Annotated in this window: 57 protein-coding genes, 1 tRNA gene and 1 rRNA gene (1 of these 59 running past the window's edge); 22 read left to right on the top strand and 37 right to left on the bottom strand. The window is 68.8% G+C overall.

Annotated features, from left to right (window positions below; all coding sequences use genetic code 11):
• The 5 genes from QLQ85_RS10555 to ftsY form a co-directional block, all read right to left on the bottom strand.
• On the bottom strand, positions 1-2,075 hold the 5' portion of the coding sequence (locus QLQ85_RS10555) for a DUF2339 domain-containing protein (RefSeq protein ID WP_282738947.1). The gene continues 565 nt to the left of window position 1, outside the view; the window shows 2,075 of its 2,640 coding nt (coding positions 1-2,075); it begins with the start codon at positions 2,073-2,075; the stop codon falls past the left edge of the window.
• Between the two features lie 184 nt (positions 2,076-2,259).
• The gene (rpoH, locus tag QLQ85_RS10550; protein WP_282738946.1) at positions 2,260-3,126 is read right to left on the bottom strand and encodes an RNA polymerase sigma factor RpoH; all 867 of its coding nucleotides are present in this window, start codon (positions 3,124-3,126) and stop codon (positions 2,260-2,262) included.
• Positions 3,127-3,389: 263 nt separating this feature from the next.
• On the bottom strand, positions 3,390-4,367 hold the full coding sequence (gene ftsX / locus QLQ85_RS10545; RefSeq protein ID WP_282738945.1) for a permease-like cell division protein FtsX: 978 nt from the start codon (positions 4,365-4,367) through the stop codon (positions 3,390-3,392).
• On the bottom strand, positions 4,364-5,032 hold the full coding sequence (ftsE, locus tag QLQ85_RS10540) for a cell division ATP-binding protein FtsE (RefSeq protein ID WP_102630021.1): 669 nt from the start codon (positions 5,030-5,032) through the stop codon (positions 4,364-4,366). The genes ftsX and ftsE overlap by 4 nt, the downstream gene beginning before the upstream one ends.
• Positions 5,029-6,354 (bottom strand): signal recognition particle-docking protein FtsY, encoded by a 1,326-nt coding sequence (ftsY, locus tag QLQ85_RS10535; RefSeq protein ID WP_240566791.1) that lies wholly within the window; start codon positions 6,352-6,354, stop codon positions 5,029-5,031. Before ftsY ends, ftsE begins: the two co-directional genes overlap by 4 nt.
• 90 nt (positions 6,355-6,444) lie before the next feature.
• Between ftsY and rsmD the strand changes: the two genes are divergently transcribed.
• Both rsmD and QLQ85_RS10525 read left to right on the top strand, forming a co-directional pair.
• Positions 6,445-7,098 (top strand): 16S rRNA (guanine(966)-N(2))-methyltransferase RsmD, encoded by a 654-nt coding sequence (gene rsmD / locus QLQ85_RS10530; RefSeq protein ID WP_282738944.1) that lies wholly within the window; start codon positions 6,445-6,447, stop codon positions 7,096-7,098.
• Between the two features lie 114 nt (positions 7,099-7,212).
• Positions 7,213-7,407 (top strand): cell division protein ZapB, encoded by a 195-nt coding sequence (locus QLQ85_RS10525; RefSeq protein WP_282738943.1) that lies wholly within the window; start codon positions 7,213-7,215, stop codon positions 7,405-7,407.
• Between the two features lie 10 nt (positions 7,408-7,417).
• Here the strand turns inward: QLQ85_RS10525 and QLQ85_RS10520 are convergent, their stop codons facing one another.
• The 8 genes from QLQ85_RS10520 to QLQ85_RS10485 form a co-directional block, all read right to left on the bottom strand.
• Positions 7,418-7,873 carry a GNAT family N-acetyltransferase gene (locus tag QLQ85_RS10520; protein ID WP_282738942.1) on the bottom strand — a complete coding sequence of 152 codons (456 nt, stop codon included), beginning with the start codon at positions 7,871-7,873 and terminating at the stop codon, positions 7,418-7,420.
• The gene (locus tag QLQ85_RS10515; protein ID WP_282738941.1) at positions 7,851-8,684 is read right to left on the bottom strand and encodes a hypothetical protein; all 834 of its coding nucleotides are present in this window, start codon (positions 8,682-8,684) and stop codon (positions 7,851-7,853) included. Before QLQ85_RS10515 ends, QLQ85_RS10520 begins: the two co-directional genes overlap by 23 nt.
• Complete coding sequence (locus QLQ85_RS10510) at positions 8,681-8,992, bottom strand: BolA family protein (protein ID WP_282719806.1); 312 nt, start codon at positions 8,990-8,992, stop codon at positions 8,681-8,683. The genes QLQ85_RS10515 and QLQ85_RS10510 overlap by 4 nt, the downstream gene beginning before the upstream one ends.
• Positions 8,993-9,033: 41 nt before the next feature.
• A complete protein-coding gene (locus QLQ85_RS10505; RefSeq protein WP_282738940.1) occupies positions 9,034-10,458 on the bottom strand; it encodes an MFS transporter in 1,425 nt (474 codons plus the stop codon).
• A 69-nt stretch (positions 10,459-10,527) separates the two neighbouring features.
• Entirely contained in the window at positions 10,528-10,914 is a 387-nt protein-coding gene (locus tag QLQ85_RS10500; protein ID WP_282719802.1) for a hypothetical protein, read from the bottom strand.
• A gap of 60 nt (positions 10,915-10,974) precedes the next feature.
• On the bottom strand, positions 10,975-12,498 hold the full coding sequence (gene lysS, locus QLQ85_RS10495) for a lysine--tRNA ligase (protein ID WP_282738939.1): 1,524 nt from the start codon (positions 12,496-12,498) through the stop codon (positions 10,975-10,977).
• A 20-nt stretch (positions 12,499-12,518) separates the two neighbouring features.
• A protein-coding gene (gene prfB, locus QLQ85_RS10490; protein ID WP_282738951.1) for a peptide chain release factor 2 occupies positions 12,519-13,614 on the bottom strand; the annotation gives its coding sequence in 2 pieces (ribosomal slippage) (positions 12,519-13,541 and positions 13,543-13,614; 1,095 coding nt in all).
• Positions 13,615-13,825: 211 nt separating this feature from the next.
• Entirely contained in the window at positions 13,826-15,166 is a 1,341-nt protein-coding gene (locus QLQ85_RS10485) for an OmpP1/FadL family transporter (protein WP_282738938.1), read from the bottom strand.
• Between the two features lie 339 nt (positions 15,167-15,505).
• On the opposite strand from QLQ85_RS10485, the gene QLQ85_RS10480 reads away from it, so the two are divergent.
• Positions 15,506-15,925 carry a VOC family protein gene (locus QLQ85_RS10480; RefSeq protein ID WP_282719795.1) on the top strand — a complete coding sequence of 140 codons (420 nt, stop codon included), beginning with the start codon at positions 15,506-15,508 and terminating at the stop codon, positions 15,923-15,925.
• 9 nt (positions 15,926-15,934) lie between these two features.
• Here QLQ85_RS10480 and QLQ85_RS10475 read toward each other — a convergent pair whose 3' ends face one another.
• From QLQ85_RS10475 to ffh, 10 genes are all read right to left on the bottom strand, one after another.
• Positions 15,935-17,731: a single-stranded-DNA-specific exonuclease RecJ gene (locus QLQ85_RS10475; protein ID WP_282738950.1), complete on the bottom strand. Its 1,797-nt coding sequence runs from the start codon at positions 17,729-17,731 to the stop codon at positions 15,935-15,937.
• A gap of 72 nt (positions 17,732-17,803) precedes the next feature.
• A complete protein-coding gene (gene thrC, locus QLQ85_RS10470) occupies positions 17,804-19,192 on the bottom strand; it encodes a threonine synthase (RefSeq protein ID WP_282738937.1) in 1,389 nt (462 codons plus the stop codon).
• Positions 19,193-19,432: 240 nt separating this feature from the next.
• The gene (locus QLQ85_RS10465; RefSeq protein WP_102626635.1) at positions 19,433-20,749 is read right to left on the bottom strand and encodes a homoserine dehydrogenase; all 1,317 of its coding nucleotides are present in this window, start codon (positions 20,747-20,749) and stop codon (positions 19,433-19,435) included.
• 101 nt (positions 20,750-20,850) lie between these two features.
• Positions 20,851-21,588, bottom strand: a complete 738-nt coding sequence (locus QLQ85_RS10460; protein ID WP_282738936.1) for a DsbC family protein — start codon at positions 21,586-21,588, stop codon at positions 20,851-20,853.
• Positions 21,589-21,591: 3 nt separating this feature from the next.
• The gene (xerD, locus tag QLQ85_RS10455) at positions 21,592-22,494 is read right to left on the bottom strand and encodes a site-specific tyrosine recombinase XerD (RefSeq protein ID WP_282738935.1); all 903 of its coding nucleotides are present in this window, start codon (positions 22,492-22,494) and stop codon (positions 21,592-21,594) included.
• 118 nt (positions 22,495-22,612) lie between these two features.
• Positions 22,613-22,969: a 50S ribosomal protein L19 gene (rplS, locus tag QLQ85_RS10450; RefSeq protein ID WP_110282898.1), complete on the bottom strand. Its 357-nt coding sequence runs from the start codon at positions 22,967-22,969 to the stop codon at positions 22,613-22,615.
• A 157-nt stretch (positions 22,970-23,126) separates the two neighbouring features.
• Positions 23,127-23,888: a tRNA (guanosine(37)-N1)-methyltransferase TrmD gene (trmD, locus tag QLQ85_RS10445; protein WP_282738934.1), complete on the bottom strand. Its 762-nt coding sequence runs from the start codon at positions 23,886-23,888 to the stop codon at positions 23,127-23,129.
• 47 nt (positions 23,889-23,935) lie between these two features.
• On the bottom strand, positions 23,936-24,484 hold the full coding sequence (rimM, locus tag QLQ85_RS10440; protein WP_282738933.1) for a ribosome maturation factor RimM: 549 nt from the start codon (positions 24,482-24,484) through the stop codon (positions 23,936-23,938).
• Between the two features lie 43 nt (positions 24,485-24,527).
• Positions 24,528-24,776, bottom strand: coding sequence for a 30S ribosomal protein S16 (gene rpsP / locus QLQ85_RS10435; RefSeq protein ID WP_102626641.1), 249 nt, complete (start codon positions 24,774-24,776; stop codon positions 24,528-24,530).
• 175 nt (positions 24,777-24,951) lie between these two features.
• Positions 24,952-26,352, bottom strand: coding sequence for a signal recognition particle protein (gene ffh, locus QLQ85_RS10430; RefSeq protein WP_282738932.1), 1,401 nt, complete (start codon positions 26,350-26,352; stop codon positions 24,952-24,954).
• Positions 26,353-26,532: 180 nt separating this feature from the next.
• Here ffh and QLQ85_RS10425 point away from each other — a divergent pair, with 180 nt between their 5' ends.
• Complete coding sequence (locus QLQ85_RS10425) at positions 26,533-27,333, top strand: cytochrome C assembly family protein (RefSeq protein WP_282738931.1); 801 nt, start codon at positions 26,533-26,535, stop codon at positions 27,331-27,333.
• A 78-nt stretch (positions 27,334-27,411) separates the two neighbouring features.
• Positions 27,412-28,695, top strand: coding sequence for an HlyC/CorC family transporter (locus tag QLQ85_RS10420; protein ID WP_282738930.1), 1,284 nt, complete (start codon positions 27,412-27,414; stop codon positions 28,693-28,695).
• Positions 28,696-28,711: 16 nt separating this feature from the next.
• Here the strand turns inward: QLQ85_RS10420 and QLQ85_RS10415 are convergent, their stop codons facing one another.
• Complete coding sequence (locus tag QLQ85_RS10415; RefSeq protein ID WP_407650377.1) at positions 28,712-29,428, bottom strand: 1-acyl-sn-glycerol-3-phosphate acyltransferase; 717 nt, start codon at positions 29,426-29,428, stop codon at positions 28,712-28,714.
• A 2-nt stretch (positions 29,429-29,430) separates the two neighbouring features.
• On the bottom strand, positions 29,431-30,048 hold the full coding sequence (locus QLQ85_RS10410; RefSeq protein WP_282719778.1) for a TetR/AcrR family transcriptional regulator: 618 nt from the start codon (positions 30,046-30,048) through the stop codon (positions 29,431-29,433).
• A gap of 192 nt (positions 30,049-30,240) precedes the next feature.
• On the opposite strand from QLQ85_RS10410, the gene QLQ85_RS10405 reads away from it, so the two are divergent.
• Both QLQ85_RS10405 and QLQ85_RS10400 read left to right on the top strand, forming a co-directional pair.
• Positions 30,241-30,918 (top strand): SOS response-associated peptidase, encoded by a 678-nt coding sequence (locus QLQ85_RS10405; protein ID WP_282738928.1) that lies wholly within the window; start codon positions 30,241-30,243, stop codon positions 30,916-30,918.
• Positions 30,919-30,927: 9 nt separating this feature from the next.
• Positions 30,928-33,801 carry an insulinase family protein gene (locus QLQ85_RS10400; RefSeq protein WP_282738927.1) on the top strand — a complete coding sequence of 958 codons (2,874 nt, stop codon included), beginning with the start codon at positions 30,928-30,930 and terminating at the stop codon, positions 33,799-33,801.
• Between the two features lie 44 nt (positions 33,802-33,845).
• On the opposite strand, the gene sbcB is transcribed toward QLQ85_RS10400, so the two are convergent.
• The 4 genes from sbcB to minC form a co-directional block, all read right to left on the bottom strand.
• Positions 33,846-35,339, bottom strand: coding sequence for an exodeoxyribonuclease I (gene sbcB / locus QLQ85_RS10395; RefSeq protein WP_282738926.1), 1,494 nt, complete (start codon positions 35,337-35,339; stop codon positions 33,846-33,848).
• A gap of 80 nt (positions 35,340-35,419) precedes the next feature.
• A complete protein-coding gene (minE, locus tag QLQ85_RS10390; RefSeq protein WP_102588074.1) occupies positions 35,420-35,671 on the bottom strand; it encodes a cell division topological specificity factor MinE in 252 nt (83 codons plus the stop codon).
• Entirely contained in the window at positions 35,668-36,486 is an 819-nt protein-coding gene (minD, locus tag QLQ85_RS10385; protein ID WP_282719772.1) for a septum site-determining protein MinD, read from the bottom strand. The genes minE and minD overlap by 4 nt, the downstream gene beginning before the upstream one ends.
• An 80-nt stretch (positions 36,487-36,566) precedes the next feature.
• A complete protein-coding gene (gene minC / locus QLQ85_RS10380) occupies positions 36,567-37,313 on the bottom strand; it encodes a septum site-determining protein MinC (RefSeq protein WP_282719770.1) in 747 nt (248 codons plus the stop codon).
• A gap of 259 nt (positions 37,314-37,572) precedes the next feature.
• Between minC and QLQ85_RS10375 the strand changes: the two genes are divergently transcribed.
• The gene (locus QLQ85_RS10375) at positions 37,573-40,347 is read left to right on the top strand and encodes a DUF349 domain-containing protein (protein ID WP_282738925.1); all 2,775 of its coding nucleotides are present in this window, start codon (positions 37,573-37,575) and stop codon (positions 40,345-40,347) included.
• A 113-nt stretch (positions 40,348-40,460) separates the two neighbouring features.
• Here QLQ85_RS10375 and phbB read toward each other — a convergent pair whose 3' ends face one another.
• Entirely contained in the window at positions 40,461-41,207 is a 747-nt protein-coding gene (phbB, locus tag QLQ85_RS10370) for an acetoacetyl-CoA reductase (protein WP_282738924.1), read from the bottom strand.
• Positions 41,208-41,399: 192 nt separating this feature from the next.
• On the opposite strand from phbB, the gene QLQ85_RS10365 reads away from it, so the two are divergent.
• Positions 41,400-41,476, top strand: a tRNA-Met gene (locus tag QLQ85_RS10365).
• Positions 41,477-41,565: 89 nt separating this feature from the next.
• Here the strand turns inward: QLQ85_RS10365 and QLQ85_RS10360 are convergent.
• Positions 41,566-42,336 (bottom strand): DUF3750 domain-containing protein, encoded by a 771-nt coding sequence (locus QLQ85_RS10360; protein ID WP_282738923.1) that lies wholly within the window; start codon positions 42,334-42,336, stop codon positions 41,566-41,568.
• 80 nt (positions 42,337-42,416) lie between these two features.
• Between QLQ85_RS10360 and QLQ85_RS10355 the strand changes: the two genes are divergently transcribed.
• The gene (locus tag QLQ85_RS10355) at positions 42,417-43,352 is read left to right on the top strand and encodes a tetratricopeptide repeat protein (RefSeq protein ID WP_282738922.1); all 936 of its coding nucleotides are present in this window, start codon (positions 42,417-42,419) and stop codon (positions 43,350-43,352) included.
• A gap of 24 nt (positions 43,353-43,376) precedes the next feature.
• Here the strand turns inward: QLQ85_RS10355 and QLQ85_RS10350 are convergent, their stop codons facing one another.
• Positions 43,377-44,555: a MalY/PatB family protein gene (locus QLQ85_RS10350; protein ID WP_282738921.1), complete on the bottom strand. Its 1,179-nt coding sequence runs from the start codon at positions 44,553-44,555 to the stop codon at positions 43,377-43,379.
• 71 nt (positions 44,556-44,626) lie between these two features.
• Between QLQ85_RS10350 and QLQ85_RS10345 the strand changes: the two genes are divergently transcribed.
• The 9 genes from QLQ85_RS10345 (at position 44,627) to QLQ85_RS10305 (ending at position 49,646) form a co-directional block, all read left to right on the top strand.
• Positions 44,627-45,061 carry a hypothetical protein gene (locus tag QLQ85_RS10345; RefSeq protein ID WP_282738949.1) on the top strand — a complete coding sequence of 145 codons (435 nt, stop codon included), beginning with the start codon at positions 44,627-44,629 and terminating at the stop codon, positions 45,059-45,061.
• A gap of 49 nt (positions 45,062-45,110) precedes the next feature.
• Positions 45,111-45,923: a hypothetical protein gene (locus tag QLQ85_RS10340; protein WP_282738920.1), complete on the top strand. Its 813-nt coding sequence runs from the start codon at positions 45,111-45,113 to the stop codon at positions 45,921-45,923.
• A 67-nt stretch (positions 45,924-45,990) separates the two neighbouring features.
• Positions 45,991-46,398, top strand: a complete 408-nt coding sequence (locus QLQ85_RS10335) for an acyl-CoA thioesterase (RefSeq protein WP_282738919.1) — start codon at positions 45,991-45,993, stop codon at positions 46,396-46,398.
• The gene (gene ybaK, locus QLQ85_RS10330) at positions 46,395-46,865 is read left to right on the top strand and encodes a Cys-tRNA(Pro) deacylase (protein WP_282738918.1); all 471 of its coding nucleotides are present in this window, start codon (positions 46,395-46,397) and stop codon (positions 46,863-46,865) included. Before QLQ85_RS10335 ends, ybaK begins: the two co-directional genes overlap by 4 nt.
• An 84-nt stretch (positions 46,866-46,949) precedes the next feature.
• Positions 46,950-47,276 (top strand): hypothetical protein, encoded by a 327-nt coding sequence (locus QLQ85_RS10325; RefSeq protein WP_282738917.1) that lies wholly within the window; start codon positions 46,950-46,952, stop codon positions 47,274-47,276.
• A complete protein-coding gene (locus QLQ85_RS10320) occupies positions 47,248-47,769 on the top strand; it encodes a DUF501 domain-containing protein (RefSeq protein ID WP_282738916.1) in 522 nt (173 codons plus the stop codon). The genes QLQ85_RS10325 and QLQ85_RS10320 overlap by 29 nt, the downstream gene beginning before the upstream one ends.
• Before the next feature lie 62 nt (positions 47,770-47,831).
• Positions 47,832-47,957: a hypothetical protein gene (locus QLQ85_RS10315; protein WP_258364096.1), complete on the top strand. Its 126-nt coding sequence runs from the start codon at positions 47,832-47,834 to the stop codon at positions 47,955-47,957.
• Between the two features lie 124 nt (positions 47,958-48,081).
• Complete coding sequence (locus QLQ85_RS10310) at positions 48,082-48,636, top strand: LOG family protein (RefSeq protein WP_282738915.1); 555 nt, start codon at positions 48,082-48,084, stop codon at positions 48,634-48,636.
• Positions 48,637-48,674: 38 nt separating this feature from the next.
• Complete coding sequence (locus QLQ85_RS10305; protein ID WP_282738914.1) at positions 48,675-49,646, top strand: NAD(P)H-quinone oxidoreductase; 972 nt, start codon at positions 48,675-48,677, stop codon at positions 49,644-49,646.
• A gap of 1 nt (position 49,647) precedes the next feature.
• Here QLQ85_RS10305 and QLQ85_RS10300 read toward each other — a convergent pair whose 3' ends face one another.
• Both QLQ85_RS10300 and QLQ85_RS10295 read right to left on the bottom strand, forming a co-directional pair.
• A complete protein-coding gene (locus QLQ85_RS10300; RefSeq protein ID WP_282719752.1) occupies positions 49,648-50,148 on the bottom strand; it encodes a hypothetical protein in 501 nt (166 codons plus the stop codon).
• Positions 50,149-50,221: 73 nt separating this feature from the next.
• Entirely contained in the window at positions 50,222-50,737 is a 516-nt protein-coding gene (locus tag QLQ85_RS10295) for a tetratricopeptide repeat protein (RefSeq protein ID WP_282738913.1), read from the bottom strand.
• Positions 50,738-50,965: 228 nt separating this feature from the next.
• Between QLQ85_RS10295 and QLQ85_RS10290 the strand changes: the two genes are divergently transcribed.
• The gene (locus QLQ85_RS10290; protein WP_282738912.1) at positions 50,966-51,997 is read left to right on the top strand and encodes an NADP(H)-dependent aldo-keto reductase; all 1,032 of its coding nucleotides are present in this window, start codon (positions 50,966-50,968) and stop codon (positions 51,995-51,997) included.
• Between the two features lie 114 nt (positions 51,998-52,111).
• Positions 52,112-52,891, top strand: coding sequence for a peroxide stress protein YaaA (gene yaaA / locus QLQ85_RS10285; protein WP_282738911.1), 780 nt, complete (start codon positions 52,112-52,114; stop codon positions 52,889-52,891).
• A 7-nt stretch (positions 52,892-52,898) separates the two neighbouring features.
• Here yaaA and QLQ85_RS10280 read toward each other — a convergent pair whose 3' ends face one another.
• Entirely contained in the window at positions 52,899-53,471 is a 573-nt protein-coding gene (locus QLQ85_RS10280) for an isochorismatase family protein (RefSeq protein WP_282738910.1), read from the bottom strand.
• Between the two features lie 101 nt (positions 53,472-53,572).
• Here QLQ85_RS10280 and QLQ85_RS10275 point away from each other — a divergent pair, with 101 nt between their 5' ends.
• Positions 53,573-54,370: a Tim44 domain-containing protein gene (locus QLQ85_RS10275; RefSeq protein WP_282738909.1), complete on the top strand. Its 798-nt coding sequence runs from the start codon at positions 53,573-53,575 to the stop codon at positions 54,368-54,370.
• Positions 54,371-54,446: 76 nt separating this feature from the next.
• Here QLQ85_RS10275 and QLQ85_RS10270 read toward each other — a convergent pair whose 3' ends face one another.
• Together QLQ85_RS10270 and rrf are read right to left on the bottom strand one after the other, a co-directional pair.
• Entirely contained in the window at positions 54,447-54,641 is a 195-nt protein-coding gene (locus QLQ85_RS10270; protein ID WP_282738908.1) for a hypothetical protein, read from the bottom strand.
• Positions 54,642-54,931: 290 nt separating this feature from the next.
• Positions 54,932-55,010: ribosomal RNA gene (gene rrf / locus QLQ85_RS22915) — 5S ribosomal RNA — on the bottom strand; the annotation flags it as partial.

The following is a 55,010-nucleotide window of genomic DNA, read 5'->3' as shown; positions in this document are numbered from 1 at the left end:
AGAAAGGACGCCAGCAGCGACCGCCGCCAGGCCTCGGCCTCGACCGCCAGCGGTCGCAGCACCCAGCCCGGGCGGTGTTGCAGCAGCGCGACCAGCAGCAGCCAGGGCAGCAGCGCCGCCCCCAGCGACCAGGCCAGTCCGAGCGGTGGCGCCACCTGCCGGGCCAGCCACCCCGACCAGAACAGCGGCCAGGCCCACAGCCAGGCGGCCTGGGCCCAGGCCGCCGGACGCCTGACCGCCGCGTCACCGGCCAGGCCGGACAGCAGGCGATAGCCCAGCGCCACATGCATCGCCCAGGCCCAGAACGCCGGTCCGACGCCGTCCGGGGGCACCCAGGGCCGCCCGGGAGCCGGCATCGGCGTGGTCAGCAGGGGCAGGGCGAGCAACACCAGGCTCAGCAGCAGGGTCCCGACCAGGCTCCAGGCCAGGGGCGGCTCGCGCAGCCGACGATGGAGCTCGCCGAGCAGCGCCCCGCTCAGCGTCAGGAACACCAGCAGCACACCGGCCGCATGCTCCGTGGCCACGAAACGCTCGATCTCGTGCACGCCATTGCCGAGCCACCAGGCCAGCCCCCAGAGATACCAGGCCAGCGCCAGGCGGGGGCGTGCGGCCTGGCGGTAGTTCCAGGCGCTGGCGAAGCCTGCCAGGGCGATCAGCAGGGCGCCCATGAAGGCGGGATTGGCCAGTGCTCGCGCATCGCCAGCGGCCAGGACCTGCCCCCCCAGCAGGGCCAGGCCGGCCAGCAGCTGCAGCCCCACGCCGGCGACCTGCGGCAGCCGGCGCTGCTGGCGCAGCCCCAGCCAGATCAGGGCCGCCCCCTCCAGGGCGAAGGCGCTGGCCGTCACCCGGGCCGAGAGCGCCAGCGGCACCGCCAGGGTCGCGAAACCCACGGCCAGCAGGGCATGGGCCTGCCCCAGGAAATACAGGGCGGTCTGGCGCAGCAGCCGACGGGCCAGCAGCGCATAGACCAGCGCCAGCCCCAGGCCACAGTAGGCCAGTGGCATCCGGGCGCCCTCCAGCAGGGCTGCCTGGAGGGCAAAGGCCACCAGCGGGGTGCCGAATACCAGGCTGCCATCCACGCGGCGGCTGTCGACGAGGCCGCCGGTGGTCGCCGGCCGATGACGGGCGTGAAAGACGGGAATCAGCAGATAGAGGACGAAGAACAGCACCAGGAACGGCTGAACGGTGGCGATGTCGGCCGGGTGATAGGCCAACACGCCCCAGGCCGTGGCGATCACGAAGGTGAAGACGAAGCCGAGCAGGTTGAGGATCCGCCAGGGCCGATACCAGGCCATGGTGAAGATGGCGACGTTGAGCAGCGCATAGTAGCCGAACAGCACGACGTGGTGCCCCTGCCCGGTCGAGAGCCAGAGGGGGGCCAGGAAGCCGGCCAGGATGCCCATCACCGCCAGGGCCAGGGCGTTCTGCCTCACGCCCAGCACGCCCAGGCCCGCCACCAGCGCGACGCTCAGGACGAAGGCCGCCTCCACCGGCAGCAGCGGATAGAGCCGGGCCGCGGCGAACAGCACCATCAGCAGCACGCCGATGGCACCGCCCTGGAGGCTCAGTGCGAAGGCGCGGCGGCGACCGCGTTGGCGCCAGCCGAAGGCCAGGCCCAGGACGGCGACCGCGGCGATGCCGGCCAGGCGCAGCTCGATGGAGAACGCCAGCCAGCCCTGGTCGGTGGCGTACTTGATCAGGGCGGCGATGCCGGCGAAGAGCACCAGCATACCGACCTTGACCGGCACGTTACCCTCGCTGAGCCAGAGACGCGCGGCCGCCTGGCCGCGGGAAAGCAGCGGGCCGAGCCGGTCGATCAGGGCCGTCGACGGGGCACCGGCGTCGCGCGGCTCGGCATGGGGCGGGGCCGCCTCCCGGGCCCCACGGGGAGGGCGGACGACAGGGGGGGCGGCCGCGGCCCCCTCGCGCCCGGCGCCTTCACGCCCCACCCCAGGCGTCAGGGCCGCCTCCAGTGCCTCGACGCGGCGCTGCAGCCGGCCGATCCTGATCAGTGCCACCCCCAACAGCACCGGCACCGCCAGCACCATCAACAACAGCAGCAGCATGCCTTCCATGCCATGTCCCCTCACCCGTCACCCGCGCCGTCCGACCGCGGGCCCTGCCGAGCCCGGCCCCGGTACCAGGCCGCGCTTTTCTCCGTTCCCCTTGCCCTCTCAATCTAAACGAAAACGGCCCGCCTCACCCAGAGGGGAGGCGGGCCGTGCGCTTCGGCCGCGCGGTTATCGCTCAGGTCATCGATCAGGCCGCGAGGGTATCGCCGATCTGCAGGCGAATCTTCTTCATGGCGTTCTTCTCGAGCTGGCGGATGCGCTCGGCGGAGACGCCGTAGACATCGGCCAGGTCGTGCAGCGTGGCCTTGTGCTCGGAGAGCCAGCGACGCTGCAGGATGTCCCGGGAGCGCTCGTCGAGCTCCTCCAGGGCGAGTCGCAGGCGACGGGTGGCATCGCCCTCCCAGTCGCTGTCCTCGAGCTGGGTGGCGGGATCGGCGGCGGCATCGTCCAGGAAGTGCACGGGGGCCTGCCAGGCGGACTCATCGTCGTCACCGGGCGAGGCATCGAAGCCGGCATCGTGGGCCGACAGGCGGCCCTCCATCTCGCGCACCACCTCGGGCTTGACGTCGAGATCGCGGGCGATGGCATCGACCTCGTCGTTGTTGAGCCAGGCCAGGCGCTTCTTGGCGCTGCGCAGGTTGAAGAACAGCTTGCGCTGGGCCTTGGTGGTGGCGATCTTGACGATACGCCAGTTGCGCAGCACGAACTCGTGGATCTCGGCCTTGATCCAGTGCACGGCGAAGGAGACCAGCCGTACGCCCTGGTTGGGGTCGAAGCGCTTGACCGCCTTCATCAGGCCGACGTTGCCCTCCTGGATCAGGTCCGCCTGGGGCAGGCCGTAGCCGGAATAGCTGCGGGCGATATGCACCACGAAGCGCAGGTGCGACAGCACCAGGCGACGCGCCGCCTCGAGGTCGCCCTCGTCGTGCAGGCGGAAGGCCAGTTCGCGCTCCTCGTCGGCGGTCAGCATCGGAATGCCGTTGACCGCCTGGATATAGCCGTTGAGGTCATGTCCCGGGGATAGGTGGCCCACCGGCAGAAGACTGGTGCTCATGTGCAGGTTGTCTCCTTCTCTAAGCCAGAGTCTTGGCCCAAGTATGATGTCTGGTATCGCTGCCTTTGATGGCAGAAGCCGGAATATGTTCCGCCGATTCGACTGATCTCCAGCGAATATACGACTGGGTGACTGGCTCGGCAACCGTATCGCCTCTCCTGAACGAGGGACGGCGCCTCGTTGAGGACGTACCCCGCGCTCCCGCACCGAGCCTCCGCTCTTCGCGGCCGAGCCTCCGCTCTTCGCGGCCGAGCCTCCGCTCTTTATCGCGGCCGCACCTCCGCGAGATGTCGGCTCACCGCGATCCAGGCACCCAACCAGCCCAATAGTGTACTACAGAGGAGCAGAATTGCCGAGCCGGAGCCCCCCAGCCGGGGCAGGCTGAAGCTCGCGCCGTAGCTGGCCGCCAGCGCCGAGAGCGGAGCGGCGAGCCAGCCGCTGCCGAGCGTCAGCAACCCCCAGGCGAACAGCCCGCCACCCAGGCCGTACCAGGCGCCGCTGTAGATGAAGGGCCGACGCACGAAGGCATGGGTGGCACCGATCAGGGTCACCACCTCGATCTCCTGGCGGCGGCTCTCCACCGAGAGGCGGATGGTATTGCCCACCACCAGCAGCACCCCCAGGCCGAACAGCACCGCCAGCGCCAGGGCCACGCGCCGTCCCAGCTCGGCCAGGTGACGCAGCCGCTCGATCCAGGCCAGGTCGAGACGCACCTCCTCGACACCGGCAATCGTCCCCAGCCGTTCGGCCAGTACCCGCACCGCCTCGGGGGTCGGATCGGCGGGGGTCACCACCACACTGGCCGGCAGGGGGTTCTCCTCGAGCCGGCCCAGGGCATCGGCGAGCCCCAGCGCCTGCTGGAACTCGGCCATGCCCTCGGCGGCGGTGATCAGCCGGGTGCGCGTCACGCCCTCGTGGGCGGCCAGGGCCTCGTCGATGCGCGCCGCCTGGGCGTCCTCCACCCGGGGCTCGAGATAGACGGTCAGGGTCGCACTCTCCTCCAGCTCGGCATCGAGCAGCCGGGCGCTGTCCAGGGTCAGCCAGAGCGCGGCGGGCAGCACCAGGGCGATGGCGATGGCCAGCATGGTCAACAGGCTGCCGACGGGGCGGCGGATCAGGCGACGGGCGCTGTCCAGGCACATGGCGCGGTGGTGGCGCGCCCAGCCACGCAGGCGGCTCGATGAGCGCGTGCGACGGCTGCGGGCACCACGGGGGGGTGGCTCTGCCGGCTGGCGACTCATGCGGCCTCCTCGTCGGCGACCAGGCGGCCGTCGCGCAGGCGCAGCACCCGGTGGCGCAGGCGGGCGATCAGCGCCAGGTCATGACTGGCGATCATCACCGTGGTGCCGATGCGGTTGAAGTCCTCGAACAGCGCCATGATATCGGCCGAGAGCTGGGGATCGAGGTTGCCGGTGGGCTCGTCGGCGAGCAGCAGTGCCGGCTTGTTGACCACCGCCCGGGCGATACCGACGCGCTGCTGCTCGCCGCCGGAGAGCTCGATGGGCAAGGCCTTCTCGCGATGCAGCAGCCCCACCTTGTCCAGCGCCGCGCGCACTCGCCGCGCCCCCTCACGAGGCTCCACGCCCTGGATCTCCAGCGGTAGGGCCACGTTGTGGTAGATGGAACGGTCGAAGAGCAACTGGTGGTCCTGGAAGACCACGCCGATCTGGCGCCGGTAGAAGGGCACCTGGGTGTGGTGCAGCCGATCGATGTCGTGGCCGGCGACCAGCACCCGCCCTCGGGTCGGCCGCTCGAGCCGCATGATCAGGCGCAGCAGCGAACTCTTGCCGGCCCCGGAGTGGCCGGTGAGGAAGACCATCTCGCCTCGGCGTACGCGAAAGTCGATGTTGGCGAGCGCCTCGAAGCGCCCTCCGTAGCGCTTGCCGACATGCTCGAAGGCGATCATGCGGAGGCGGCGTCCCGATCGGCGTCCCGGTCGAACAGGGCGTCGACGAACTCGCTCGCCACGAAGGGCCGCAGGTCATCGAGCGACTCGCCGACGCCGATGAAGCGGATCGGCGTGCCGAGCTGCTTGGCCAGGGCGAAGATGATGCCGCCCTTGGCGGTACCGTCGAGCTTGGTCAAGGTCACCCCGGTGACCGGTACCGCCTCGTTGAAGGTGCTGGCCTGGGACAGCGCGTTCTGGCCGGTGCCGGCGTCGAGCACCAGCATCACCTCGTGGGGGGCCGTGGCGTCGAGCTTGCCCATCACCCGGTGGACCTTCTTCAGTTCCTCCATCAGGTGGGCCTTGTTGTGCAGGCGACCGGCGGTATCGGCAATCAGCACGTCGATGCCCCGCGCCTTGGCCGCGGCGACGGCGTCATAGATCACCGAGGCGCTGTCGGCGCCGGTGTGCTGGGCGATCACGGGCACGTCGTTGCGCTCGCCCCAGACCTTGAGCTGCTCCACGGCGGCGGCGCGGAAGGTGTCGCCGGCGGCCAGCATCACGCTCCGGCCCTCGCGCAGGAAGCGCTGGGTCAGCTTGCCGATGGTAGTGGTCTTGCCGACCCCGTTGACGCCCACCACCAGGATGACGAAGGGCCCCTCGCCCTTCGACGGCAGCTCGAGGGGCCTGGTGACCGTCTCGAGCATGGTGGCGAGCTCGTCCTGGAGCGCGCGGAAGAGCGCCTCGGGATCCTTGAGCTCCTTGCGCGAGACTCGCTCGGTGAGGCGGTCGATGATCTCGGTGGTGGCCTCGATGCCCACGTCCGCCATCAGCAGCTGGGTCTCGAGGTCCTCCATCAGTTCGTCGTCGATCTGCTTCTTGCCGAGGAAGAGCCCGGCGAGGCCGTCGGAGAGGTTGGCGCGGGTCTTGCCGAGCCCCGAGCGGATACGGGCGAACCAGCCCGCCTTCTCCTGCCGGCCTTCCTGCCTCGGCTTCTCCTGCAGCGCGGCCCGCGGCGCCTCCTCGGCGGGCTCGGTCGCCGGTGTCGGGGCATCGGCCGCCGCCCCGGTCTCGCGGGACGGCTCGGGCTCGATAGCCGGAGCCTCGTCCGGCGCCGGCACACGGGCCTGCGGGGTCGAGGGCTCGGGCGGCGTGACGGCGGCCGCCTCGTCGGGCGCGGCCGCTTCCGGCCGCGCGGTGCTCTCCTCCGCTTCGGCGCCGGTTTCGGACGCCGCGTCGTCGGCCTTCGCCGGGGCCTCGTCCTCGGTCAGGAGTTCGTTCTCCTGCTGCTCCGGCTTCCCGGGCTTGTCCTGCTGCTTCTTGCGCTTGAAAAAACCGAACATGAGATGCTTCAGCCTCGCGGGTGAACGAATCGCCACATCCTACCATCGCGCACCATGACTGTGGATAAGGCCGCGGGTACAATGCCGGCCATGACACGACGCTCCTCACGCCCTCGCCGCCGGCAGCGCGGCACTGGCGGCGCTCCACGCCGGGCGGGACACGGCAAGCTGCGCATCATCGGCGGCGACTTTCGTCGCCGGCTGCTGCCGGTACTGGACAGCCCCGGCCTGCGCCCCACCCCCGACCGGGTGCGCGAGACCCTGTTCAACTGGCTGACCACGGCCACCCCGGGCGCCCGGGTGCTGGATCTCTTCGCCGGCACCGGGGCACTGGGACTGGAGGCACTGTCCCGTGGTGCTCGCCGGGCCTGCTTCGTGGAGCGTGACGGCGGCGTGGCCGACGCCCTCGCCGACAACCTGGCCACCCTCGGCGCCGGCGAACGCGCCCGGGTGGTCACCGCCGACGCCCTGGCCTTCCTCGCGGGGGAGCCCACGCCCTGCTCGCTGGTCTTCCTCGACCCGCCCTTCCGCCAGGAGCTGGCCACGCCCTGCTGTGCGGCGCTGGAGCGCGGCTGGCTGACCGAGGACGCCTTCATCTACCTGGAGGCCGAGTCGGAGCTGGTCCCTCGCGTGCCGGAGCACTGGCAACTGCACCGGGAGGTGCGCGCCGGCGACAGCACCGGACGCCTCTATCGCCGCCAGGGCCAGAGCGGCACCGGGTCGCCGGATGGCGACGCTTGCTGAGGCCCGGCCACGGCGTTACGCTGCGCGCTGATCGAATTCCACCCCGGGCCCAGCCAGACCGGCACATGCTCGGGCGACCGCCCGAACCCGCAAGGACATTGTCAGGAGAACAGGATGAGCATCGAACTCTTCAACCGGCTCGAGCAGAAGGTTGCCAGCGCCGTCGAGGCCCTGGAGTTGCTCAAGATGGAAGCCGAGGAATTGCGCGAGGAGAATTCCCGCCTGAAGCAGGAGCGCGAGGAGTGGGAGCGCCGGCTCGGCGACCTGCTGGGCAAGTTCGACGACGTCGAGACCGGCACGGGCAACTGAACGCCTCGGCTCAGCACCGATCGAGCGGGAGCGACATCAGCAGCGCGTCCTCCCGCCCCTCCCCGAGCACCCGGGGAGAGTAGTAGCCGCGACGGCGGCCGTCCTCGATGAAGCCGGCCCGTCGATAGAGGGCGATGGCCCCCTCATTTCCCGCCCTGACCTCCAGCAGCAGTCGCTCGCACTCCCAGCTTCGGGCCTGCTCGATCACCGCCCCGAGCAGCTCGCCCGCCAGGCCCCGGCGACGATGGCCGGGCGCCACCAGCAGTGCCTGAAGTTCGGCCTCGAAGGGCAACCTCGCCACGATCGCATGCCCCACCAGCCGGCCCTGCGACTCGATGCCGAGCACCCGCGTATCGGCGCCCACCAGCACCCCGGCCAGCATGTCCCGCGACCAGGACCGCGGTTGTGCCTGCTGCTCCAGCGCCGCCAGGGCCGCCAGGTCATCAGCCGCCAGCCGGCGCAGCATCGTCGTCCTCGCTGGAGTCGCGCCAGGCCTCGCGCCAGCCGGCGAGACACGGCCACAACGCCCGCTTGGCCTCGGCGCTGCCGGCCAGTTCGTCCAGGCTGGGCCCCTGCCAGGCGGGCAGGTCAAGCAGGGCGCAGTGCTCGCCTTCGACAGTCAGCACCGTGGCCAGGGTAGCATCGTGACCGAAGAGCAACAGACGCTCGGGTGCCCAGCCACGGCGACGGCGCCCCTCGAGGAAGGCCTGCAGCCCCTGGCGCGCCTCCTCCAGGGGCGCGTCCACCGGCAGCCCCTCCATCTGGGGCCATTGAAAGGTCTCGAAATCGAGCGGCCGCTCGGGCAGCACCCCGGCGGCCTGCAGCAGGTTGGCCAGCAGCCGTTGCCCGGTGGTATCGGGCTTGCGCTCCCGGGGCAGCAGCAGCAACCAGCGGCCGTCGAGACAGGCCACCTGCAGGGTGAAGCGCAGCGCCTCGGCCGGCTCCGCCGGGCGCTCGGGCGCCTCCACGCCGGCCGGCGCCTCCGCCGCATCCGGAGGGGCGCCGCCGCCCAGCAGCGCCCGGGCCTTGCCGGGCCCTGCCGGGCGCTGACCGCGCTCGCGCGCCGTCGGCTCGGGTGACGGGCGAGCCGGCGCCTCCCGGGCCGCCTCGTCGAGCAGGGCATGCAGGCGCTCGCCCGGGGCCTCGACGGCCACCGGCTCGGGCCGCTGCCAGTCGCAGGCCGGGGTGGGCCGGGCATTGGGCAGCCGGTAGCGGGCCTCCCAGGACGTCAGTCCCATGGCCTCGAGATACTGCCGGCGCTGCGGCTCGGGCGTCACGACCCGCTGCCGCCCCGGCAGTTCGGCGACGCCGGCCGCTCCTCGCCGCGGGCCTGCCACTCGTCGGGCGTGAAGAGGTGCAGGGCCAGGGCGTGGACCGGCCCCGCGAGCTCGTCGGCCAGCAGGGCATAGACCTGCTGGTGGCGCTTGACCGGCATCAGCCCCTGGAAACGCCCGGACACCAGGGTGACCTTGAAATGGGTCTCGGAATCGGCCGGCACGCTGTGCATATGGCTCTCGTTCTCCACCGTGAGGAAGGTGGGGTCGAGGGCCTGCAGCTTCTCTTCGATGATGGCCTGGGTGTGCATTGTGGCTCCTCGATGACGAATGATGAGGCCATTGTACTCTCTCAGTCGGGCCGCGACGACGCCGCCCCGGCAGCGGATCCGCGGCGCTCGGCCTGGGCCTGGCGCGCCGACGACACTCGCGCGAGGCTGGCGACGAGCGACAGCAGGCAGGCGCCGCCGCCCACCCACAGCGTGGCTTGCACCGGGGCGCCGGCGGCGAGGAAGGCCCCGACCAGTGCCACCCCCAGCGACTGCCCCACGGTACGGGTGGTGCTCAGCACCCCCGAGGCGCTGGCGCTCAGCTCGCGGGGCACACTGGACATCATCTCGCGGTTGTTGGGGGGCTGGAACAGGCCGAAGCCGAGCCCGCACAAGCCCGTCCGCCACAGGCCGTCGACCACCCCCGCCCCGGCATCGAGCAGCGCCAGCGAGACCAACCCGAGCAGCAGCAGGACCAGCCCGGCACTGGCGAGCAGGCTCGGATTGACCCGGTCGGCGAGCCGGCCGGCCAGCGGCCCCACCAGCATGATCGCCAGTGGCCAGGGGGTGAACAGCCAGGCGGTCTCCAGGGGCGAGAATCCCTTCTCCTGCTGATAGAGGAAGGAGAGCGCCACGAAGGCGAGCCCCTGACCGATGAAGGCCAGCCCCGAGGCCGAGACCGCCATCGAGAAGCGCGGCTCGCGGAACAGCGACGGCGGCAGCAGCGGATGGCTGGCGCGGCGCTGCCGACGCAGGAAGAGCACACCGGCCACCAGGCTCGTCGCGAGCCAGGCGAAGACCTGCCAGACGGGCGTCCCATGGCCGACCCCGTCCATGGCGAGGAAGAAGGTGCCGAGCATGGCCACCGACAGCAGCGCTCCGCGGCCGTCGAAACCGCCCGCACGACGCGGTTCCCGCGGCAGCGCCCGCCAGGCCAGCACCAGGGCACAGAGCCCCAGCGGCACGTGCAGGGCGAACAACCAGGGCCAGTTCGCCACGGAGAGCACGAGGCCGCCGATGGTCGGGCCGGCGGCATAGCCGCCGGCGACCACCAGGGCACTCAGCCCCAGGGCGCTGCCCAGCAACCGGGTGGGAAAGATCGAGCGATAGAGCGAGGGCCCGATGGAGAGCGTCGCCGCCGCTCCCAGCCCCTGCAGGCCGCGAAAGACCAGCAGGACCTCCAGGCTCCGAGACACGGCGGCCCCCAGCGAGGCGAGCACGAACAGCGCGAGCCCGGCGACATAGAGCCGGCGCCGGCTGACCAGTTCGCTGACGGCGGCGAAGACCAGCAGGAAGGCGGCACAGACGATCTGGAAGAGGTTGGTCACCCAGACGGCACGCGCCGCGGAGACCTCCAGGTCCCGGGCGATCGTGGGGAGCGCCAGGTTGATCATGGTGGTGTCCACCACCGCCGCCAGGGTGCCGAGAATCAATGCCAGCACCGCCAGCCGTCGCTCGGGGCCCGGCAGGCCGTCGTCGCCGGGACGTGTCGCGAAGAGTCGACTCATGTCAGGAATCCGGAACGAGGAAACCGGCCGTAGCCGGTTTCTCGAAGTCATCGCCGGGTAGCGGGACACTCAATCCTGGTCGGTCTCCAGGAGCAGGCTATCGTCGACCTCGGAGATCTCGAGGGCCGCCTCGTCGTCCAGGTCGATGGCGAGATAGCTATGCTCGACCTGCAGGAAGCGCTGGAACAGCGCCCAGTCGAGGGCTTCGGGCCACTGGCGCTCGTCCTCCTCCCAGGCCCGCAGTTCGGTCTCGAGGATCTCGAGGTAGCGCTCGCGCACGAAGACCTCGAGGGCCTCGGGCGTGTCCATCTCGGGAATCAGGTAGACGGTGCTTTCGCGTTCGACGTCGGCCAGGGTCAGGTCGTCGTCCCCCATCGTGGGTTCCAGCGCATTGATCCATTCCACGAAATGCCGGGTCGGCCTGACGCTCAGGGCAGAGCGGTTGAGCAGTTTCATCGTGGTCTCCTCGACGTCGAAACGCTGACCATTATGGGCGCTCGGGGCGCCCCTTACCAACTATTCCACCGCCTCGGGCCGCATGGCCGGAAAGAGCAGCACATCGCGGATCGAGGCACTGTCGGTGAACAGCATCACCAGCCGGTCGATGCCGATGCCCTCGCCGGCGGTAGGCGGCAGGCCGTACTCCAGGGCACGCACATAGTCGGCATCGTAATACATCGCCTCGAGGTCGCCGGCCTCCTTCTCCGCCGCCTGGGCGCGGAAGCGTTCGGCCTGGTCTTCGGCATCGTTGAGCTCCGAGAAGCCGTTGGCGATCTCGCGGCCACCGACGAAGAACTCGAAGCGCTCGGTGACGAAGGGGTCGCTGTCCTTGCGCCGTGCCAACGGGCTGACCTCGGCCGGGTACTCGACGATGAAGGTCGGCTGATCGAGCTGGTGCTCGGCGACTTCCTCGAAGATCTCGGTATGCAGCTTGCCCAACCCCCAGCTCTCCTTGACCTGGATGTTCAGGCGCTCGGCCACCGCCACCGCCCCCTCGCGGCTATCGAGATCGGCGTCGTCGATGCCCTCGCCATGCTCGAGGATCGCCTGGCGCATGGTCAGCCGACGGAACGGCTTGCCCAGCTCATAGGTGGTGCCCTGGTAGACCAGCGTGGTGGTGCCCAGGACCTCCTTGGCGACGTTGCGGATCATCTCCTCGGTGATATCGAGCAGGTCACGATAGTCCGCGTAGGCCCAGTAGAACTCGAGCATGGTGAATTCGGGGTTGTGGCGGGTCGAAAGCCCTTCGTTGCGGAAGTTGCGGTTGATCTCGAAGACCCGCTCGAAGCCCCCCACCACCAGGCGCTTGAGATAGAGCTCCGGGGCGATGCGCAGGTACATGTCCATGTCCAGCGCATTGTGGTGGGTGATGAACGGCCGCGCCGCGGCACCGCCGGGGATCTGCTGCAGCATCGGGGTCTCGACCTCCATGAAGCCGCGCGCCTCGAAGAAGCGGCGGATCGAGGCGATCACGCCGGCGCGAATCTCGAAGGCCTGGCGCGACTCCGGGTTCATGATCAGGTCGACGTAGCGCTGCCGGTAGCGCGCCTCGAGGTCGGTCAGGCCGTGGAACTTGTCGGGCAGGGGCCGCAGGCTCTTGGTGAGCAGTGCGGCCTCGGCCATCATCACGTAGAGGTCGCCCTTGCCGGATTTGTGCACCGGGCCACGAGCGGCGACGATATCGCCGATGTCCCAGCCCTTGATGTCCTCCAGCACGACCTCCGGCAGCCCCTTCTTGTCGATATAGAGCTGGATCTGGCCGGAGACATCCTGGATGACGATGAAGGGGCCGCGCTTGCGCATGATGCGCCCCGCCACCGCCGCCTGGCGGTCGAGGCCTTCCAGCGCCTCCTTGTCATGTTCGCCCAGCTCGGCGACCAGCTCCGCCGCCAGGCTGTCACGCCGGAAGTCATTGGGAAAGGCGCTGGCACCGGTCCTGGCGGCGTGCTCGCGGCGTGCCGCCAGCTTGGCGCGTCGCTCGGCGATCAGATGGTTCTCGTCGTGTTGCGGGTGATTCGATGAGGCGTCGTGGTCGGCCATGTCGCTACCTGTCAAGAGAGTTACAAGCCTTGCTTGAGGCTGGCTTCGATGAACTGGTCCAGATCGCCGTCGAGCACCTTGTCGCAGTTGCTGGTCTGCACACCGGTGCGCAGGTCCTTGATGCGCTGGTCATCGAGCACGTAGGAGCGGATCTGGCTGCCCCAGCCGATATCGGCCTTGGAGTCCTCGGCCTCCTGCTTGGCGGCATTGCGCTTCTGCATCTCGTGTTCCCACAGCTTCGCCTTGAGCTGCTTCATGGCGAAGTCGCGGTTGGCGTGCTGGCTGCGCTGGCTCTGGCAGGCCACCACGATGCCGGTCGGTTCGTGGGTGATCCGCACCGCCGAGTCGGTGGTGTTGACGTGCTGGCCACCGGCGCCGCTGGAGCGGTAGGTATCGGTGCGCAGATCCGCCGGATTGATCTCGACCTCGAAGCTGTCGTCGATCTCCGGCGAGAGGAACACCGAGGCAAACGACGTGTGACGACGACCGCCGGAATCGAAGGGGCTCTTGCGCACCAGGCGGTGCACGCCGGTCTCGGTGCGCAGCCAGCCGAAGGCGTAGTCGCCCTGAACGTGCACGGTGGCCGACTTGATGCCCGCCACCTCGCCGGCGGAGGCCTCGATGATCTCGGCCTTGAAGCCGTGATGCTCGGCCCAGCGCAGGTACATGCGCAGCAGCATGTTGGCCCAGTCCTGGGCCTCGGTGCCGCCGGAGCCGGCCTGGATGTCCAGGTAGGCGTTGTTCTCGTCCATCTCGCCGGAGAACATGCGCCGGAACTCGAGCTTCTCGAGGCTCTCCTTGAGGCCATCGAGCTCCTTCTGGACCTCGGCCACGGTGTCCGCGTCCTCCTCCATCTCGGCCAGCTCGAGCAGGTCGCGGCCGTCGGCCAGGCCCCGGTCGAGCTCGTCGATGGTCTGGACCACCAGTTCCAGCGACGCCCTCTCCTTGCCGAGCTTCTGGGCGTAGTCCGGATCGTTCCAGACGTCCGGGTTCTCCAGCTCGCGGGAGACTTCCTCTAGCCGATCCTTGCGTTCGGCATAGTCAAAGATACCCCCTCAGGACGTCTGTCCGCTCGGACAGGTCCTTGATGAGGTTGTGGATGGGGTTGGTTTCCAGCATGGGGCTCGCCTGAGTCTGCAGTGGAAAATCGGCCGCCGGGGCGCTGGCAATCGGGCGCCCCGGCGGCGCGGAAAAGATGTCCATTGTAGCCAAAGAGCCGACGTCCCGCACCCATCCCGGGGCGTGCCGCCTCGTGCCGACAGATGCACGAGACCCGGCCGGAGCCGGGTCTCGTGCACCGCAATGACAAGGCGGGTCAGCGGGCGCGTCAGAAGCGGTAGTCCACCGAGAGCGCGAAGACATTCGCCGAGACCTCGTAGGTTCCCGCGAGGTTGCCGCGTGTCGCGTTCTCCTCCTTGGCCCCGTCCTGGTTCATGTCGACATCGTCACCGAAGACGCGCATGTAACCGGCGGTGATACCGAGGTTGGGGTTCGGCATCCAGGTGGCGCCCAGCGTGGCCCAGGTACGGTCGGCGTCAGGCACCCGCGGCGTGCGGAATTCACTGCCGGGGATCGGCGTCTCGTCGTAGCCCAGGCCGGCGCGCAGCAGCCACTGCTCGTTGAGCGCGTAGTTGGCGCCCACGGAAACCGCCCAGGTGTTGTTCCAGTTCTCCTCGGTGCGGCTGGAATCCCTGCCGTCCTCGAACTCCACCACCAGCTCGTCGAAGCTGCTCCATTCGGTCCACTCGGCATTGGCCATCAGCGCCAGCCGGTCGGTGAGCTGATGATAGACCCCCAGGTTCAGGTTCGCCGGGGTGGTCAAGTCCGCCGTGCCCCCCGTTCCCGCCACCGCCCCCCCCGCAACGGCGCCATCCGACACGGGATCGGTGCCCTTCACGTTCAGGTCGCCCTCGAGCGTCAGGTCTATCTCGGAGCGGTAACCGATACCCAGGCGGGTCTTGTCGGTGGCCTGGAACAGTGCCCCGAGAATATAGCCATAGCCCCAGTCATCGCCGGTCACCTCGCCGATGATGTCGTTCTGGCCGGGAGTGGCGAACGGGTTGCCCATCAGGGCTGCCGCCGACCCGAAGTCGATGGCATTCGAGAGGGTCGCATCGGCGTACTGGGCACGCAGGCCAACGGCCAGGTTCAGTCGTTCGCTGGCCCGGTAGTTCAGGGTCGGCTGGAAGTCGACGGTGGTCAACTCGGTCTCGATAGCGTGATACCGGCCGATCCACTCTTCATCATATTTCGTCGACAGACCGTAGGGGGCGTAGATGGCCATCCCCAGGTCGAAGCGATCATTGAGCCGGGTCTTGGCGGCGAAGCTCGGCACCCAGGCCGTCTCGCCCCCCTGACGTGAACCGCCGCGGTCATAGTCGACGAGCCCATTCGCACTGCTGGCACTGGCATCACGCAGCTCGAAACTGGCATCGATATAGGCCACGCCGCCGACCACCTGGCTGCCGTCGATGTTGCCGATGGCCGCCGGATTGTAGGCCATGAAGCTGGCATCCTCGGCGCCGGCAGCGGCGTTGGACAGGGCGTTGGCCAGGCTCTTGGCACTCTGTTCCCGGACCTGGAAGCCGGAAGCGAAGGCTTGAGAGGCGACCAGAGCGGAGGAGGCAATGGCCACGGCGATGGAAAGCTTGTTGAACTTGTTGTGCATGGTCTCGACGTCCTTTTCCAGGTTCGTGCTGGAGCGGGTTGTGTGGTGCACCCTCGCCGGGGTGCTGGTGTGCTGCTCCCGTTTTCGCCCATTGCGCGCCACGGTTCAAGGCCAAACGTTCGTTTTAATGCTAAAATTGCTAATACTTTGGTCGCACGAATGTTTGAAATCCTGAACTTTCATCGAGTTAAGCAACACATTTAGTGTGTGTCCAGGTGAGCATCTCCCGGGCTTTCCCCATGGGCAATCCAGGGGTCTTGCACCCGAGCGAGCCGATGGTCCGGCGCAGACAGCGACCTGCTAGGCTGAAGGCAAGGAAGCCATCGCCGGGAGGTGACCATGCCCAAGCTCAACGGCGTACTGGAGACCGCGCTCTACGTGGAGAACATGGATCGCGCCAGGGCCTTCTTCGAGGGGGTGATGGGGCTCGAGCCCTTCAACGCCGACCATCGCTTCACCGCCTATGACGCCGGTGCGGGCTCGGTACTGCTGCTGTTCCTGCGGGGCGAGACGCTGGAAACCGTGGTGCTGCCGAACGACATGGGCACCATTCCCCCCCATGACGGGTCAGGCCGGGTGCACCTGGCCTTCGCCATCGCCGCTCGCGAGCTCGACGCCTGGGAGGCCCAGCTCCACGACCATGGCGTGACCATCGAAGGCCGCACCCACTGGCCCAAGGGAGGCGAGAGCCTCTATTTCCGCGACCCGGATGGTCACTTGGTAGAGCTGGCCACCCCCGGCGTCTGGCCGACCTACTAGGGAACGTCATCAGGGGGTTCGTTCGGCGTGCTCGATCATCAGTTGCAGCGACTCCCGCCCCCGCCAGCGGTTGCGGTTGAGCTTGTAGGCACAGTGCAGCCGGTCGCCGACACCGAAGGCCGGTATCTCGCCGGGCGTGAGCGCCCGGAACCAGATCGCCCGGGTGGTGGCGGCACCGGCGGAGAGTTCGAGCATCAGGTGGCTGCCGTCGGCCCCGACCGGGCGCAGGGCCTCGATCAGGAACCCGCCCTCGAACAGCGGCGCCTCGAACTCCCGCCCGTAGGGGCCCAGCACCTCGAGCTCGTCGAGGGTGGCGAGACTCAACTGGTGCGAAGCCAGCTCGCCGTCGGTGAAGACCCTGGGGTAGAGCTCGGTGTCACCGAGCTGCTCGGCCACCGCCTGCCGGAAGGCCGCGCGGAACTCTCCCAACCTGTCCACCGGCACCCCGACCCCCGCCGCGCCACGGTGGCCGCCGAAACGCGGCAATGCCTCCGGGGCCAGCTCGAAGGTGCGTTGCAGGGCATCACGCAGGTGCAGCCCCTCGATGGAGCGTCCGGAGCCGGTGAGCATGCCGGGCGCCGCGGCCGGCGTCAGCACCAGGGTTGCCCGGCCGAAGGCCTGCACCAGCCGTGAGGCGACGATGCCTTGTACGCCGGGGTGGCCGCTCTCGAGAAACACCACGATGGCCGGCTCATCGGCGGTGAGTGGCGCCAGGGCCAGGGCCCTGGCCTGCTCGGTCATCTCCGCCTCGATGGCCTTGCGCGACTGATTGTCCTGATCGAGTGTCTCCAGATGGCGATGGGCCATGGCATCGTCTTCGGCGAGCATAAAGTGCAGCGCCGCATAGGGGTCGTCGAGCCGCGAGCGGGCATTGATCCGCGGGCCCATCTGGAAGGCCAGGGTCTCGGCATCGAAGGGCTCGCTGTCATCGCCCAGCCTGGCCGCCATGGCACGCCAGCAGGCGGCATCCATGCGGTTGATCAGGGTCAGGCCGTGACTGACCACCGCACGGTTGGCCGCACTGCCGCCCAGCGACACGCAGTCGGCCACGGTGCCCAGCGCCACGTAGGAGAGCCAGGGCGACAGCTTGGGGGTGGACGCCGCCAGCACGCCCCACTCGATCAGCACCTGCCGCGCCAGCGACATGACCAGCCAGGCCACCATGCACCCGGCGATCGTCGGATCGGGATAGTCGCAGTCATCGCGGGTGGGGTTGACGGTGGCATAGGCCGAAGGCGGCGGCCCCTCCACCGGCAGGGCGTGGTGGTCGCTGACCACCACCTCGATGCCGGCCGCCTTGAGCCGGGCGATACGCGGCTCGTCGCTGCTGCCGCAGTCGGCGGTGATCACCAGGCCCGGCCGCGGCGAGAGCGAGAGGGTGCGCTCGACCAGCGGCAGGCTGATGCCGTAGCCGTCATGGATGCGATGACCGATCAGGCTGTGCAGCCTGGCCTCCGGCACCCCGAACAGCTCGACCAGGGTACGCCGGATCACCACATGGGAAGTGATGCCGTCGACATCGTAGTCGGTGAGGATGCCGATATGCTCGCCATCCACCACCGCCCGGGCGATACGCTCGGCGGCACGGCGGGCATCCGCCAGGCGCTCGGGATGCGCCAGGTGGCGCAGGCTCGGCGAGACCAGCGGCGCGAGCTCCCCGCGGTAGCCGACCAGCCGCCCGGCCAGCACCCGGGCCTGCAGCTCGGTCAGGCCCTCCTCGCGGGCGCGGGCGTAGAGAGACTCGTCGCGGGGGCGCGGCTGGATGCGCGGCTTCAGCCGCTCATGCAGGTCGGTGGGATCGATCACGGCGTCCAAGCCTGGCTCCTGGTTGCTCGACGATGACGGGCAGTGCTCAGAGGATAGCCTCTTCGGGAAAGGCTACCGCCGATTTTCGGCGACGAACCGCTGCACCGCGGCCAGCTCGGCGGGCAGCACGGTATAGCGCTCCTCGCGCTCGAGCAGGTCGTCCATGTGCGGCGGCAACGGCACGCCCGGGAACCCCGCCTTGACCACCGCCTCGGCGAACTTGGCCGGATGCGCCGTGGCCAGGGTGATCATCGGCGTCGCGGCATCGGCCCGCACCCGCTCGGCGGCACGGTAGCCGGTGGCGGTGTGTGGGTCGAGGATCTCCTGGGTGCGATGATGCGCCTCGCGGATCACCTCCAGGATGGTGGCATCATCCACGCTGTGGCTGGCGAACCTCTCGCGCAGGCGCGCCAGGGGCGCGTCGGCCAGCGCCGCCGGCTCGGCCTGGAAACGCTCGAGCAGGGCACGCACGGCGTCGCCGTCGCGCTCGTAGGCTTCGAACAGCAACCGCTCGAAATTGGACGACACCACGATGTCCATGGACGGTGCCAGGGTCGCGACGAGTTCCTTCTTCGAGAAGTCGTTGTCGGCCAGGGTGCGGTGCAGGATGTCGTTGGCGTTGGTGGCGATGATGAACTGCTTCACCGGCAGCCCCATGCGGTAGGCCATGAAGCCGGCGAAGACGTTGCCGAAGTTGGCCGACGGCACGCAGAAGCTCACCGGGCGGTGCGGTGCCCCGAGGGCCACGGCGGAGGCCACGTAGTAGACGATCTGGGCCATGATGCGCGCCCAGTTGATCGAGTTCACCGCCACCAGGCGGGTGCCGTTCAGGAACGCCTGATCGGCGAAGCTCGCCTTGACCATGGCCTGGGCGTCGTCGAAGTTGCCCTCGATGGCGATGTTGAAGACGTTGTCGGCGAGCACCGAGGTCATCTGGCGACGCTGCACCTCCGAGACCCGCTGGTAGGGGTGGAGGATGAAGATGTCGAGGTTGTCGCAGTGGCGACAGCCCTCGATCGCCGCCGAGCCGGTGTCACCGGAGGTGGCGCCCATGATCACCGCACGCTCGCCGCGCTTCTGCAGGAAGTGGTCGAGGATACGGCCGAGCAGCTGCAGGGCCACGTCCTTGAAGGCCAGGGTCGGGCCGTGGAACAGCTCGAGCAGGAAGTGGTTGGCGTCGAGCTGGTTGAGCGGCACCACGGCATCGTGGCTGAAGGTGGCATAGGCGTCGCGCACGATCCCGCGGAAGGTCTCGTCGTCGATCTCGCCGTTGACGTAGGGCCGCATGACCCGGAAGGCGATCTCGGCATAGGAGAGCCCGGCCATGGCGGCCAGGTCGTCATGGGAGAGCGTCGGGATCTCCTCCGGCACATAGAGGCCGCCGTCGCTGGCCATACCGGTGAGCACGACCTCCTCGAAGGAGAGCGCGGGCGCCTGCCCGCGGGTACTGATATAGCGCATTGTTCGGTTCCTTTGCTTGCTCGGGACGATCCGGCGACAAGCCTGCGAGGAGGCGCTGTGAACCCATCCCTGGGCGCTACCGATGCCATCCCTGGCATAGGACCTCCTCTTCGGCTTGTCCCCGGCGCCCCTCGCTACAGGTAGCGGCAACAACCCTAGGCAGCTACAAGCTCTCCAGTTTCCGCTGGTTTGCTCTTCCAGCTTCAAGCTTACGGCTTACAGCTCCGGGCGAAGCCCGGGTTATTCCTGCTCGTCCAGGCTTTCTACGCGAATGCGCGTCACCGGGCCGGCGATGTCGGCCAGCGACTCGATGTGCCGGATCGCCTCGTTCATCTGCTTCTCGCGGGTGCGATGGGTCAGCAGGATGATCGGCACCAGCTCGCCCTCGGTGGCCTCCTTCTGGATCAGGGCCTCGATGGAGATGCCCTGCTCGGCGAGGATGGTCGCCACCCGGGCCAGCACCCCGGGGCGATCCACCGCCAGCAGGCGCAGGTAGTAGGCGGTGACGATGTCTTCCATGGGCATGATCGGCATGTCGCCGTCATCCTCGCCGATACCGCTGAAGGCCAGGTAGGGCACCCGGTAGTGGTGGTCGGTGGCGATGTCGCGTGCCACGTCGAGCAGGTCGGCGACCACCGCCGAGGCGGTGGGCTCGGCGCCGGCCCCGGCACCGTAGTAGAGGGTCGGGCCCACGGCGTCGCCCATGATGGCGATGGCGTTCTTGACCCCATGCACGTTGGCCAGCAGGCGCTCGGTGGGGATCAGGGTCGGATGCACGCGCAGCTCGAGCCCGCTGTCGGTGCGCTTGGAGATGCCCAGGTGCTTGATGGTGTAGCCCAGGTTCTCGGCCTGCTCGACGTCCTCGGCGGTGACCCGCGAGATGCCCTCGGTATAGGCCTTCTCGAACTGCAGCGGCACCCCGTAGGCGATGGAGGCGAGGATGGTCAGCTTGTGGGCGGCATCGATGCCCTCGACGTCGAAGGTCGGATCGGCCTCGGCGTACCCCAGCGCCTGGGCCTCGGCCAACACGTCCTCGAAGGCCCGCCCCTCGTCGCGCATGTGGGTGAGGATGTAGTTGCCGGTGCCGTTGATGATGCCGGCGACCCACTCGATACGGTTGGCACCCAGGCCCTCGCGCAGCGACTTGATCACCGGGATGCCGCCGGCCACGGCGGCCTCGAAGGCCACGATCACCCCCTTCTCGTGGGCCGCCTTGAAGATCTCGTTGCCGTGCACGGCGATCAGTGCCTTGTTGGCGGTGACCACGTGCTTGCCGTTCTCGATGGCGGTGAGCACCAGTTCGCGGGCGACTTCGTAGCCGCCGATCAGCTCGACCACCACGTCGATGTCGGGGTTGGTGGCCACCTCGAAGACGTCGGAGGTGGTCTTGATGCCGGTGATGTCACACTCGGGATTGGAGCTGCGGTAGGCGACCTGCTCGATGACGATCGGACGCCCCGCGCGACGAGCGATCTCGTCGGCATTCCGCGTCAGCACATTGAAGGTCCCGCCACCGACGGTCCCCAGGCCACAGATTCCCACTCTCACCGGTTTCAATGTCTTTCCCCTCTTTGTCGTGCAAGTTGTCGTGCAAGTGTCGCAGCGTAGATCGAGCGACCTTCGCCGGGCCGCCCGTGATGTGTCGTCGCGGGCCTAGGTCACTGCTCCAGGCCCAGCATGGCAGCCAGGCGCTCCGCCGGCACGTAGCCAGGCACCAGGCGGCCGTCGGGCAGCACGATGGCCGGCGTGCCCTGGACGCCGAGCTCCATGCCCAGATGATACTGTGACTCGACCGGATTGTCGCAGTCGCCGGTGCCCGACAGGCTCTCCTCCCGCTTGGCCATGCTCATCGCCTCGCTCGGATTGTCGGCACACCAGACCTGGCGCATCACCCGCGCCCCCTCGCCATTCATGCCGGCCCGCGGAAAGGCCAGGTAGTGCACCTCGATGCCCAGCTCGTTGAGCCGTGGCACTTCCTCGTGGAGCTGGCGGCAGTAGGGGCAGGTGGTGTCGGTGAACACCGTTAGCGTGGCACGGCTCTCGGCGCCGCGGAAGATCACCCGTTCGGCCTCGGGAATCTGCGCCAGGCGCTCGGCGCGCTCGGCATTGCGCCCCTGTTCGGTGATATTGACCAGGCCACTCTCACCGTTCTCGTAGAGGTCGCCGACCAGGAAGTGGCGCCCCTCGGCGTCGCTGTAGAAGCTCTCGCCGGTCTCCAGGCGGACCTCATAGAACCCCTCCAGCGGCGTTTCCCGGACACTCTCCACCGGCATCGGCTGGCCATTCACCGCCAGGCTCTCGGCCAGTCGGTCGGTCGGGTCGGCCTGGGCGAGCGGCAGGCCGGCCAGGGTCGCGGCCAGCAGGCCGCCGAGGAATGTCTGGGAGCGTATTCTCATGATTCAGCCTCGCGGATGATGGTCGGCGTGCAGGGCTTCCAGTCGCACCTGCGCCACATGGGTATAGATCTGCGTGGTCGAAAGGTCGCTGTGACCGAGCAGCAGCTGTACGACACGCAAGTTGGCCCCATGATTCAACAGATGGGTGGCGAAGGCATGGCGCAGGGTATGCGGCGAGAGCGGCCGGTCGATGCCGGCGGTCAGCGCATGGACCTTGATGCGGTGCCAGAATGTCTGGCGCGTCATCGCGCGATCGCCGCGCCCGGGAAACAGCGCCGGCCGAGCGACATCGATCATCAGCGCTCCGCGGGCGGTGCGCAGGTAGCGCTCGAGCCAGGCCACCGCCTCCTCCCCGAGCGGCACCAGGCGATCCTTGTCACCCTTGCCGCGCACCCGTACCACGCCCTGACGCAGGTTCAGCGCATCGGTGGTCAAGCCCACCAGCTCCGAGACCCGCAGGCCGGCGCCGTAGAGCACCTCGAGCATGGCCCGATCGCGCACTCCCAGGTCGGTGGCCAGGTCCGGCGCCTCGAGCAGCCGCTCGACCTCGGCCTCCTCGAGGGTATTCGGCAGCGCCGGTCGCACCCTGGGCAGCCGCACCTCGGCCAGGGGGTCCGCCTCGATCATGCCCTCCGCCAGCGCCCAGCGATAGAAGCGCCGCAGGCTCGACAGCAAGCGGGCATTGCTGCGCAGCTGGTACCCGGCTCCGCGCCGTTCGTCGATCCAGGCCGACAGGGTTCGGGGCCCCGGGGCCAGCAGGCGCTCGCCCTCTCCCTCGAGCCGCTTTCCCCAGGCCGCCAGGTCGCGACGGTAGGCGGCCAGGGTGTTGTCGCTCGCCCCCTGCTCGAGCCACAGGCCATCGAGAAAGGCGTCGATCAGTGTGCTCGCGTCATCGCCAGTCGGCATCCGATCCCCCGGGTGTCCGGCCCTCTACAACGAAACCCCGCCCCGCGGCAGCGGTGACGGGGTTTCGCGATCGGTGCGGGGCGTCAACCCCGGCACCGCAAGCCGGCAAGCCTCTGCCTCAGGCCAGCTTTTCCTTGATGCGGGCGGACTTGCCGCTGCGCTCGCGGAGGTAGTACAGCTTGGCCTGGCGAACGTCGCCGCGGCGCTTGACGCTGACGGAGTCGACCAGCGGGCTGTAGGTCTGGAAGGTCCGCTCGACGCCGACACCGTGGGAGATCTTGCGCACGGTGAAGGCGGAGTTCAGGCCGCGGTTGCGCTTGCCGATGACCACGCCTTCGAAGGCCTGGAGGCGCTCACGGCTGCCTTCCTTGACCTTGACCTGCACGACCACGGTGTCACCCGGGGCGAATTCCGGCACCTGCTTGCTCATCTGCTCGGCTTCGAGCGCCTGGATCACCTTGTTCTTGCTGCTCATGACAATGACTCCTCGATAACGTGACTCGCCGGATCCGGTTCGTTGCCGGCGAATCGTGATCCCGGCGCCCGAGCCGAGGCTCGATGGCGCGGGAGATGATGGGTGACGCGGGTCCGCGGCCTCAGGGGCTCGTTGCGTCCCGCACCTCCGCCCTGACCTACCTGGTGGACAGCGCGTATTCCTCGATGAACTCCGCGAGCAGCCGCTGCTGCTCGTCACTCAACGACCGACCCTCGAGCAGGTCGGGGCGACGCAGCCAGGTGCGCCCCAGGGACTGCTTCAGCCGCCAGCGCCGGATGGCGCCGTGGTTGCCGCTGAGCAGGACGTCCGGCACTCGCCGCCCGTCGATCACCTCGGGGCGGGTATAGTGCGGGCAGTCCAGCAGCCCGTCGTTGAAGGAGTCCTCGACCGCGGAATCCTGATGACCCAGCACCCCGGGCACCAGCCTGGCCGCGGCATCGATCAGCACCATGGCCGGCAGCTCGCCGCCGCTGAGCACATAGTCGCCGATCGACCACTCCTCATCGATGTCGCCTTCCACCACGCGCTCATCGATGCCTTCATAGCGCCCGGCCACCACCACCAGGGGGGGGCCAGAGGCCAGTTCCCGCACCCCTGCCTGATCGAGCCGGCGGCCCTGGGGCGACAGGTAGACCACCCTCGGGCGCTCGCCGGTGGCGGCCCGGGCCCGCTCGCGGGCGGCATGAATGGCCGCGCGCAGGGTGTCGACCTTCATCAGCATGCCGGGACCGCCGCCGTAGGGGCGGTCGTCCACGGTGCGGTGGCGGTCGGTGGCGTAGTCGCGGGGGTTCCAGAACTCCAGCGCGATACGCCCCTTCTCCACCGCCCTCCCGGTGACGCCGTGGCGGGTGACCGCCTCGAACATCTCGGGAAACAGCGACACGACACCGATCCACATGCCCTGCTCACTCCCCGTCCCCGGGGCGTCCGAGGCCAGGCCGGGACTCAAAACTCGGGGTCCCAGTCGACGCTCATCACGCCGGCCTCGAGATCCACCTCCAGCACCACGTCATCGGGCAGGAAGGGCAGCAGCCGCTCGCGATCGTCGACGGCGTCCTCGCCCTGCCCCTTCACGACCATGACGTCGTTGGCGCCGGTCTCGAACAGGTAGGCGATATACCCGAGCGCCACGCCCTCTCGGGTCACCACTCTCAACCCTTCCAGTTGATGCCAGTAGTAGTCATCGCCGGAGAGTTCGGGAAGTGCCGCCTTGGGCAGCAGAACCTCGGCACCGGCCAGGGCCTCGGCCGCCTCGCGGCTGTCGACGCCCTCGAGCTGGGCCACCAGGCCCTTGCCGTGCCGGCGCCCCTGGACCAGCCGCCGGCGAACGAGTCGACCGTCGTGGCGCAGGACCCATTCGGCATAGTCGAGGATGCCCTCCATCGGGCCGGTGTACGAATACACCTTGAGCCAGCCCTTGACACCGTAGGGGCTGGTCAACTTGCCCAGCACCACATGATCGTCGCTCGGCTGCGCTTGCGCATTATCGCTCATCGACGACCCCGTGACGGACCTTCAGGCAGACAAGTCAGGCCCTTCAGGCCTGCTTGCGGGCTTCCTTGACCAGCTCGGCGACACGGCCGGAGAGCTGCGCACCCTGACCCTGCCAGTGGGCGATGCGGTCCAGGTCGACGCGCAGGCGCTCTTCCTGACCGCGGGCGATCGGGTTGAAGAAGCCCAGGCGCTCGATGAAGCGGCCATCGCGGGCGTTGCGTGAATCGGTCACGGTCAGGTGGTAGAAGGGACGCTTCTTGGCGCCACCACGTGCCAGACGAATGGTAACCATGGCGTAGTCTGTCCTTCGTTGCGGTTAGGGTTTTAGCTGCTCGGGAAGCCGGGCACGGGCCCCGCTTCGGGCATTCGGTCATGGCGGCGGCCGCGACGCGTCGCGGTCCTGCCAGTGAAGACGCAGCATTCTACGGAAATCAGCCTCGCTTGGAAACCTTTTTCCGGGGCTGGGCTCAACGCCTAGGGAAGCCGCCGGGCCCTCCCATGCCACCCGGGCCACCGGGACCGCCTCCGCCCATCATGCCGGACATGCCGCGCATCATGTTCTGCATGCCGCCCTTCTTGCCCGCCTTCTTCATCATCTTCTGCATCTGCTTGTGCTGCTTGAGCAGGCGGTTGAGGTCGGGCACCTGGAGGCCGGCACCGGCGGCGATGCGGCGCTTGCGCGAGCCGTTGATGATCTCCGGCTTGCGCCGCTCCTGGGGCGTCATGGAGTTGATCAGCGCCTCGAGCTTGCCGAGCTCCTTCTCGGGGCCGGGACCCTGGGCCATCTCGGCCATCTGGCCCATGCCGGGCAGCTTGCCGAGCAGGCCGCCCATGCCACCCATCTTCTTGAGCTGCTGGAGCTGGTCGCGGAAGTCCTCGAGGTCGAAGCCCTGGCCCTTCTTGACCTTCTTGGCCAGCTGCTCGGCCTTGCGCTTATCGACGGTACGCTCGGCCTCCTCGATCAGCGACAGCACGTCGCCCATGCCGAGGATGCGCGAGGCCACGCGATCGGGGTGGAAGGGCTCGAGGGCATCGACCTTCTCGCCCACCCCCATGAACCTGATCGGCTTGCCGGTGACGTGGCGCACCGAGAGCGCCGCACCGCCGCGGGCGTCGCCATCGGCCTTGGTCAGGATCACCCCGGTCAGCGGCAGGGCATCGGCGAAGGCCTTGGCGGTATTGGCGGCGTCCTGGCCGGTCATGGCGTCGACGACGAACAGCGTCTCCTGGGGGGCCACGGCCTTATGCAACGCCTGGATCTCGGCCATCATCGCCTCGTCGATGGCCAGGCGCCCGGCGGTGTCGACGAGGACCACGTCATGGAACTGGATCTTGGCGTGCTTGATCGCCGCCTCGGCGATGGCCACCGGCTGCTGGTCGCTGCGCGACGGGAAGAAGTCGACGCCCACCTCGGCGGCCAGGGTCTCGAGCTGATCGATGGCCGCGGGGCGATAGACGTCCGCCGAGACCACCAGCACCTTCTTCTTCTCGCGCTCCTTGAGGTAGCGCGCCAGCTTGGCCACGGAGGTGGTCTTGCCCGCGCCCTGCAGCCCGGCCATCAGCACCACCGCGGGCGAGCCCTTGAGCGAGAGCCCCTCGTTGGCCTCGCCCATGACCGCCTCGAGCTCCTGCTGGACGATCTTGACGAACTGCTGGCCCGGCGAGAGGCTCTGCGACACCTCCTGCCCCACGGCGCGCTCGCGCACCCGGTCGATGAACGCCTTGACCACCGGCAGCGCGACGTCGGCCTCGAGCAGCGCCCGGCGCACCTCGCGCAGGGTGTCCCTGACGTTCTCCTCGGTCAGGCGTGCCTGACCCTTGATCGACTTGAGCGTCTGCGACAGACGCTCGCTGAGATTCTGGAACATTGGCCTCTCCAGTGACGACGGCCCGAATATGGGCAACGATTATACGCGCTGTGGCCGCGAGTCTCCATGCGCGACACCGGCAAGCGGCGCGGTCTGTGCGCAACCCGGGGGATTGGGTATAGTAGCGGCACACTGTTCAACCACCATCAGGCGCTCGCGAAGGCGCATGGAAAGCAATCGATGCAGGCGCTTCCCCTGGCCATCCTGGCCTTCATCCTCTATGTCGCCGCGGCCTCCTGGCAGGCGCTGACCCTGGCGCGCCGGGTGCCGTCGCGTCCCGAGCTGGTCCGCGGCCTGGGCGTGCTGGGGCTGCTCTGCCATCTGCCGCTGGCCGCCGGGCTCTTCGGCCAGGGCCAGGCATTGCTGCCGGGGCTCTCCACCAGCGCCATCGTGGCCGGCGCGGTGGCGGTACTGCTGCTGATCGTGGTCAGCCTCTTCAAGCCGGTGCTCAACGCCGCCGTGGGCCTCTTCCCGCTGGCCGGCGCGGCACTGCTGCTGGCCACGGGCCTGCCCAGCCCAGAACGCACGGGCGGCCTGACGCCGGGCATTGCCCTGCACGCCCTGAGTTCGGTGCTGGCCTTCGCCGTGCTGGCGATCGCCGCCGCCCAGGCGGTGCTGCTGGGCCTGCAGAACCAGGCATTGCGCCATCACCATACCCGTGGCATCGTCCAGGCACTGCCACCACTGACCACCATGGAGCGGATCCTCTTCGAGCTGATCTGGGCCGGCATGGCCCTGCTGACGATGTCGATCGCCAGTGGCTTCCTGTTCGTCGACAACATGTTTGCCCAGCACCTGGCTCACAAGACGATTCTCTCGCTGGCCGCCTGGGTGATCTTCTCGGTGTTGCTGTTCAGCCATCACCGGCTGGGCTGGCGAGGCATGCGCGCGGTGCGCTGGACCCTGGGCGGCTGCGTCGTACTGCTGCTGGCCTACTTCGGCAGCAAGTTCGTACTCGAGGTCGTGCTGAACCGGGGCTGAGGCAGGGCGGGCCACCTTGACACTGCCTGGTCGAGTCTCGTCCAATCGAGCCTGATACGTCATTGAGGATCCTTCGACTTGAGCGACGACTTCCCGCTGGGACTGCTGTTCGGCCTGCTGTTCCTGCTCATCTGCCTTTCAGGGTTCTTCTCCAGTTCGGAAACCAGCATGATGTCGATCAACCGCTATCGTCTGAGCCACCAGGCCAATAGCGGCGAGTCCCGCGCCCAGCGGGTGATGCGCCTGCTGGCACGCCCCGATCGGCTGATCGGGGTGATCCTGATCGGCAACAACCTGGTCAACAACCTGGCGGCGGCGATCGCCACCCTCATCGCGGTTCACTACTTCGGCGACGTCTCCGGTCCCGCCATTGCCACCCTGGTCCTGACCATCGTGGTACTGATCTTCGGCGAGGTCACCCCCAAGACCTACGCCGCGGTGAAGCCCGAGAACATCGCCTACCCCGCTTCCATCGTCCTGGAGCCGCTGCTCAAGCTGCTCTACCCACTGGTATGGCTGGTCAACGTCATCTCCAACGGCCTGCTGCGTTTGCTCGGCGTCAAGAACATCGACGGGGGTGCCGACAACCTGACCCGCGACGAGCTGCGCACCGTGGTCCACGAGGCCGGCGCCCTGATCCCTCGCCGCCACCAGGCGATGCTGCTGTCGATCCTCGACCTCGAGAACGTCACCGTGAACGACATCATGGTGCCGCGTCACGAGGTGATGGGCCTCGACCTGGACGACGACCTGGAGGAGATCCTGACCCGGATCCGCACCAGCCAGCACACCCGGGTGCCGGTCTACAAGGGCGACATCAATAACGTCATCGGCATGCTGCACCTGCGCAACGCGGCGCGCTTCCTCTCCCGCGACGAGGTGACCAAGGCCGCCATCGTGCAGGAGGCCCGGGACCCCTACTTCATTCCCGAGTCGACCCCGCTGCACACCCAGTTGCTCAACTTCCAGAAACAGAAGCGGCGGATCGGCATCGTGGTCGACGAGTACGGCGATGTAGAGGGCCTGGTGACCCTGGAGGACATCCTCGAGGAGATCGTCGGCGAATTCACCACCGACGTGGCGGGGCTGGATCAGGAGATCCATCTGCAGGACGACGGCAGCCATGTCATCGACGGCACCGCCAACATCCGCGACATCAACAAGGCGCTGGGCTGGCAGCTCCCCACCGACGGCCCCAAGACACTCAACGGCCTGATCCTCGAGCACCTGGAGTCCTTTCCCGACGGCGCCGCCTGCCTGCAGGTCGGCAACGTGCGAATGGAGATCCTCGAAGTACGCGACAACCTGATCACCGCCGCCCGCTGCTGGGCACTGCCGCGCCGCCCCGCCAGACAGCGCTAGCAACGCGAGCCCGCCATCAGCGTCGCGAGACGACTTCCCGCGACCGGCGCTCGGCCCACTGGTCGGCCTGCGCCTTGAGGGTGCGCACCCTCGCCTCGACCCGGGGACGGCTGGCCTCGTGGGGCGCCAGGGGTTCACCGAAGTAGAGCGCCACCCGGGCCCGGAACCGCCGTGGCGGCTTGCTCAGGGCACGGCCACCGTGATGCGAGGTCCAGGAGCCCCACAAGCCGGACAGCCCGGCGGGAATCACCGGCACCGGATCCCGGGCCAGGATCAGCTCCAGGCCGCGCCGGAAGGGCTGCACCTCGCCGTTCGGGGACAGGCGCCCCTCGGGGAACAGCATCACCACCTCGCCCTCGGCCAGCGCCCTGCTGACCTCCTCCAGGGCCCGGCGGATATTGCCCGGATCGCGCCGCTCCGACTCCACCGGAATCGCGCCCACCAGGCGGAACAGCCAGTTGAGCCAGGGCGAGTCGTAGATCGGCTTGTCCATCAGGAAACGCAGCGGCCGCGGGCAGGCGCCACCGATCACCATGGCGTCCATGAAGCTGACATGGTTGCAGACCACCAGCGCGGGGCCGCGGGGGGGAATATGCCCTTGGCCACGCAGTCGCAGGCGATAGAGCAGGAAGACCGTCAGGAAGACCAGCCGCCGGATGAGCGGTCGCGGCTTCCGGACCAGCCACCAGCTCCCCGCCAGCAGGGCACCGCCGACCAACAGCCACAACAGGATCGTCACGTCACGTCGGATCTGTACTTCAGGCCGGCCAGGGTGGTGTGGAGCAGTTGATCGAGCAGCTCGCCGACCTCCAGCTGCTGCCCCTGCCAGTAACCGAGGCGCTCGTTGAGACCGAGCTGTACCAGGCCATGGACGCTGCCCCATAGCGTGCGGCCCAGCCGGCGCGCCTCCAGGTCGTCCAGCGCCGGCTGGTACTCCCTGAGGGTGGCCTCGACGCGCAGGAACAGCGCCTCGATCATGTCGCTCTGGCGCTGGTCGAGCTCGCCCTCCTGGGCCAGCGGATAGTCGAACAGCAACTGCCAGCGGTAGGCGTCGCGTTGGGCGAACTGCCAGTAGGCCCTGGCCAGGGCCCTGAGGCGCTGTTCCGGGGCAGCGCTCTCGGTCAGCGGCTCGATCACGGCGCGCAACTGCGCCAGGGTCTCGATGTTGACGTGCTGGAGCAGGTTGCCGAAGCTGCCGTAGAGCTTGAGCAGGGTACTGGGGGCGCAACCGACCTCACGCGCCAGGGCACGCAGCGACAGCGTGTGCGCAGGATGCTCCTGCAGCCAGGCATCACATGCCGCCATGACCTGGGCATGTAGCGCCTCGGGCGCATGCTGTCTGGGACGGGCCATCGGTTTCCTCGCAAGACGGTGGCGGGCGGTACTCGGCTTTCCCTCCTAGGATAGCGCAGATCGAACACTGTTTTCGACAGCTTATCCATCCCGCGGGCAAACGCAAGCCCGGGGCGGGATCGCCACCGATTCGGCGCTTTTCTCGTCCGTTCGACTTGGGTACCCTGTTGCCCCATTGACCGCGGAGCGCCCATGGCCGGCCGACTGCACATCGCCTCCCTCGATCTCGAGCGCCTGCTGCCCGGCCTGGGGGTCGACTCCCCCCTGGTGACCAGCCCCAACCTGGCGCCGAGACGGCCGCTCTCGGCGATCCGCCTGGAGGCCGACCGGCCGTGCCTCTCCCGGCTGTTCTGGGGCCTGACACCGCCCTGGCTCGAGGTGCTGGACCGTGCCCCCCACTGCGCCCGGGCGGAATCGCTGGAGGCGCGCCCCATGTTCCGCGAGGCCTTCCGGGCCCGACGCTGCCTGGTCCCGGTCAGCGGCGTCTACGTCTGGCGCACCCAGGCGCGCTTCAAGCAACCCTTCCTGGTGACCCGGGTCGACCGGGGGCCTCTGCTGCTGGCGGGACTCTGGTGCCGCTTCCATACCAGCCTGGCCGAGCACACGGATTCCCTCGCGCTGATCACGGTACCGGCCAATGCCCTGCTCGGCCCCCTCACCGACCGCCTGCCGGGGGTGATCGCGCCAGCCGACAGCCACCGCTGGCTCGATCCTCGGACGCCTCCCGACGAAGCGCGGTCGCTGCTGGCCACCGCCCCGATGGAACTGTTGGGCGCCTTTCCGGTATCAAGACGTGTCAATGATCCCGCGCACCAGGACCCGGCCTGCGCCTACCCCACCGGCCCCATGCTGTGCCGGAACCCCCGATAAGGAGAGACGATGCCCATCGCCGCCCTCAGCGCCATTGTCGATTGCCGTCGGCCAGCACGCCCGCTGGTCCTCGCCGTCGCCCTGCTGCTCGCCCTGCCCTTCACCTCGGCCGTGGCGCGTGAAGCAGCCCCCGAGCAGGAGGCCGTCGCCGAGGTCACCACGCCCCTGACCAGCCCCCACGATGCACGGCAGTATCGCGTGCTGACCCTGGAGAACGGTCTCACCGCCCTGCTGGTCAGCGACCCCGAGGCCGACAAGGCCGCCGCCTCGATGAACGTCGGCGTCGGCAGCGCCCAGGACCCGGCAGACCTGGCCGGCCTGGCCCATTTCCTCGAGCACATGCTGTTCCTGGGGACCGACACCTTCCCGGAGCCGGACGCCTACCAGGGTTATATCTCGCGCCATGGCGGCAGCCACAACGCCTTCACCGCCCCGCTGGACACCAACTACTTCTTCGACATCGAGCCCGAGGCGCTGCCCGGCGCCCTGGACCGCTTCAGCCGCTTCTTCGTCGCGCCGCTGTTCAACGCCGACCAGCTCGAGAGCGAGCGCAATATCGTCCACTCCGAGTACATGGCGCGCATCCGGGACGATAGCCGCCGCGAGAACGACGTGCTCAATCAGTTGCTCAACCCGGAGAATCCCACCACCGGCTTCGCCGTGGGCAGCCGCGACACCCTGGCCAGTCCCCCAGAGGGCGAGCCGTCCCTGCGCGAGCGGGTGATCGATTTCTATGCCCGCCACTACGACGCCAACGTGATGCACCTGGCACTGATCGCCCCGCGGCCCCTGGACGAGCTGGAGGCACTGGTGACCGAGCGCTTCGCCGAGATCCCCGACCGCGGCCTGTCACGCCCGGTGATCGAAGAGCCGCTGGTGACGGCAGACAGCCTGCCGCGACGCGTCGAGGTGCAGTCGGTGCGCGACAGCCGTCAGCTGCGCTTCCTGTTCCCGGTGCCGGACCCGGTTCAGGAGTACCGTCACAAGCCCGCCGACCTGCTGGCTCACCTGCTCGGCCACGAGGGCGACGGCAGCCTGCTCGCCGTGCTGCGCGAGGCGGGCTGGGCGGACGGTCTGTCCGCCGGCGTCGCCCCCGGCGACGGCCAGCACGCCCTGTTCAGCGTGGGCATCAGCCTGACCCCGGCCGGGGCCGAGCGGCTCGACGAGATCGAGGCGACCCTGTTCGCCGCCATCGATCAGATCCGCGACTCGGGCCTCGAGGCCTGGCGCTACGACGAGCAGGCCCGGCTGGCCGAGCAGCAGTTCCGCTTCCAGCAGCACGGCTCGCCGCTCAACGGCGCCATGCGGCTGGCCATGAACCTGACCCGCTTCCCGGTGGAGGACGTGCAGTACGCGCCCTATCGCATGGACGGCTTCGACCGCGAGCGGACCGAGCGCTATCTCGACGCCCTGCGCCCCGACCGGCTGATTCGCCTCTACAGCGCCCCGGACGTGGAGGGTGAACGGGGCTCGCCCTGGTTCGAGACCCCCTGGCGCGAGCTCGACGACGAGCCGACCGAGGCCCGCCCCCTGGCCGGCCTGGCACTCCCCGAACCCAACCCCTATATCGCCGAGGACGTGACGCTGCTCGAGGAGCAGCACGACAAGCCCAGCCAGGTGATCGACGAGCCGGGGTTCACGCTCTGGCACATGAGTGACGCCACCTTCGACACGCCCAAGGTGGAGTGGCGCTTCAGCCTGCAGCATCCACAGGCCTCGGCGACCCCTCGTGAGGCCGCCCTGGCCCGGGTACTGGCGGGCTGGCTCGACGACAGCCTCAACGAGGCCTTCTACCCGGCCCGCCTCGCCGGCCAGCACTTCGAGGCCTATGCCCATGCCCGCGGCATCACCCTGTCGTTCTCCGGCTGGCGCGACCGCCAGGACCAGTTGATGCACCGCGTGCTGGAACAGCTACAGAGTGGCGAGATCGAACCCGCGACCTTCGAGCGCGTGCGTTACCGCCTGCAGCGCGAATGGCGCAACGCCCCCCAGGCCGCCCTGCACCGCCAGGGCCATCGCACCCTCGCCGAGGCCCTGGTGCGCCCCCAGTGGCCCACCGACGCCCTGCTCGAGGCGAGTCGGGAACTCGAGGTCGACGACCTGCGCGGCTACCGCGAGGCCTTCCTCGCCGAGCTGCGTCTCGAGGCCATGGCGGTGGGCAACCTGGATGTCGAGCTGGCGACCCGCGAGGCCCGCCTGGTGGCCGACGCCCTCTCGCCCCGCCTGACCGAGGAACAGATTCCCGACCTGGTGCCGCTGCGCGCCGACTCCAGCCTGCCACCGCTGGTGCCGGTCACCACTCGCCAGGAGTCGCTGGTGCTGCGCTACCTGCAGGGGCCGGATCGGTCGCTGGAGAGCCAGGCACGTCTGGCCGTGCTCGGTCAGTTGATCGAGACGCCCTTCTACCAGCGGCTGCGCACCGAGGAGCAGCTCGGTTATGTGGTCAGCGCCGGCTACTCGCCGCTGATGGATGCGCCGGGCCTCGGCCTGCTGGTGCAGTCACCGGACACCGAAAGCGAGATGATCCAGGCCCGCATCGATGCCTTCCTCGACGACTTCGCGGAGCGGCTCACCGACCTCGACGACGACGAGCTGGCGCCCTATCGCCGGGCCGTACACGACGGCCTGTTGCGGCGCGATACCAGCCTCTCGGAGCGTGCCAACCGGCTGTGGCAGGCGATGTCCTTCGGCGACACCGGGTTCGATCGCCGCGAGCGGCTCGCCGAGCGGGCGCTGTCGGTCAGCGCCCGCGACCTGCGCGAGTCCTGGTCGCGGCTGCGCGAGGCCGCCGTGGCCAACGTCACCTTCGACCCGGGCGACGAACCCAGCGACGTGGCCGAGTTGACCCAGCACCTGGCGCCCCTGCCCGAAGCCGACGACTGACTGATAACAGTGAGGGAATGAGAGATCAGCCCCGAGCCCTATGATCATGCATCGAAGGCCTGGGGCGGCATGATCGCCTCCACATGCATCACCAGTTCCTCGAGAATCTGCCGGTCCCGGTCACTCAACGCCTCCCGGTTGAGCCGCTCGATCTCCCGGGCGAAATCCTTCAGCGTCAGGCTCGAGAGGGCCGGGTCGTTCATCCGCGCCCAGCGGAAGGCCTCCCACTGGACCTGCTCCTCGCTCTCGAGGGTTTCCGGATAGCTGCGCGCCCGGTAGCGGAACAGCATCTCCTCGAGACGCGGGTCCTGGAAGGCGAAACGCGCCCCGACCAGATCCCAGGGGTCGGTCTCGCGAACCCGCTGCATCTGCTGGCGATCCGAGGGCGAGAAGAAGCCGCCGGCATAGAGCATCAGGTCGGGATCCCGGGGGCCTTCCGGGGGGGGCGCGGAGAACACCTCGGCGACCCGGGCGGCGACCTCGGGCTGGGCAGACAGGAGCTTCCAGTGCTCGCGGCAGGCGGCCAGGTCCAGGCCCAGGCGTGCCACGATCTCGCCGTAGTCGCCCTTGCTGGGCCCTTCCACGTCCTTCAGGGCGCTGGCCGGGAAGAGCACCGGGCACTTGTTGATATGGATCACCTTGAGCGGGATGCGCTCGGTCCCCTCGGCCAGGTCGTCGTTGCTGACGAAGACCCGCTGGCGGATCTGTTCGGCGCTGAGGTCGAACAGCGGGGAGGGGTCCATCGAGAGATCATAGACGACCACCCCATTGGGGTTGCTCGGGTGCTCGGCCAGCGGCATCACCAGGGCACTGCAGGCGCGGCTCGCCGGGTAGCGGCGCGAGATGTGCAGCACCGGCTTGCGGCCCGGCACGTCGAGCAGCCTGGCCACCTGGCGCTTGCCGCGCAGCCCCAGCAGGAAGTCGAAGAGCTTGGGGTTGCGGGATCTCAGCAGCCGCGCCAGGGCGATGGTGGCACGTACGTCGGCCAGGGCATCGTGGGCGCCGGCGTGCTCGATGCCGTTGGCGGCGGTAAGTGCCTCCAGCTTGAAGCTGGGGGTGCCGTCGTCGCGCCGCGGCCACTCGATGCCAGCCGGGCGCAGGGCGTGAAAGGCCCGCACCACATCGATCAGGTCCCAGCGGGAGTTGCCGTTCTGCCACTCCCGGGCATAGGGGTCGAGCAGGTTGCGGTAGAAGAGGTGGCGACTCACCTCGTCATCGAAGCGCAGGCTGTTGTAGCCCAGGGCACAGGTACCCGGCTCGCTCAGCAGCGCCTGGATCCGTCCGGCGAACTCGGCCTCGGGCAAGCCACGACGACTGGCCTGCTGGGGCGTGATACCGGTGATCAGGCAGGCCTGAGGATGGGGCAGGAAGTCATCGGCCGGCTTGCAGAACCACTCCACCGGCTCGCCGATCTCGTTGAACTCGGCATCGGTGCGGATCGCTGCGAACTGGGAGGGGCGATCCCGGCGCGGGTCGGCACCGAAGGTCTCGTAGTCGTGCCACAGGAAGGTCAGCGGAGCGGCATGAGGCGGCGCCATGGGCGAGGTCTCTCCAAACGGTGCAGGCATGAAGGGAACAGCCTAGCACAGCCTCGCACGCCTCTCAGCCGGCTCGATGATCAGGCCCGGGGCAGGGTGACGTTCAGCTCCAGCACCGAGCAGTTGTCCTCGCTGTCGAGACTGATGTTGATGGCATCGTCATCGACCTGGACATAGCGACGGATCACTTCCAGCAGTTCCTTCTCCAGCATCGGCATGTAGTCCGGCTGCCCGCGCTGGCTGCGCTGGTGAGCGACGATGATCTGCAACCGCTCCTTGGCGACCGACGCGGACTTCTTGCGTTCTCTCTTCAGGAACTCGAGCAACTTCACCGGCGACCTCCTCCGAACATACGGCTCAACAGGCTCTTCTTCTGGTACTCGTGGAAGCGCAGCGGGACCTCCTCGCCGAGCAGGCGGGCCACGGTATCGGTATAGGCCTGGCCGGCGTCACTGTCGGCATCGTGGGTGACCGGCACCCCCTGGTTCGAGGCTCGCAGCACCGCCTCGGACTCGGGGATCAAGCCGAGCAGGTCGATGGCCAGGATCTCGCGGATGTCCTCTAGGTTGAGCATGTCCCCCAGGTCGACCCGCGACGGGTTGTAACGGGTGATCAGCAGGTGCTCGCGGATCGGGTCCTCGCCGCGTTCAGCGCGACGGGTCTTGGACGACAACAGCCCCAGGATGCGGTCGGAATCGCGCACCGAGGAGACCTCCGGGTTGGTCACCACGACCGCCTCGTCGGCGAAGTACATCGCCAGCTGGGCGCCGCGCTCGATGCCCGCCGGGGAGTCGCAGAGGATGTAGTCGAAGTCCTTGCCCAGGGTATCGAGCACCTTCTCGACCCCGTCCTGGGTCAGGGCATCCTTGTCGCGGGTCTGGGAGGCCGGCAGGATATGCAGGTTGTCGACCCGCTTGTCGCGGATCAACGCCTGGTTGAGCCCCGCCTCGCCCTGGATGACGTTGACCAGGTCGTAGACCACACGCCGCTCGCACCCCATGATCAGGTCGAGGTTGCGCAGCCCCACGTCGAAGTCGATGACCACGGTCTTGTTGCCTCGCAGCGCCAGGCCAGTGGCAATGGCTGCCGCACTTGTTGTCTTGCCGACCCCCCCCTTGCCGGAGGTCACAACGATGATCTTGGCCAAGTTACGCTTCCTGTCAGTCATGGTGGAATAAGGAGATAAGAGACGGCGATACGTCGCCGGCCAGACGCCGCGGAGCGGGCTCAGGCCAGCGTCGTGATGCCCAGCTGGTTGTCGGTCAGGCGCACCTGGACGGACGTGCCCAGCAGGCGAGGATCGATGTCCTCGAGCCGCTTGTAGTTGCCGGCCACCGAGAGCAGCTCGGCGTGCAGCTCGCGACAGAAGATGCCGGCCTGGAGGTCGCCGTGGATACCCGCCAGGGCGCGGCCGCGCAGGGCACCGTAGACATGCACGCTGCCGGCGGCGAGCACCTCGGCACCGGCATTGACGGCCCCGATCACCACCAGGTCGCCCTCCGGTGCCGTCACCTGCTGGCCGGAGCGTACCGTGCCACGGTAGATACGGCCACTGCTGCCCCCCGCCGGGGGCGTCTCCTGCCCCGCCTCCGGTTCGGCAGGCGTCGGCTCGTCGGGTGACACGCTCTCCAGCGAACGGGGCCGACTCGCCTCCTGGGGCGGGAACCAGCCCAGCCCCAGCGCCCAGGCCGACTGCTTGACCGGATCGGGACCGCCGCGTACCGCCACAGGCAGCAGCTTGTGGGCCCGGCAGACCGCGCAGATGCGTTCCAGTGCCAGGTGCGGCTCGTCGAGCTTCTCGACGTTGAGTACCACCGGGGTATGCTGGAAGAAAGCCGGAGACTGGCTGAGCTTGCCGGCGAGCTGTTCACGGATGCGTTCGGGGTCGGCGCTGGCCAACTCCATGACCGTCATCGGCAACATGCCGCCCTTGAAGGTGAATGCCATGCTGTCCCTGTCCACTTTGAGACTCATTGCCGGACTCCACGTCGGGTGATGGTCGGGGTACCTGGTCAAAGCTAAGCGAGTGACTCGGCCCCTGCAACTGATCATAAGCTCAGCGACCACCGGTTGTCAGTGTCTCCAGTCGGCCACACCCGGCCTCCGCGGCGGGCTTTTCCGCAGGCGCGACGCATGCTTAGATACGTCCATGCCTGCGGCCACGCGCCGCCACCGGCGTCAACAACAAGATTGCGCGCCTGCCCCTGCCGGCGCTTCCACGTCAGGATGGTCAATGTCTGGACTCCTTCGTCGCCTCTTTTCTCCTCGCTGGCAACACCCCGACCCCGGGGTCCGCCGCCAGGCGGCTGCCCGCCTCGACCCAGCGCGCCCCGAACAGCGCCAGGCCCTCGAACGGCTGGCCGGGGATGCCGACCCCGGGGTCCGCCGCGCCGCCCTGGCGCGTCTCGACGACCCCGAACGCCTGCTGGCCCTGCTCGACGAGGGTGCCTCTGCCGAGCTGCATGCCCATCTCGTCGCCCTGCTGACGGGCCGCCAGGGCGAGCTCGAGCTGGCGGCCCGCATCGCCCTGACCGAGCGCCTCGCTGCCCCCGACCTGCTGGCCGAGATCGCCCTGCAGGGCGACAACCAGCAGCTGCGCCTGGCTGCCCTGGGCCGCCTCGAGGGCGAGGAAGCCCTGATCCGCCAGGCCTGCGACAACGGCATCGCCGCCGTGCGCCACGCCGCCGCGGCCCGGGTCACCAGCGAGGCCGGCCTGGCCAGGCTGGTCCAGTCGTCCCGGCGCGACCGCCAGGTGATGCGCCAGGCGCGGGAGCGCCTCAACCGGCTGCGGGCCGACACCGCCTCGCTGGCCGCCGCCCGTGAACGCCGCGAGGCACTGCTCGAGACGCTGGAGCGGCATGCCCAGGCCGCCTGGGAACCGCTCTATGCCGGCCGTTTTCGACACCTTGCACGCGAATGGAGCGCGCTGGAAGAGCTGCCCGACGCCAGCCAGGAACAGCGCTACCAGGACGCCTGCCTGCGTTGTCGCAAGGTGATCGGCGACCACGAGGCCCGGCAGCTCTCCCGGGCAGCCGACCACCAGCGTCGCGAGGATGCCGACCAGAACCGCGAGGCCCTGGTGGAAGCGCTGGAGGAGAGCCTCGACGCCCTCACCCGCAGCGAGCGTCTCACCGAACAGGATATCGCCAGCCTGCGCGCCCAGAAGCAGCTGCTGGCCAACCGCTGGCAGACCCTCTCCGACCAGCATCTGGCCGACGAGGGTCTGCGCCGCCGTTACGACACGGCGCTGGCCGGCTACGAGCGCATCGCCCAGGCCTGGGTCAGGCTCGAGGAGCGGGCCGCGGCCATCGGCCAGGCCCTGACCGATGGCGACAATGAACGCCTGGCCGCCCTGATCGACGCCAGCGGCTGGCCCGACGACCTGGCCCCCGCCCCGCTGCTGCAGCGGGCTCGCCAGCGGCTCGCCGCCGAGGCCACCGATGACGACCTGGAGAGCCGCCTGGCCCGCTTCGCCGATGACCTGGCCCAGCTCGAGCGCCTGCTCGAGAGCGGCGCCTTCAAGGGTGCCAGTCGTCTCCATCAGCGCCTGCGCCAACAGGCCGACCACCTGCCCGAGGCACGCATTCGGCCCCAACTGGCGACCCTCAAGCGGCTCGCCGCCCGGCTGGCCGAGCTGCGTGACTGGCGGGGCTTCGTCGCCGGTCCCAAGCGCGACCAGCTGTGCCAGGCCATCGATGCCCTGGCCGAGGACGCCTCGCTGGCCGACGCCGAACTCGACCGCCGCCACCGTCAACTGGTCAAGGAGTGGAAGTCTCTGGGTGACGCCGCCGCCAACCGCCAGCAAGCCGCCAGCTTTCGCGCCGCCTCGGACCGCATCCATGAGCGCCTGGCCCCCTGGCGCAAGCGCCTGGACGCCGAGCGGGCCCGCAACCTGGCAGCCCGCGAGGCCCTCTGCGAGCAGCTCGAATCGCTGCTCGCCCAACCCGCCAGCGAGGCCGACCCGGACGCGCTGCGCGAGATCCGTGACAAGGCGCGGGAGCAGTGGCGCCTCAGCTCCCCCGTCCCGCGTGACCACGCCGAGGCCATCGGACGCCGCTTCGCCCGCATCCGTCACGAGTTGCAGGCACTGATCGATCGCCGGGCCGAAGAGGTCGCCGAGGCCAAGCGTCAACTGATCGCACAGGCCCGGGCCCTGCTCGAGGGCGATCAGCCCGCCACTCGCCGTGCCGAGCAGGCCAAGGCGCTGCAGCGGCGATGGCGAGAGTTGGGCCGTGCCCCACGTGGCGAGGAGCAGGCGCTGTGGCGAGAGTTCCGCGGCCTGTGTGACGGCATCTTCGCCAGCCGCGAGGCCGAACGGGACGACCGCGCCCAACACGCCCGGGAGCGCCTGGACGCGATGCAGGCACTGATCGACCGCCTCGACGCCTGGCACCCGGCCGACAGCCGTGACGCCCAGGCGCTGGAGCGTGCCATCCAGGAAGCAGCCGCCCTGGAGCCCCTGCCCTCCGGCCGCCGCACCGAAGGCATGCGCCGGCGCTGGTCGGGCATCATCCGGGCGCGCCGAGAGCGCCTGGCTCGCCTGGCGGTGGTCGAGGAGGTGAACCGCTGGCGTGACGTCCAGCCGCTGCTGGCGCGCCACCTGGAGGCCGATGCCGCCGGCCTGGCCGGGTCGGGATGCCACGACGTCGAGCCGCCGGCGGAGGTGACCCTGCCCGAGGACATGCGCCTGGCCCACGCCCGGCGCAATGCCGCACGCCGCCACCCCGGCGATCCGGCGGAAATCGAGGAGCAACTCGCCCGCCTTCGGGTGCATCTCTCGCTGCTCGCGGTCGGCCGGGTCAGCCACCGCGACGACCCGCTGCGCCTGGCGATCCAGGTCGAGCGCCTCAACGAGAACCTGGGGCGGGAACCGTCCCGGGCAGAGGAACTCCACGGCGTGCTGCGCGAACTGCTGGCCACCGGACCGGTTCCACCGGCCCTCTGGGCCCGGGAGGTCGGTGAATTCGACCACATGCTGGAGAACCTGGCCCGCCTGCCCCCGCCCTGAGCCTCCCGGCCGAGGCCATGAACGCGAAAGCGCGAGGCGGCGGCCTCGCGCTTTCTGCTAGTCCACGCTGCCCGCCGCCGGGATCGCCGGGGGCGGGCTCGGCGATCGGGCGATCAGCCCATGAACTGGCCACCGTTGATGTCGATGTTGGCACCGGTGATGAAGCCGGCTTCCCGGTCGGCGAGGAAGGCGACCAGGCGACCGATCTCCTCGGGAGTCCCGTAACGCTTGACCGGGATGGTCTCGCGGATCGCTTCACGCACCTTCTCGGGGATCTTCATGATCATGTCGGTGGCGATGTAACCGGGTGACACCGTGTTCACGGTGATCCCCTTGGTGGCGGTCTCCTGCGCCAGCGACATGGTCAGGCCGTGCATGCCCGCCTTGGCGGCGGCGTAGTTGACCTGGCCGAACTGCCCCTTCCGGCCATTGATCGAGGAGATGTTGACGATGCGGCCGTAGCCCACCTCCAGCATGTCCTCGATCACGCTCCGGCAAGTGTTGAAGACACTGTTGAGGTTGGTGTCGATGACCTCGTGCCACTGCTCGGCGGTCATCTTCTTCAGGGTGCCGTCCCGGGTGATGCCGGCACAATTGACCAGCACACTGACGGGTCCATGGGTTTCGCGAATCTCCTTTACCCCTGCCATGCAGGAATCGTAATCGGTGAGGTCGATGCCGGACAGCGCGATATTCTCGTAGCCGTCGGCCTTCTGGGTCTCGAGCCAGGCTCTGGCCTTGTCCGGGTTGTGATATCCGGCGACCACCGTGAAGCCTTCGGCAGCCAGCGAACGACAGATCGCAGTCCCGATACCACCGGTACCACCGGTGACCCAGGCGACGGGTGCTTGGTTGGTCATTGACTACCTCCCTGATATTCATGACGCTTGACTTGACCATGGCCGGGAACGGCCCAAGGCCAGTATTGTTCTCCCGATTGTCATCTTCATGACAATCACCGGCAGTATGGACCACGAGAAGCGCCACGGACGAGCGTTTGAAATCGCCTCTTGACCCTCATCATAAAAAGCGTAGAATGCGCCTCACGTTGATGCGGGGTGGAGCAGTCTGGTAGCTCGTCGGGCTCATAACCCGAAGGTCATCGGTTCAAATCCGGTCCCCGCTACCATCTTCGAAGAGAAAGGCCAGAACCAACCGGTTCTGGCCTTTTTCATGCCTACGGTAGACCTTCCGGTAGCTCGTCGGGCTCGGCTCTTATCATCCCCCCTCCGCCCCCTTGATGACCGGCGCCATGCCCAGCCGGCCGACCCCCGGCAGCTTGAGCGCGGGGCGCCGCACGTCGATACCCAGCGACAGTCCCAGCAGGTTGAGCTCGAGCCCCTCGTCACGTCCCAGGGTCAATCCCAGCATCCCCCACAGCGAGGCCGTCGCGCCACGCCCGCCCGGCGCCGCGGCCAGCACACCATCGAACAGGTAGTCCTTGCCCACCGCGGTCACCGGCAGCACCACCTCGAGCCCCGGTACCTCGCGGGCCACCCAGGCGGTGAAGGTGTTGCTGTTGGGGCCAGGCCAAGCACGATAGCTCGACGGCGCCGGATAGGCCGCCACGGCCGCCTCGATATCGGCGATCATCGCCGCGGCCGCCTCGCCGCGATAATCGGCCAGCAGCGCCGGGGCATTGCCGTACCAGGCACGATCCGGCGTGGCCGTCGACTGCGAGACCAGCGTCGGGCGACGCCAGCTCATCACGTGATGCATGCGATAGGCTTCGGCGCCGGCCACCCGCGTGGCGATCCAGGTGTGCACGCCGAAGGCGCCGCGCCAGCCCCAGGCGCGCGCCGCATAGACTTGCACCACCGCCTCGGGAGCCTCCAGCGCCGTCGGGGCCAGCCCTGCCGGCTCCCTGCTCGCCGAGGCCCAGTGGCCGCCACCATCGCTCCGCTCGGTGCCCAGCATCCACAGGGGGCCAGCCAGCAGCAGCGCCAATGCCAGCCCCAGGCCGGCCACCAGGCACAGGATTCGTCCCATCGATGGCATGCTCCCCTTGAAGTCCCGGCCCGTCACCCGCATCTCCGAAGTAAATTCACTCTGACCCAAGGCCACTGACCATGTCCATCGTCGATCCCCGCACCGGCGAGCCGCTCGCCGACGTCTCCGCCCCCGGCGACACCCCTGCTCCGGCACCGGGCCTTCCGGATGCCGAGGTGATCATCGACGTCGACCGCGAGAACATCCAGCAGCTGCTTGAGCTCTCCATGCAGGTGCCGGTGCTGCTCGACTGCTGGGCACCCTGGTGCGAGCCCTGCAAGAACCTGATGCCGGTGCTCGAGAAGCTGGCCCGTGAGTACCAGGGCACCTTCATCCTCGCCAAGCTGAACATCGACGAGAACCAGGAGATCGCCGCCCAACTCGGCGTGCGCTCGGTGCCGGACGTCAAGCTGATCAGCCAGGGCGGCCTGGTCGACCACTTCCAGGGCGCCCTGCCCGAGAAGCAGATCCGCGAATGGCTCGCCCGCTACTTTCCGGCCCCGGAGGATGCGCCGCCGAGCCCCGAGGAACAGGCCGCCGAGGCGCTCGCCGCCGGCGACGCCGCCACCGCCCGCGCGCTCTACGAACAACTGGTGCAGGAGGCCCCCCAGCACTACCCCTATCAGGTGGAACTCGCCCGCGCCCTGGTGGCCGAGGGCAAGGCCGAGGATGCCAAGGCGCTGCTCGACAACCTGCCGCCGGAGGAGCGGGACGCCGCCCCGGCCCGCGGGGTGCGTGCCAGCATCGAGTTCGGCGAAGAGGCTCCCTCGGCGACGGAGCTGGCGGCGCTCGAGGGCCGCGACGACAGCGAGGCACGCTTCCAGCGCGCCCTGCGCCAGGTCGCCGATGGCGACTACGAGGTCGGCCTGGAGTCACTGCTGACGCTGATGAAGACCGACCGCGCCTACGGCGACGACGCCGCGCGCAAGACCCTGCTGCGGGTCTTCGACGCCCTGGGCGCCGATCACCCACTGACAGTCACCTATCGCCGCAAGCTCTTCGCACAGCTCTACTGAACAACCGCGGGGCACGTCCTGGGGTCAGTCCCTCAGCACCCGGTCGAGGCGCTCCAGTGCCGTGTCCAGCTGGGAGGCGGTGGTACCGAAGTTGAGCCGCACGAAGCCAGGCCAGCCGAAGTCCGCCCCCTCCGAGAGCGCCACCCCGGCCCGCTCCAGCAGCGCCTGCTTGGGCGAGCCGTCATGCCCTGCCAGGCCGTGCGCCCGGCGCAGGTCGAGCCAGGCCAGGTAGGTCGATTCCGGCGGGCTCATGGCCACGCCGGGCCACTGCGCCACCCGCTCCACCAGGGTCCGGCGATGGCCGCGCAGCACCTCGAGCAGCGCCCGCCGCCAGGGGTCGCCCCGGGCATAGGCCGCCTCGGCGGCCACCAGCCCCAGGACGTTGCCGTCCGGCTGCAGGCCGCGCACCATGGCGGCAAAGCGCCGCCGCAGGCCGGCATCGGGAATCACCGCACAGGCGGTGGTGAGCCCCGCCAGGTTGAAGGTCTTCGACGGCGCCCACAGCGTCAGGATGCGCGAGGCAAGTTCCGGGAAGGCCGCCGCCAGCGGACGGTGGCGAGCCCCCTCGTCGAGCAGCAGATCGCAGTGCAGTTCGTCGGAAACCACCAGCAGGTCGTGGCGCGCGACCAGCGCGGCGAGCCCGGCCAGCTCCTCCCGCGTCCAGACCCGCCCGGTGGGGTTGTGAGGCTGGCACCAGAGCAGCAGGCGTGTCTCGGGGGTGATGGCGGCTTCCAGCGCCTCGAGATCGAGGCACCAGGGCTCGCCCGGCGAGGCGGGCGCACGCATCGCCGCCCGCTGGGGCAGCCGGCCGGTGCGCTCGGCCACCTTGAGAAAGGGCGGATAGATGGGGGTCACCGTCAGCACGCCGTCGCCCGGCTCGGTCAGCGCCAGGCTCGCCAGGTGCAGGGCGGGTACCACGCCGGGCAGCCACAGCTGCCACTCCGGCTCGATCGTCCAGCCGTAGTGCCTGGCGCTCCAGGCACACAGGGTGTGGCGCAGCGAGTCGGGCACCAGGCCGTAGCCGTAGACGCCATGGTCGACCCGGGCACGCAGCGCCTCGACCACCTCCGGGGGCGAGGCGAAATCCATGTCGGCGACCCACAGCGGCAGCACCTCGTCGCCGTAGTGATGCCACTTCTGCGACGGCCAGTCGCCGCCCTGCGGGTGGCGACGCTCCACAGGCGTGGCAAAATCATACTCCATGCGTACTCTCTCCAGTCGCAACGCCCCAGTCAGGACAGCCAAATCGGGACAACCATCAGATGAACGAGACCATGCCGCAAAGCGGCTTCTATGCCAAGGTACGCCGCGGATTGCCGGCGCTGGTCGGCCAGTGGCTACGTTTGGGCCAGGCCGAGACCGACCGCCTGGCGCTGATCCTCGCCGAGACCGCCAGGGTGGCCAAGCTCGGCGACCCCGAGGCCACCCCGAGCGGTGCCACCCTGGTCGCCTGGAGCGAACCCGATGCCGGCGACGCCATTCCCCTGTGGGCGGCCCGCACCGCCACCTTCCTGCTGGTGCAGATGCCGGCGCGGCCGGTGCCCGAGGGCGACGACGAGGCCTGCGCCTGGGCCTACTGCTGGCTGCGCAACCGCGACTTCGACGGTTTCGAGGCCGCCGAAGGCGCCCTGCCCGAGCATCTGCGCGAGCCCCTGGCGGCCGCCCTCAAGGCGGCATGGACCGACCGGCAGGGCCTGCGCCTGGTCTGATAGAGCCAGGCGGCCTCGGGGCGTATCCCCGAACGATAAGGAACCATCTATGGATGTTCCCCTGAGCTGGCAGTTGGCCAAGCTGCTGGTCTCCATCGGCATGGTGCTGGGGCTCGGCGCCATCGCCGTGCGCGTCAGCCCGCGCGTCGCCGGGCTGCTCGCCGGCTACCCGCTGGGCACCGCCATCGCGCTGTTCTTCATCGGCCTGGAGCTCTCGCCGACCTTCGCCGCCGAGAGCGCCGTGCATACCCTGGCGGGCTTCACCGCCACCCTCGCGCTGGGCGGCGGCTACCTGCTATGCGGCCGCCGTGACGGCCTGCCCGGCGTGCTCGCCGGCACCGCCGGGGGGCTGGCCGCCTTCCTCGCCACCAGCCTGCTGCTGACCCAGGTGGAGTTCACCCGGCTCGGCGGCACCCTGACCACCCTGGTGGCCATCGTCGCCTTCCTCCGCCTCTACCGCCGGGTTCCCGATGCCCGGGTGGCGGCGCGCGGTACGGTCGCCTGGCCGGCCCTGGTGCTGCGCGGCCTGCTCGCCGCAGCGATCATCTTCACCATCACCGGTCTGGCCCACGTGTTGCCGGCGGCCTGGGCAGGGGTGATGGCGGCCTTCCCGGTCACCATGTACCCCTTCCTGGTGATTCTCCACCTGACCCACGGCGCCGCACCGGTGGCCACGGTGATCAAGCACTATCCGGCCGGGCTCGGCTCGCTGCTCGCCTATGCGTTGTGCGTCTCGCTGACCTACGACACCCTGGGGCTGGTGCTCGGCACCCTGAGCGGCTTCCTGGTCGCCACCCTGTGGCTGCTCGGCTGGACCCGCCTGCAGGCATGGCGAGCCGCGCGGCTCACCGCGAGCACTTGACCGAGCGCTTGCTAGGGATAAAGCTGTCCTACGCACCAGACGACGATCACCAGACAAGGATCCCCCGATGTTCGTTCGCACCATCGAGCCCGCCTTCTACGACACCGATGCCCTCGGCCACGTCAACAACACCCGGCTGCCGGCCTGGTTCGAGCTGGCCCGCAACGATCTCTTTCGGCTCTTCACCCCCGACCTGGACCCGCGCAAGTGGCGCCTGATCATGGCGCGGATGGAGGTCGATTACCGGGCCGAGCTGCAGTACGGCAGCGAGATCGAGATCCACACCTACGTCTCGCGCCTCGGCAACAGCTCGTTCACGGTGAGCCAGGAGGCTCGGCAGAACGATCGGTTGACCAACCTGGGCCATACGGTGATGGTGCACTTCGACCACCAGGCCAAGTGCGCCATCCCCATCGAAGGAGAGCTGCGCGAGGCGCTGCAAGCCCACCTGCAGGAAGAGCCCGCAGACGCATGACACCGGCGGTGAAGGCATTGGAGAAGGCCGGGGTCGCCTTCTCGCTGGCCAGCTACGAACACGACCCGCGCACCCCCGCCTACGGTGAGGAGGCCGCTCGCGCACTCGGCCTGTCGCCCGACGAGGTGTTCAAGACCCTGCTCGCCCGCCTCGACGACGGTCGGCTGGTGGTGGCCATCGTCCCGGTCTCCGGCCAGCTCGACCTCAAGGCGCTGGCGCGCGCCGCCGGCGCCCGCAAGGCCGTCATGGCCGAGGCCGAGGCCGCCGAACGCGCCACTGGCTACGTGCTGGGCGGCATCAGCCCGCTGGGGCAGAAGAAGCGTCTGGCCACCTTCCTCGACGCCAGCGCCGAGCGTTTCGGGGCGATCCATGTCAGCGGCGGACGCCGCGGGCTCGAGATCCGCCTGGTACCACAGGACCTGATGCTGCTCACCGGGGCTCGCCTCGCCACGCTCGCCAGGGCCTGAACGCCGGCGAGCCGAATGGTGCCCTGCGCTGTCTCATTGATACACCCCGGTCCGGCCGGGACATTCTCACCACAGGAGCCGGTCATGGCCATCCGCTACAACCTCTGGCTGGATCCCGACAACGTCGCCCGGCACCGCGCCGTGGAGGCGGACCTGATCCGCTTCTTCATGGAGCGTTTCGCCGACTACCCGCATATCCGCTTGTTCGGCGCCGACCCTTACGATTATGATGCGCCGTTCAATCGCCTCCATGACGTGTTGATGGCCCGGGCGGGTGAGTATTGCCAGCGGCAGTGGAACTATGTACCGGCGCCCGAACAGCTCACCCGTGCCTTCTTCCTGGCCGTCGGCCGTTCGAACAAGTTTGTACGGGACCCCGACGATGGTGATCCGCACCGACCAGACTCCTGACGAGCGCCAGCTGGCCATCATCGCCGAGCAACTGGGCCGCCCCCCGAGGGGCATCGACGCCGTCTCGGCCACCGATGGCGAGGGCACCCCGCTGGTGCTGCGCATGGCCCCCATCGTCGACGGCAAGCCCTTCCCGACCCTCTACTGGCTCAGCTCCGAGCGCCTCAAGATCGAGCTCTCGCATATCGAGGCCGCCGGGGTGATCAAGCAGCTCGAGACCCGGTTGCAGGACGACCCCGACTTCCTCGCCGCCTATCACCAGAGCCACCGCGCCTACGTCGAGGCACGCTGGCGCTTCATGAGCGAGGCGCAGCGGGACGAGGTCTTCCGCCTGGGCTACGATGGCGTGCTCAGGGAGCGCGGCATCGGCGGCATCGGCAACTGGGACCAGGTCCGCTGCCTGCACACCCAGTATGCCCACCACCTCTGCGGCGACAACGTCATCGGCCGGTGGCTGGACGCCGAGTACGGGGTCGCCGACTGCCTGCCCTGAACCATCCCCGCCGTCCCCGAACCCTAACCCCAAGACCCACTCCCCAGAGAAGGAGCCCCCTGATGTACGTCGATACCCATGTGATTGCCAGTCTCGCCCTGATCGCCAGCATGGTGGTGATCACCGGCGTGGGCATCAAGCTGCTGCGTCAGGCCATGAAGCGCGACGCGGCCAGCGGCTCGCGCTGACCGGCCATCACACCACGAGGGGCGCCATGACGGCGCCCTTCGCGTCTTCGGGGTACGGGTAGGTCACGGGCTTTCGAGACCCTCGCCACGGCGCTAGGATGGTGGCCTTGCCAAGGAGAAGAGCATGTCGAGATTCTGCGTCTACCTGGGCTCACGGGACGGCCGTGACCCGCAATTCCTCGAAGCCACCCGCCGGCTCGGCGCCGAACTCGCCCGTCGCGGCCACACCCTGGTCTACGGCGGGGCCCGCATCGGCCTGATGGGGGCCCTGGCCGATGCCGTCATGGCCGAGGGCGGCGAGGCGATCGGCGTGATGCCCGATCACCTGGTGGAGCGCGAGCAGGCCCATCATGGCCTCAGCGAGCTGATCCGGGTGCGCAACATGCACGAGCGCAAGGCGAACATGGCCACCCATGCCGATGCCTTCATCGTGTTGCCCGGGGGCATCGGCACCCTGGAGGAGTTCTTCGAGGCCTGGACCTGGCACTACCTGGGCCTGCACGACAAGCCGATCGGCGTGCTCGATACCGGTGGCTTCTATGCGCCGCTGCTGGCCTTCCTCGACAGCACCGTGGAGCACGGCTTCCTCGATGGCCGTACCCGGGCCGAACTGATCGACGCCACCGAACCGGCGGTGCTGCTGGACGCCCTGGAGGCCCAACTGGCAACCACCGCCTGATTCACCGTGTTCGTTCACCACCCCGAGGAGCTTGCACCATGCATGCCATCAGCATCGACGGAGAACGCCTGCACTGGCAGGAGGTCACCGGGCCGGGGCCGCTGGAGAGCGGCCAGGTCCGCCTCCGCGTGGCCTGGGCCGGAGTCAACCGTGCCGACCTGATGCAGCGCGCTGGTCGCTACCCCCCGCCACCCGGGGAAAGCGCGATCCTCGGGCTCGAGGTCAGCGGCACCGTGACCGAGGCCGGCTCCGGCGTCGAGCGCCTGCGCGCGGGTGACAAGGTCTGCGCACTGCTCGCCGGGGGCGGCTATGCCGAGGAGGTGGTGGTGGATGCCCGCCAGGTGCTACCGGTGCCCGAGGGCCTCTGCCTGCGCCAGGCCGCGGCACTGCCCGAGGTCTACGCCACCGCCTGGCTCAACCTGTTCATGGAAGGCGCCCTGGCCGCGGGGGAGCGGGTGTTGCTGCACGCCGGCGCCAGCGGCGTGGGCACCGCCGCCATCCAGCTGTGCCGGGCCTTCGGGCACCCCTGCTTCGTCACCGTGGGCAGCGAGGAGAAGCTCGCCGCGTGTCGCGCCCTGGGAGCCGAGGCCGGCTGGAACCGCCACGACGGCAGCTTCGTCGAGGCGGTGAAGGCCTGGGGCGGCGCCGACATGATCCTCGACCCGGTGGGCGCGAGCTACCTCGCCGACAACCAGCAGGTGCTCAATGCCGATGGCCGCCTGGTGCTGATCGGGCTGATGGGTGGCCGCACGTCGGAGCTGGACATGGGGCGGATGCTGATGAAGCGCCAGCGGCTGATAGGCTCGACCCTGCGCGGCAGGCCGCCGGCGGCCAAGGGCGCCATTCTCGACGCCCTGCTGACCCATGTCTGGCCACGCCTGGTCAGCGGCGAGCTGAAACCGCTGGTCGACCGCACCTGGCCGATCACCGAGGCAGAGGCGGCCCATGAACACATGAAGCGGGATGCCAATATCGGGAAGGTGCTGCTGTCGGTCAGCGGCGAGGACTGAGTCAGGCGTCGCCGGCGAGCTCACGGGTCCGCTGGTAGGTGAGCTGCAGCAGCCGGGCGTCGTCGCCGGCCCGGTGGCGATGGATACCCAGCTCGCGCACCAGCGCTTCCTTGGTCGTGCTCCACACCGCCAGTTGTCCCTCGCTGAGCAGCATGCGCAGCGCCTCGAGGCGGAACGCCGGCAGCGTGCCGGCATGGTGGAAGAGCAGGGACAGCCAGGAGTTGTCGTAGCCCCAGCTGTCGCTGTAGGCGATACCCAGGTCGGCCAGTTCATCGTTGAGCCAGTGCGCCACCTGGCGCACCGGATAGCCTTCGCGCTCCAGCCGGCCGCGACTGATCCCGTGAAGCAGCTCCGCCTTGGGATCCCAGTGGCTCCACTCGGGAAGGGGTTGCACGAGGAAGGCGCAGGTACTGCCGTCGGGCCGGGCCAGACCGACCTCGATGGGGTAGCTGCCACGCCCGAATCCGGACGCTTCGATATCCAGCAGTGTCGGTAGCGTCACGGGGAGGCGGGTCCTCGATGATGGGGCTCCAGGTCGGAGAAGGGCCGGAACATGTTTCCGGCCTTCGGATGACCTAGTGTCGCGTCTCGGCTTCGCCACTGTCCAGTTGGCCGGCGAACTCGACCTGACGATCGGCCAGCCGCTGCCAGTACTCGGCACGCTCGGCGTCCACCGACAGGCCGAACTCGCCCAGGCGATAGGCCCTGGCCAGGCGGCCGGCGGCCAGGGGGTGGCCGGCCTCGCCGGCACGGGCGTACCAGGTCACGGCATGGTCATCGCGGCGGGGATAGAGGGCGCAACCATGTTCATGGATCTGTCCGGCCTGGTACTGGGCACGGGCATCCCCGGCATGGGCGGCCTCGAGCACGTAACGCGCCCCGCGTGCCTTGTCCTGGGGGCTGACGCCGCGATGGAAGAGCATATGCCCGTAGAGCGACAGCGCCGCCGGGTGACCGGCATCGGCACAGCGCTGGAAGAGATGCATGGTCAACTTCTGGGTACGCGGCGAACGAGGCAGCCAGCGGGTATGGAACAGCTGCTCCGCCAGACGATACTCGAGCCGAGTGAACAGTGATGATGCCTGAGGCATGGCAAGCAACCCTGGTTCTGTGGTGCCGAAGACGACATCGCCCACTACCCTGTGCGCGGCGTCATTCGCATGCTGTGACGACTGCCCTTCGGACTCCGCCGGGGCAACGGGGCCGCAAGCATACGCTCGCCTCGGCGGCGACTCAACCCCTGGCATTTGCTGCCTTGGTCGGCCAGCCGCTACCATGCCTATTCCAGAATCAGGTTATCCTTGCAAGGGGAATGACGGATGCAGACGCGACCGCTTGGCAATACCGGCATCGAGGTCAGCCGACTCTGCCTGGGTACCATGACCTTCGGCGAGCAGAACAGCGAGGCCGACGCCCACGAGCAGCTCGACCGTGCCGTGGCCTTCGGCATCAACTTCATCGACACGGCCGAGATGTACCCCGTACCGCCGAAGGCAGAGACCCAGGGACGCACCGAGGCCTACATCGGCAGCTGGCTGAAGCGCCGCAGTTCCCGCGACGACGTGATCATCGCCACCAAGGCCTCCGGCCCCGGCCTGGAGCATGTGCGCGGTGGACCGCGCCTGACCCGCGAGCACCTGCACCAGGCCATCGACGAGAGCCTCTCCCGCCTGCGGACCGACTACGTCGACCTCTACCAGTTGCACTGGCCGGACCGTCGTACCAACTTCTTCGGCCGGCTCGGCTACGAGCATGACGAGGAGGAGGACAACACCCCTCTGGAGGAGACGCTCTCGGCACTCAAGGAGCTGGTGGACGCCGGCAAAGTCCGCGCCATCGGCCTGTCCAACGACACGCCCTGGGGGGTCATGCGCGCCCTGCACCTCGCCGAGACCCTCGGCCTGCCGCGGGTGGCCTCCATCCAGAACCCCTACAACCTGCTCAACCGCACCTTCGAGGTGGGGCTCGCCGAGATCGCCCATCGCGAGAACGTGGGACTGCTGGCCTATTCGCCACTGGCCTTCGGCGTGCTCTCGGGCAAGTACCTCGACGGCGCCCGCCCGGAAGGCGCCCGCCTCACCCTCTTCGAGCGCTTCCAGCGCTACACCAACCCGCTGGCCGAGGAGGCGACACGGGCCTACGTGCAGATCGCCCGTGACCATGCCCTCGATCCGGCGCAGATGGCCCTGGCCTTCGTCAACTCCCGCAGCTTCCTGACCAGCAACATCGTCGGTGCCACCACCATGGAGCAACTCGAGGACGACCTGACGAGCGAGTCGCTCCGGCTCGAGCAGAGCGTGCTCGACGCCATCGAGGAGGTACACCGGCGACTCCCCAACCCCGCGCCCTGAGCCCCTCCTTGCAAGGCGGTGGACTATCGAGGCGATAGCTCACTGCCGGCAGGCGACTTGGTATACTCGGGGCCATCGCCGTCAGGCCCATCTTCCAGGTACAGGAGCGCCCCCATGCTGAGTGTGATCTCGCCCGCCAAGTCGCTGGACTTCGAGACGCCGGCCACCACGGCCCGGCATTCCCAGCCGGACTTCCTCGATCGCAGCCGTGAATTGATCGAGATCCTGCGCGACTACTCGCCACAGCGACTCAGCGAGCTCATGGGCATCAGCGACAAGCTGGCCGGCCTCAATGCCGCCCGATACGCCGAGTGGCACACGCCCTTCACCCCGGACAACGCCAAGGCCGCGGCCCAGGCCTTCAAGGGGGACGTCTACGTGGGGCTGGCAGCCGATACCTTCAGCGACGACGACAACGCCTTCGCCCAGGACCACCTGCGCATCCTCTCCGGGCTCTACGGCCTGCTGCGTCCGCTGGACCTGATCCAGCCCTACCGACTGGAGATGGGCACCCGGCTCGAGAACCACGCCGGGCGAGACCTCTATGCCTTCTGGAGAGAGACCCTGACCGCGGAGCTGGACCGTGTCGTGGCCGCCAGCGGGAGCCCGGTGCTGGTCAACCTCGCCTCCAACGAGTACTTCAAGGCGATCGACCCCAAGCGGCTATCGGCCCGGGTGATCACCCCGGTATTCAAGGACGAGAAGAACGGCAAGTTCAAGATCATCAGCTTCTATGCCAAGAAGGCACGCGGCCTGATGGCCGCCTGGATGATCCGACAGCGGCTGAACGACCCGGATGGCCTCAAGGCATTCGATGTGGCCGGCTATCGCTTCAGTGACGCCATGTCGGACGGCGACACCCTGGTCTTCACCCGCGAGGAAGGCGCGAGCTGAGCGCGGCTCAAAACCGCAGGGGCCGTGCGGAGCGGCCCTTGAGGAAGCGGCGATGGGCCTGCTTGAAGCGTTCGTCGTCGCAGCGATGCAGCCACTCGTAGGCCACCATGTCGGCGCTTACCGCCACGGCACCGGCCTGTACCATGCGCTCCCTGGCCAAGCGCGCCTCGGCGGCACGTCGGCTCGCCGTGGCCTCCACCAGCCAGAAGACCTCATAGCCCGCCTCCAGCAGGCCGAGACCGGTCTGCATCACGCAGATATGTGCCTCGGTGCCGCACAGCACCACCTGTCGTTTCCCGCTCTCGGCCAGCGCCGCGGCAAACGCCGGTTCCTCATGGGCGCCGAAGTGGACCTTCTGCCACAGGCGATGCCCCGGCAGCGCCTCCAGCAGCCGTGGCTCGCTGCCACCGAGCCCCTGTGGATACTGCTCGGTGACCCACACCGGGACGTCCAGCGATTCGGCCAGCCCCCCCAGCCAGGCCGCTTCCGTCACCGCCTGATCGCCATTCTCGATCACCGGCAGCAGAGCGGCCTGCAGGTCGACGATCAACAGCAGGCTCTTCTCTCGCGTCAGGCGCATCGGCGGCCCCCTCTCTTAAGTGGTCGTGGCTGACCAGCATAGCCGCTAGAATGGATGCTTCCGACCCTTTCTCATCCTCTTCCCCGATGGAGAACCCCCTGATGCGTCACCTTCTCGTCATGCTCGTGGTTGGCGTGCTGGGCTTCGGCCTGGCCGTGGACCACGCCGATGCGCGCCGCCTGGGTGGCGGCAAGACCTTCGGCAGCCAGTCCCGCACCGTGCAGCAGCAGCCCGCGGCCACTCAGACCCAGGCCACCGGCAACCGCGCCGCCCAGGTCCGCCCCGGCTCACGCATGCCCGGCATGCTCGGCGGCCTGCTCGCCGGCGGCCTGCTTGCCGCGCTGTTCTTCGGCGGCGCCTTCGACGAGCTGCGTCTGATGGATATCCTGCTGGTCGCCGGCGTGGCCTTCCTGCTCTTCAGGCTGTTCGCCCGGCGCCGACCGGCCATGGCCGGTGGCCAGCCGGAAACTCGTGAGCACCCCCAGGCCTTCCAGGCCGACAGCGCCCCCCTGGGCGGCAGCGCCTTTGCCGGCGAGCCGGAGTGGTTCGACCGTGAGCGCTTCCTCGGCGGTGCCAAGGAACACTTCATGACCCTGCAACGGGCCTGGGACAACAATGATTTCGCCGGCATTCAGGAATACGTGACGCCCGAGCTCTACAACCTGCTGCGCGAGGAGCGGGCCAGGCACCCGGCCAACAACCGCACCGAGATCGTGCGTCTGTTCGCCGAACTGGGCGACGTGCGCGAGGCGGGACAGCGCGCCGAAGCCACGGTGATCTTCCATGGCATTCTCGACGAGAACGGGGAGCACAACGAGTTCAACGAGACCTGGCACCTGATCCGCGAGCTGCGCGACGATGCCCCCTGGTATGTACAGGGCATCGAGCAGAACGGCTGAGCGTGCCCCCTTCTACCCTCTGAACGACAGGAGGCCGGGCAGTCGCCCGGCCTCCTGCATCTCTGCCGCCCTGCGGTCAGTACCCTTCGGCGGAATCCTGAATCTCCTCGCCCATCTCCTCGACGCCTTCGCCGGCATCCTCCATCGCCTCGTCGATGTTCTGCCCGGCTTCCTCGGCCGGCCCCGGGTCATCCTCACACGCCACCAGCGCGCCGGCCATCATGGCAACCAGCAGTGCCAGGCCAAGCCTCTTGAGCATATCGGTCTTCATGATCGTCTCCTCCTGAGCACTCTCTGTCCACAAGGTCGTTACATTGGAGTAATCCCTTGAAAAGCCTAGTCGAATTGACGCGCCATGACCACTACGCCCTGCACCCCACTGTATCCGATGCGCTATACATCCGAAACGCACCGAGCGGAAATGAAAAAACCCCGAGCTCTTTCGAACTCGGGGTTTTCTGAAGAAGTGCCTGACGACCCGGGCGGCGCTCCGCTACTCTCCATGGGAGACCCCTAAACGACGAAACCCAGCCTCTTTCGAAGCTGGGTTTCTGAATAGATGCCTGACGATGACCTACTCTCGCATGGGGAGACCCCACACTACCATCGGCGCTGAGCGGTTTCACTACTGAGTTCGGCA

This window comes from Halomonas kalidii, from assembly GCF_030010475.1.
GTDB classification, from domain to species: Bacteria; Pseudomonadota; Gammaproteobacteria; order Pseudomonadales; family Halomonadaceae; genus Halomonas; species Halomonas heilongjiangensis.
Note: the sequence above shows the minus strand (reverse complement) of the source record. Positions and strands in the feature narration are given on the sequence as shown.

Excerpts from the sequence above, each read along its gene's own strand:
- QLQ85_RS10360 (WP_282738923.1), bottom strand. The coding sequence starts at position 42,336 with ATGGGACGAATCCTGTGCCTGGTGGCCGGCCTGGGGCTGGCATTGGCG.
- QLQ85_RS10480 (WP_282719795.1), top strand. The coding sequence starts at position 15,506 with ATGCCCAAGCTCAACGGCGTACTGGAGACCGCGCTCTACGTGGAGAAC.
- phbB (WP_282738924.1), bottom strand. The coding sequence starts at position 41,207 with ATGACCAACCAAGCACCCGTCGCCTGGGTCACCGGTGGTACCGGTGGT.
- QLQ85_RS10270 (WP_282738908.1), bottom strand. The coding sequence starts at position 54,641 with ATGAAGACCGATATGCTCAAGAGGCTTGGCCTGGCACTGCTGGTTGCC.
- rpsP (WP_102626641.1), bottom strand. The coding sequence starts at position 24,776 with ATGGTTACCATTCGTCTGGCACGTGGTGGCGCCAAGAAGCGTCCCTTC.
- QLQ85_RS10500 (WP_282719802.1), bottom strand. The coding sequence starts at position 10,914 with ATGAAACTGCTCAACCGCTCTGCCCTGAGCGTCAGGCCGACCCGGCAT.
- ybaK (WP_282738918.1), top strand. The coding sequence starts at position 46,395 with ATGACACCGGCGGTGAAGGCATTGGAGAAGGCCGGGGTCGCCTTCTCG.
- lysS (WP_282738939.1), bottom strand. The coding sequence starts at position 12,498 with ATGGCCGACCACGACGCCTCATCGAATCACCCGCAACACGACGAGAAC.
- QLQ85_RS10290 (WP_282738912.1), top strand. The coding sequence starts at position 50,966 with ATGCAGACGCGACCGCTTGGCAATACCGGCATCGAGGTCAGCCGACTC.
- trmD (WP_282738934.1), bottom strand. The coding sequence starts at position 23,888 with ATGTGGATCGGTGTCGTGTCGCTGTTTCCCGAGATGTTCGAGGCGGTC.
- QLQ85_RS10355 (WP_282738922.1), top strand. The coding sequence starts at position 42,417 with ATGTCCATCGTCGATCCCCGCACCGGCGAGCCGCTCGCCGACGTCTCC.
- ftsY (WP_240566791.1), bottom strand. The coding sequence starts at position 6,354 with ATGTTCGGTTTTTTCAAGCGCAAGAAGCAGCAGGACAAGCCCGGGAAG.
- QLQ85_RS10320 (WP_282738916.1), top strand. The coding sequence starts at position 47,248 with ATGGTGATCCGCACCGACCAGACTCCTGACGAGCGCCAGCTGGCCATC.
- QLQ85_RS10340 (WP_282738920.1), top strand. The coding sequence starts at position 45,111 with ATGGATGTTCCCCTGAGCTGGCAGTTGGCCAAGCTGCTGGTCTCCATC.
- sbcB (WP_282738926.1), bottom strand. The coding sequence starts at position 35,339 with ATGGCGCCGCCTCATGCCGCTCCGCTGACCTTCCTGTGGCACGACTAC.
- QLQ85_RS10325 (WP_282738917.1), top strand. The coding sequence starts at position 46,950 with ATGGCCATCCGCTACAACCTCTGGCTGGATCCCGACAACGTCGCCCGG.
- QLQ85_RS10350 (WP_282738921.1), bottom strand. The coding sequence starts at position 44,555 with ATGGAGTATGATTTTGCCACGCCTGTGGAGCGTCGCCACCCGCAGGGC.
- QLQ85_RS10510 (WP_282719806.1), bottom strand. The coding sequence starts at position 8,992 with ATGCACACCCAGGCCATCATCGAAGAGAAGCTGCAGGCCCTCGACCCC.
- QLQ85_RS10520 (WP_282738942.1), bottom strand. The coding sequence starts at position 7,873 with ATGCTGCGCCGGCTGGCGGCTGATGACCTGGCGGCCCTGGCGGCGCTG.
- QLQ85_RS10505 (WP_282738940.1), bottom strand. The coding sequence starts at position 10,458 with ATGAGTCGACTCTTCGCGACACGTCCCGGCGACGACGGCCTGCCGGGC.
- QLQ85_RS10425 (WP_282738931.1), top strand. The coding sequence starts at position 26,533 with ATGCAGGCGCTTCCCCTGGCCATCCTGGCCTTCATCCTCTATGTCGCC.
- QLQ85_RS10305 (WP_282738914.1), top strand. The coding sequence starts at position 48,675 with ATGCATGCCATCAGCATCGACGGAGAACGCCTGCACTGGCAGGAGGTC.
- QLQ85_RS10280 (WP_282738910.1), bottom strand. The coding sequence starts at position 53,471 with ATGCGCCTGACGCGAGAGAAGAGCCTGCTGTTGATCGTCGACCTGCAG.
- rpoH (WP_282738946.1), bottom strand. The coding sequence starts at position 3,126 with ATGAGCACCAGTCTTCTGCCGGTGGGCCACCTATCCCCGGGACATGAC.
- rsmD (WP_282738944.1), top strand. The coding sequence starts at position 6,445 with ATGACACGACGCTCCTCACGCCCTCGCCGCCGGCAGCGCGGCACTGGC.
- thrC (WP_282738937.1), bottom strand. The coding sequence starts at position 19,192 with ATGCGCTATATCAGTACCCGCGGGCAGGCGCCCGCGCTCTCCTTCGAG.
- yaaA (WP_282738911.1), top strand. The coding sequence starts at position 52,112 with ATGCTGAGTGTGATCTCGCCCGCCAAGTCGCTGGACTTCGAGACGCCG.
- QLQ85_RS10345 (WP_282738949.1), top strand. The coding sequence starts at position 44,627 with ATGCCGCAAAGCGGCTTCTATGCCAAGGTACGCCGCGGATTGCCGGCG.
- QLQ85_RS10460 (WP_282738936.1), bottom strand. The coding sequence starts at position 21,588 with ATGAGAATACGCTCCCAGACATTCCTCGGCGGCCTGCTGGCCGCGACC.
- xerD (WP_282738935.1), bottom strand. The coding sequence starts at position 22,494 with ATGCCGACTGGCGATGACGCGAGCACACTGATCGACGCCTTTCTCGAT.
- QLQ85_RS10485 (WP_282738938.1), bottom strand. The coding sequence starts at position 15,166 with ATGCACAACAAGTTCAACAAGCTTTCCATCGCCGTGGCCATTGCCTCC.
- QLQ85_RS10295 (WP_282738913.1), bottom strand. The coding sequence starts at position 50,737 with ATGCCTCAGGCATCATCACTGTTCACTCGGCTCGAGTATCGTCTGGCG.
- QLQ85_RS10405 (WP_282738928.1), top strand. The coding sequence starts at position 30,241 with ATGGCCGGCCGACTGCACATCGCCTCCCTCGATCTCGAGCGCCTGCTG.
- rplS (WP_110282898.1), bottom strand. The coding sequence starts at position 22,969 with ATGAGCAGCAAGAACAAGGTGATCCAGGCGCTCGAAGCCGAGCAGATG.
- QLQ85_RS10375 (WP_282738925.1), top strand. The coding sequence starts at position 37,573 with ATGTCTGGACTCCTTCGTCGCCTCTTTTCTCCTCGCTGGCAACACCCC.
- rimM (WP_282738933.1), bottom strand. The coding sequence starts at position 24,484 with ATGAGCGATAATGCGCAAGCGCAGCCGAGCGACGATCATGTGGTGCTG.
- ftsX (WP_282738945.1), bottom strand. The coding sequence starts at position 4,367 with ATGAGTCGCCAGCCGGCAGAGCCACCCCCCCGTGGTGCCCGCAGCCGT.
- QLQ85_RS10315 (WP_258364096.1), top strand. The coding sequence starts at position 47,832 with ATGTACGTCGATACCCATGTGATTGCCAGTCTCGCCCTGATCGCCAGC.
- QLQ85_RS10525 (WP_282738943.1), top strand. The coding sequence starts at position 7,213 with ATGAGCATCGAACTCTTCAACCGGCTCGAGCAGAAGGTTGCCAGCGCC.
- minC (WP_282719770.1), bottom strand. The coding sequence starts at position 37,313 with ATGAGTCTCAAAGTGGACAGGGACAGCATGGCATTCACCTTCAAGGGC.
- QLQ85_RS10335 (WP_282738919.1), top strand. The coding sequence starts at position 45,991 with ATGTTCGTTCGCACCATCGAGCCCGCCTTCTACGACACCGATGCCCTC.
- QLQ85_RS10275 (WP_282738909.1), top strand. The coding sequence starts at position 53,573 with ATGCGTCACCTTCTCGTCATGCTCGTGGTTGGCGTGCTGGGCTTCGGC.
- QLQ85_RS10400 (WP_282738927.1), top strand. The coding sequence starts at position 30,928 with ATGCCCATCGCCGCCCTCAGCGCCATTGTCGATTGCCGTCGGCCAGCA.
- QLQ85_RS10310 (WP_282738915.1), top strand. The coding sequence starts at position 48,082 with ATGTCGAGATTCTGCGTCTACCTGGGCTCACGGGACGGCCGTGACCCG.
- QLQ85_RS10410 (WP_282719778.1), bottom strand. The coding sequence starts at position 30,048 with ATGGCCCGTCCCAGACAGCATGCGCCCGAGGCGCTACATGCCCAGGTC.
- ftsE (WP_102630021.1), bottom strand. The coding sequence starts at position 5,032 with ATGATCGCCTTCGAGCATGTCGGCAAGCGCTACGGAGGGCGCTTCGAG.
- ffh (WP_282738932.1), bottom strand. The coding sequence starts at position 26,352 with ATGTTCCAGAATCTCAGCGAGCGTCTGTCGCAGACGCTCAAGTCGATC.